Below are 57,671 nucleotides of genomic sequence, written 5' to 3'. Positions count from 1 at the left end.
TGTTAGTCACAGCAACAATATCTGTAAATGTTCCACCCCGGTCAGCAAAAACTTTTAACATCTGTCTGTTTGTTAAAGGATCTAGGGGAATACCAAAAAATTAACAGGAATTACGCAGTGACTACGATTTTACGTCATTACCGCCGTGAAATCCTTTCCAAGAGAGAGTTATCCGGCTCCATTTTCAGACTTTGGACGCTTGTTTACAAACGTAGTTGTCTAGATTTGTTTACTCTTGAGTAGCTTTGTCCAGATTTCTACGAGCGGACACCACTTTCTTAGGGTAAATGGCAACACCTTTTCCCTTTCTTATTCAAAACTTTACATAGTATAGTGCGGTTGCATCCTGCCTATTTACTGAGGGAACTCCAAAAAATAAATTATTCCAATTTCTGAACTTAACACGACTGTTCCTCCCCCCTGTCTTCATGAAATGGAATATTTTTTTAGTTGGAAGTCACCGAACACAAATTTCTGCGGTGGAATTACCCACCTGTATCAACCTAGCAATCCTTCTAGATCCAGCTTGACCACAACCTACATTTATCGGAAATAGTCTGGAAACTCCGCTTTGTGGGTGGGGGTTTTGATTTTTCTTTTGCCAGAGTGATACAATCGTTAACAAAGGAAAAATGACAAATCCCCAGATCTTAATCAAAAATGGGTGATTCAATAACATTTTCTTAACATTCGGACTCGTATAATTAACTCATCAAGATTACAGCTTTTGCTCAAGTAATAGATAGGGAAGCCTTGCCAAAGCTTATCTCCTTTCAGAGCTAGAATTTCCGAAACGCATAAAATTGATTCATAGTCAACCACTAGTAGATATAGATTTTTCTAAATTTGATAAGAATTGAAAGATAATTATTTAACTTTATAGTTAAAAAACAAATGGTTTGATAGGTACTGCTATTAGCAAGCAAGTAACCTAATATGTGCTTGACTTTAAGGAATTACACGGTAAAATAATCTTATCAATTCCCCTGCTTAATCAAATCTACATATATTTGCCGATCCCCAGTCAGTTATTTCATGAAATCTACACAAAATAACTCATGTAAAAGTGATATAAAACTCGCATGAATGAGTATTATCCTCAGATATTGCAGTTTATAAATTGATATTCACATTCAGTGAAATCAAGTGATAATAGTTTTATAGAAACAAATTTCAATATCTTGAGGATGAAATATCACTGGGAGGATAGTTACTAGTCGGTTAAATCAAAATGGAATTCAAAGCTCGGTCTTGATAAGCTAAATAAAAACAAACTATTTTCAAACTCTTTGTTTATCGCTAATATACCGCAGCAAAGTTAGTGAAGCTGGCATTCCTAACACAAGCCGGTAGGAAAATTAAGTTGAAATACACAACGCGATAAACAGGTGTACCTGATTTTGGAAAATTCCCTTGAGACTGGAAGTCGCTGCTGCAAAGATGTATACCTAAAGCGATTTTCCATATATTAGTCTGGCTTTTCAGGCTAATAATAAGTTTGCATAGACGTACTTAGATTGGTTAATTTGTGTAGGTAGCGAAATTCATTCGCCACATATTTCTCCAAATGAGGATGCACCGGATAAATAGGTTGAATATCCACATCCATGCTCTCATCAAATCATTTATTTACTCAGAGCAACTGGAACTAGCTTAGCGCAAGCCTCGATCAGCTATTGGTTTCAGATCAATAAACTTGTCTTTATTCCCTAGTTACATTTGTCAGTAGAAGAAATAATGCAACTATTATTTCCTACTGTGAAAAAATTGTGATCGCCATGATTCTGCGGTGAGTAAAACCACCGATCTACTGTCATGCATATTTGAAAGTTTTTTAAAGATATCAGTAGGTTGCTTCAGAAATGTAAAATTTAGTGGATGATCAAAATAATGATGCCAAGTCAGTTTTAACCCTTACAAAGGAATTTTTTTAGCACACACAATGTAAATCAAGAAGCCTTTCAGGCTGCAACAACCAAAAATAAGTACATGCTCAGAGTTTAATAGCTTTAGAAGACATGAATTACTCACTCCTCAACCTTCAATCAGCAGTTCAAAGATGGACAAATATTTTCTCAAGCAAATTAATGCATCTGAGAAATAGACATTTATTAGTTTGTGACATTGTTTTATTTACAATCACACCATTATTAGCCCTGACTCTGCGGTTAGATGGTGCTTTTTCCCTACAAACCTACATAGCAGAGCTAGGAATTACAACAGTACTATTTTTAGCAGTCAAACTAATTTTATTTTGGAGTCTTGGTTTTTATAAGCGTTACTGGCGCTACGCCAGTGTTGAGGAACTGATATATATAGGTATGCTAGTTTTGGCTGCGGTAGTCATCCAAAGCCTTTTGTTCGATGCTCTTTGTTATGTACCATATTTTACGATCAATAAACTGCCACATTCACTACCATTTATTGATGGATTGCTTTCCTTTATTTTTATTGGTGGACTGCGATTTAGTGTTCGGGCTGTAGCAAAAAGTAGGCGAACACCAGAAGTACTGAAATTATGCGAGCGGGTATTGGTAGTAGGTGCAGGTAGTGCTGGGGTGTCGCTAGTACAAGAAATGCAAAGAAATCCCCAATTAGGTTTTTATCCTGTAGCTTATATTGACGACAATCCTGAGAAATTCAACTTAAAAATTTGTGGACTACCTGTAGTCGGCGATCGCCACCACATTCCGGAGGTTGTCAAATCCCTGAAGATCCAAAAAGTGGTGATTGCAATGCCGACAGTTGCAGGAAGGGTGATTCGCGAAATTGTAGACATTTGCAAAACCACGGGAATTCCCACAAGCACCTTACCTGGAGTACATCAAATTCTCAATGGTCGTGTGCGGGTAGACGCTATTCGCGATGTCCGCATAGAAGACTTATTAAGACGCGAATCTGTAGAGACGGATATTGAAAAAGTTGCCACATTTCTGCAAGGTAAGAAAGTACTAGTTACAGGTGCAGGTGGATCAATTGGTAGCGAACTTTGCCGTCAAATTTTTAAATGCTCTCCTGCGGAAATGATCCTGATAGGACATGGAGAAAATTCTGTATTTAATATCCAGCAGGAATTAGAACAACTTTCCCGCATTATCAAACAAGATAGCCAAGCCCAAACAACTACCCCATATATTTCTGCATTCATTGCTGATATTCGTTTTCGTTTGCGATTAGAACAAGCGTTTGAGCAATTCCAACCTGATGTAATTTTTCATGCGGCTGCGCATAAGCATGTCCCCCTGATGGAATTAAATCCTGCAGAAGCAATCACCAATAATGTCCTAGGAACTAAAAATTTGCTGGATCTGGCCAAGCAGTACAACGTGCAGCATTTCATCATGATCTCTACAGACAAAGCAGTGAATCCAACTAATATTATGGGTGCCACTAAAAGAGTAGCCGAAATGTTGGTACTGCAAGCTGCCAGAGACAACAATAAGCCTTATAATGTAGTGCGTTTTGGCAATGTTTTAGGCAGTCGCGGCAGTGTTGTCCCCACCTTCAAAAAACAAATAGCAGCAGGTGGCCCAGTAACTGTGACTCATCCCGATATCTGTCGTTATTTTATGACCATACCAGAGGCAGTACAACTTGTTTTACAGGCTGCCGTATTGGGTCGTGGTGGTGAATTGTTAATGCTAAATATGGGTGAACCCGTAAAAATTGTTGATTTAGCAGAAGAACTAATTCGCCTTTCCGGCTATGAAGTCAACAAAGATATTGAGATAGTGTTTACAGGTTTGAGAGCCGGAGAAAAATTATTTGAAGAGTTGTTTATTCAAGGAGAAGAATATAAGTTAACGCAGCATGAAAAGTTATTAGTAGTGAAAAATGCGAGTTTATTTATTCCCGAACATCTGGATGTTACCGTAGAAAGATTGTGTAAAGCAGCGGAGATAAATGATGCTAATTGCATTGTATTTTTACTAGAGCAAATAGTTCCTGGATATAAGCCTAAATATTTAGGAAATCATGGATTAACCGAAGCTCAAAATAATAGTAAAGTCCCTTCCAAACGCATAATTAGATTCAATTCTCAATCACATATGCAAGAATAAGCGAATAATTCTTCATTAGACAAAAATCGGTGCTTCTACAGGGGTGAACATGACTCCAGAACAAATTCTCACAGGCTTATTGAGTTCAACATTATGGTTAAAGATTTAGAAGATTTCAGTCCCTTGAGACTAGTACATATTTTTGACGATCGGGTTAATGGTGCTAAGCCCCTGAAACCGAAGGGTCTGGCTTACTCGCGAAAAGCCAAACGATTCTTCGCCGTAGAGAATAATGAAATTATCGCGATCAATTCTCAGCAAGAGCAAGATCCTAAACTTTCGACAAAGAATATATCGCCTGAGTTTCTCGACAACTCCTTGATAGTTAATGATGAAAAGAACCAACGGTTGCTAATCTTGAACCCAAAAAAGCAATTAATAGCGATCGCCACCAACCCTGATGGTAGTCTAAATACTGCTCAACGCAGTACAGTTGACGTGAATAAATGGGGTCTGGACAAAATTTTAGACATCACCATCGATCCAGATACTGGACGCATATTTCTCCTACAGAAAAACAGTATTACCAGTATTCTGCCAGATGCTCAGGGTAACTTTAATAAAGCAGGGCTTGTCCAGGTGGCTTTACTGCCAGATATTGTTCATGCCAAACGCATAGCTTTTGATTCTAGCACTGGAAATCTTCATGTATTAAGTTTTCCTAAGGAGCAAAAGCTCTATGAACTCGATCAAAAAGGTCAGCTGCTTGCAATCCGTGATGCATCTGAACTAGTCCTCAAAGATCCAAATAATTTAGTTTTTGCACCCTCTTCCGACACCACAGACACCAGCAATAAGCAGAGTCTGTATGTTGCTGATCCCACAGGTGCGGGAATTACAGAACTTTCTTTAGCAGCCGCTGCAACTGCACCTGCATCCGTCACCCAGGCTTTTTTGGTGCGGACTACTGATACATCTGTGTATTCTCCCAATTCCAGTCCTGACCCTTCTGGTATTACTTACCTACCGAGTTCAAATACATTGTTCATTGTTGATGGCGAAGTGGAGGAACCCACCAACATTTTTTACAGTGGTAGTAATGTATTTGAAGTCAACCTAGATGGTACACAAGTCCGTGCTGGAAATGTAGAAACCTATACCAAGGAACCAACTGGGGTAAGCTTTAACCCCAATACCGGAAACATATTTGTTTCTGATGACGATGCTCGCAGGATTTATGAAATCGCTCCTGGTGCAGATGGGAAATTTGGTACTGGGGATGATGTGAAAGTCGGTCAGATAAACACTGGTACTTTCGGTAGTACAGACTCAGAAGATGTAGTCTATGTTAATGATTTGAGCCGTGGAATTAAAGCTCTGTTTATCGGTGGTGGGATTAACGCAGAAGTTTACCGGATTAATGCCGGAGCAGACGGTAAATTTGGCACCGCAGATGATGTTATCTCTTCCTTCGATACTGCAATCATGGGGTTAATTGATGTCGAAGGTATAGCTTATAACCAAAACAATGGACATTTATATGCGTTATCTGGGAACCCCAATGGTGAGTTATTTGAGATGACCGTTGGTGGTACTTTAGTACAGAAAATAGATATTTCTGCTGCCGGTTCTTTAAACGCAGCAGGTTTAGTATTTGCACCAGCTAGTAAAGTCCCAGGAACGACTAACCTATATGTCGTCGCTAGAGGAGTTGATAACGACACAGATCCCAACGAAAATGATGGCAAATTATATGAATTTACCCTCACTAATGCAGCACCTACAGTAGATGCAGGTGTAAACCAGATAGTTGCAGTCAATCATGTTGATCTAGATGGCACTGTTGTCGATGATGGACTACCAAACCCACCAGGAGCAATTACCAATAGTACTTGGAGTAAGTTAGGCGGACCGGTGACGGGGACTGTTACCTTTATTCCTAATGCCATAGATACAACAGCTACCTTTTCTGCCCCAGGTACTTATATATTGCGGTTGACAGCAGAAGACGGTGAACTCACAAGCCACGATGACGTTTTTGTATCGTACAATAGCACCTTCTATGTTAGTACCATTGATTCTGGCAACGTCAGTGGAGTGGGTAGCTACGGTGATGAAGACATCTTGGCATATAATCCCAATAATGGCACTTGGTCGATGTTATTCGACGGTTCTGATGTGGGTTTGGGTGGTACAAGTGTAGATATTGATGCTTTTCATATAGTAAAAAATACGGATGGTATTATCACCAGTATTTTATTCAGTGTAGATTACAGTTCTAGTTTGACATCCTTCACCCTGCCAGGGGGAGTGGTTATTGATGCTTCTGACATCGTCCGGTTCACTCCTACTTCCCTAGGGATAAATACTGCTGGGACTTATGAAGTATACTTCGATGGTTCAGATGTTGGCTTAGATACTAGTAATGAAGACATTGATGCTTTTGGGATATTGCCAGATAATCGTTTACTGATCAGTACCAGTGGTAGTCCCAGTGTTCCTGGTGTCAATAGCAGTATTGTCAATGGCAGCGATGAAGATTTACTAGTTTTCACGGGCACCACTGGTAATAACACTATTGGAACCTGGGCGCAATATTTTGATGGTTCAGATTTGGCTCTTAATACTAGCGGTGATGAAGACGTTAATGCTACGTGGGTTGATAATGGTGGTAATATTTACCTAAGTACCATAAGAGCTTACTCTGCTACAGGTGTCACTGGCACTGTCAGTGGGGATGGTAACTCAATCTTCACATTTATTCCAAATTCGACTGGGTCTAACACTAGTGGCAGTCTGCTCCAATTTTGGGATGGTTCAGCTGCTGGATTAAATGCAACTAACAGCATAGATGGTTTTGCTATAGGCTAGACGCATTAAAACTGAAGAAATGTAGTACATAAGAGTAAGAAGTAGATAATTGGGTGTGAAAAAACTGATGACTATTACAAGCAGGAAAAAGGCAGTAAACACAAGGCAAACAAGGCAATTAGTTGGGTCTTCAAACCCACTATTAATTGAAAATTATCAGGTTGTTAATTGGCTGATTGGATTAAATTCCGATGAAGATGGTGTGAAGATTGGACAAAAATTTTCGCTTCTTTCTTCGTATCAAGCTAGTTGCTGCAACTGTGGGAACACCGACAGTGTAATGCTTCCTCTACCCTCTGCCAAAGCCGCTCATAGGGCTGATAAAAAAGACGACAATTTCCAAAAGGCTAAGTTAAATCACGAATTACTTGTAATCCTCAGACAAGCCAGCGATTTGTTCTCTGAAGGATCGGCTAGAGGATTTTCAGAGGTCATTGAAGGCTGCTTATGGAACTAAATAGTTCTCCTTTTTGCTTGTGAATTCACGTTTGCAAATTTTCTTCATTTTTGATGGCGCTCGCCATATTTCTATAACCCAGAGATAAAAAGCATCATTATGGCTATCACTAATTTCTTAGTTGAACAAACTCTAGTCAATCCCTCTTTCAATAGTGTGCTGTTCGCCAATGCAGTGGCTATTTCTGGCACTAATGCGCTGATTTCCTCAGTGGGAGGTGAGGAGGGTGAATCTGATATTGCTAAAGTCTATCTATTTGACACCCTCACCGGACAAAGGTTGCAGACTTACTTCAACCCCACCCCCAAGAGTGGTGACTTGTTTGGTAATTCCATAGCCATCTCTGACAACAAAGTGCTGATTGGTGCGCCCCGTGATAACGATAAAGGGGGGGTTTATCTCTACGACCAGCTAACAGGGAAACTTTTACTAACTTTCTTTAAAAACAATCCAGTTGGAGGGGACTATTTTGGTTACTCCGTAGCAATGTCTGGAGACAAAGTGCTGATTGGCACACCCTATGACGATCAGGGTGCCCCAAACAGTGGCAGAGCTTACTTGTATGATGCCAAAACTGGGGAACTTTTGCAGACTTTCGACAATCCTACTCCTGAGGGTGGAGACTTATTTGGCTTCGCTGTGGCGATATCGGGTAACACAGTTGTTATTAGTGCCTTCTTAGATGATACAGGTGCTGCTGATACTGGGAGTGCTTACGTATTTGATGCTGTAACCGGACAACTTGTACATACTCTCCTCAATCCTAATCCAGGTGATGCTGACCTGTTTGGTAGTGCCGTAGACATTGATGGCGACAAAATATTAGTTGGCGCTCGCGCTGATGATCTAGGTGCAGTCGATGCTGGCGCAGCTTACATGTTCGACGCGGTTACGGGGAACTTGTTGCACACCTTCGCTAACCCCACCCCAGAACCAGGTGACATATTTGGGGTTTCAGTTGCTATTTCTGGAAATCAAGTGTTGATTGGTGCGAGTGGCGATAACACAGGAGCATCCAACAGTGGAGCAACTTACTTGTTTGATGCCACAACAGGGAAATTATCAGAAACTTTTACTAACCCTAGTGCAGCTGAAGGTGACCTCTTTGGTAATGCAGTTGATATTGACGGCGATCATGTAGTGATCGGTGCGTTTGGAGATGACGAGAAGGGAGCCAACACTGGTGCAGCTTACGTATTCGAGAAAGCTAACCACAAATACTATGTCAGTTCCAATGAAAGTGGCACAGTCGGTGGTGTCTCTTACAAAGATGAAGATATATTAGCCTATGACACCAAAGACGGAACCTGGTCAAGATTTTTCGATGGTTCCAAAGTAGGTTTGGGTGACCTGAATGTCGATGTAGATGCTTTCTATGTTGAAGACGACGGCAGCATTTTATTAAGCGTTAACAAAAGTGGTATTACATTACCTGGTGGGTTAACCATTGATAATTCCGACATTGTCCGCTTTAAACCATCAACCTCAGGTGACTACAGTACGGGAACCTACGAATTGTACCTTGATGGTTCGGAGGTAGGACTAGAAGATAGCGCTAACGAAAACATTGATGCTATTGCATTTGCACCAGACGGTGGCTTAGTGATCAGTGTCAATGGTCACTTTAATGCGTCTGGCATTACTGCTAAAGATGAAGACTTACTTGCCTTCAATCCCACCAGTAACACTTGGGAACTATATTTTGTTGGTGCCCAGTTAGGTCTGAATACTAACACTGATGAAGATGTTGATGCTGCCTGGATTGATCGCGAAGGTGACATTTTCCTAAGTACCAGAAGAGATTACACCGTTGGCATAGGTGATACCAGCATCAGTGGTAACGGCAGCTCAATCTTTACAGTTGATCTAAATAGTAACAACACCATCGGTAATGTTACTCCATTTTGGGATGCTGCCACTGCTGGGCTGTTAGGTGGCGTCGATGGTTTCCAGATATTGTAGTAGGGCTGTCTGGGAATTCATAATTGGTGATTAATTCAGGATGCAAGCTTCTTAATGATGTGCGATCGCCCATAACTAAGGATGAAAATCCCTCATCCCTAGTCTCATCAGCCCCCACAGGCGATCGCTCACAAACCTGGCGATGAAAATCCCTCGTCCCTAGTCCCTACCTTGCCCCTAAGCAGGTATCTCGGTACGAATAGGAATTATTAAAGAAAAACTACCTAAAATTTGCGGGGAAAATCATGACCAAGAATTTCGTCAGAAAAGCTAACGATTTCGATGAGTTCAAAGATTTATTTGGTGGCAAAACTAACCCCAAGGGTTTAGTTTTCTCGGCAAAAGATCAGAAATTGTTACTGTTGCAAAAAGGTGAAGATGACCAAACAGAGTTAAAAGTGACCGAGCTTGCTCCTTCGGGAGAAGTACAAGCAGGGAATTCTGTATTTAACACTGCTTTTGATGCTAAACGCAACCGTATATTAAGTTTTAACGCTGAAAGCCAGCAAATTCTGGTAAATAAAATTAACGCTGATGGTCGTTTAGATTTACCTAAGCAACAAGGATTTGATATCAGGAAAATTGGTCTGAAAAAGCCCCAAGGATTCACAGTAGCTCCAGATGGAACATTATTATTTTTAGAAAATAGACAAATAATAGCTGTCACTCCAGGTGAAAGTGGCAGTTTTACGGATGCCAAAATTTCGCGGATTAATCTTAAAGATAAAAAATTAAATAAAGTCAGTGGTATTGCTGTTGACCCAAACACTGGTAATCTTCAACTGTTAATTCCTGACGAGCAGCGGCTTGTGGAAATTAATCTCTCAGGAGAGACTGTAAGCGATCGCAACTTAAATCAAGTGGGAATTAGTAAACCCGAAGCAATCACTTTTGCGCCTACTCTTGATGCTACAGATGCTCCCAGCCAGTATAATTTATATGTTAGTGATGCTAATTTAGGAATCGCTGAGTTATCGTTCGCTGAACCCTTAGCTGTTGCAGCGGCTACCACCACAACTCTGACCTTAGTTCGCACCATTGATACCTCAGTATTTTCCCCCTCTAGTCCCGACCCATCAGGTATTGCTTACAACCCTTATACTAATCGGCTACTGATTGCTGATGGCGAAGTAGATGAGATGTCCATCTTTCGCGGGGTGAACATGTTTGAGAGAAGCGTCTCCGGTACGGGAACGACTTGGGATCGGACATGGAGTACAACGTCTTTCTCAAACGAGCCAACTGGTGTAGATATTTACTTTAATCCCAGCAACTCAAATGACCCATTTAACGGATTTTTGGTGGTTTCGGATGACGATCAAAGGAGAATCCATCTCATCAATCCAGTAAATGGAGTTTACGGTGATACAGGTGATGTGCGGACTGTCTTTTCCACCACACCTTTTGGGAGTGGTGACCCCGAAGGAATAGCCTTTGGCCCCAAACAAATTATCAACGGAACTGAAAGACAAACTCTTTTTGTTTTGGATGGGGTCAACGCAGAAGTTTATCAGGTAACTACAGATGGAACCTTAGTTAGCCACTTTGATACCGCTGGTTTGGGTTTTCTCGATCCTGAAGGGATCGATTACGATCCGCTTAGTGGTTCTATCTACCTGATTGGTGAACCCATAAATACCATTGCAGAAGTCAGCATTTCCGGGAGTTTAATCCAAAGTCTGAATATTTCTGGGCCAGGTCTACGCAAACCTGCTGGTTTAACAATTGCGCCTACTAGTAATAACTCCAATACCAGAAGTATATATGTTGCCGATCGCGGCGTTGATAATGACAACAATCCCAATGAAAATGATGGTAAGATTTTCGAGTTTATCCTACCAGCAGCACCGCCACCACCTAGCGGTGCGGATTTAGAACTAACGCAAACAGTTAGTAACCCTACTCCCAATGGTGGGCAAAATGTCACCTTCACCCTGACATTAAATAACAGAGGCCCACAAAACACCAACAGCGTAGCAGTAACAGACCAATTACCCACAGGATTAACCTTTGTATCTGCTACCTCAAGCCTGGGGAGTTACAACAGCAGCACAGGTGTTTGGAATGTAGGCACAATTAACAGTGGTAGCAACGCCACCCTGAATTTAGTCGCAACAGTACAAACAACACCAACTAGCACCATCACTAATACCGCACAGGTAACAGCCTCATCTGTCACTGACCCCGATTCCACACCTAACAACAACAACCCGAACGAAGATGATCAAGCCAGCGCCAGTATTGGCCCCAATGTAGTTACCAGACAAATCCGGGTGTCAGCCGGTAGTGATGATGCCGAACAAAGCGCAACAGGAAGCGTCAGTCTAACCAGTTCGGATTTAGAGTTGGTCAATGATGGTAATAACCAAACAGTTGGCTTGCGGTTCAACAGCATTAATGTTCCCAAAGGAGTGACCATCACCAATGCCTATATTCAGTTTAAGGTAGATGAAACTTCCACAACCGCAACCAACCTGACCATTCAGGGACAAGCGATTGGTAATGCCCCAACATTTACCTCAGCAAGCAACAATATTTCTTCCCGCAGCAAAACCACAGCATCTGTAACCTGGAATCCCACTGCTTGGAATTCTGTAGGTGCAGCAGGTGTTGACCAACGCACAAATAATATTGCTTCTGTCATTCAAGAAATTATTAATCGACCCGATTGGGCAAGTAATAATTCTTTAGTAACAATTATTACTGGCACAGGGGCGAGAGTAGCGGAGTCATTCGAGGGTGATGCGGCGGGAGCGCCACTGCTGCATATCGAGTACATTGACAAACCACCAGCACCGGGAGCAGATTTGTCACTTACTAGCACAGTGAATAACTCGAATCCGCTTCTGGGTAACGATATTACTTTCAGCGTCAATGTCAACAACACTGGCCCAGACGCAGCGACGGGAGTACAAGTCACAGATTTATTGCCATCAGGATTAACCTTTGTATCAGCCACCCAAAGCCAAGGGAGTTATAGCAGCAGTACAGGTCTTTGGACGGTTGGGACAGTGAATAATGGTGCGACAGCTACCCTCACCCTGACAGCTAGAGCCGCAAATACAGGTAGCTTTAGCAACACTGCACAGGTAACTGCTTCTAATCAACTAGACCCAGATTCTACTCCTGGAAATAATATCGCTGGTGAAGACGACCAAGCCACGGTGGCGGTAAATGTTACAGATGGTAGTGGTGTCCCCACAGCGATCGCGGTTCGGGTCGCATCTAGTAGCGATGATGCCGAACAAAGAGCTTCTGGAAGCATGGATTTGAGTAGTTCGGATTTAGAGTTGATCAACGATGGCGGCGATCAACTTGTGGGCTTGCGTTTTGTTGGCGTAAATATTCCCCAAGGAGCAACGATCAATAAAGCTTATATTCAATTTAAGGTGGATGAAACTACCTCGGTAGCAACTAACCTGACGATTCGTGGACAAGATGCAGATAATGCTTTGACATTCACCAGCACCAGAGGTGATATATCTTCCAGATTACTCACGGATGCTAATGCTGTCTGGAATGCTGTACCTACCTGGAATACGGTGGGGACAGTCGGTGCTGACCAACGCACTCCGGATCTGAAAAACGTAATTCAAGAAATTGTCAATCGACAAGGTTGGAGTAGCGGTAATTCTCTAGCAACAATTATTAGCGGGACTGGATCGCGAGTGGCGGAGGCTTTCGATGGTGACCAACTCGGCGCTCCTTTGCTCTATGTGGAATTTACAGCGTGAGATTTTGTTGATTGTGAAATCTCCTCCAAGGGGATGAGGGGAGAGGGGGACTCAAGTCTCCCTTATCCCCAAAGGGAAGGGAACAGATAAATCACAAATGGCAACTGACTCTTTCAAAGCAGAAGTTCTTTGTCAAAAGTGTTTCCATAATTTTACCTGGTTGCTCTATTGATGTGGTGCTGTAATGAATTCCTCAAGTAACCAGACAGTTTTTGATTAGGCGAAAGCTAAAATTAACCGCTAATTATTATCAATTAGAATAATTTAACAAGGAAGCAATCGCTCATCTTTTGACTTTTGAACTTTGCTGTTTCCTGCTATTTTTATTCTGCCAAAAAATAGCAATATCAAAAAAATATAAACTTTGGTAAAAATATTGTTGATAACTTTATAAAGTATGAAATATTAAATATATAACACAAGCAATTTTTATGTTAAGCATTGTCAAGGCTTTAATTACTAAATTAGAGCATCAGGGAATTGCTTACTGCCATTGGAAAAGTAATATTGCCCTCAAAGATGCTTTATCAGGAATCGGCGATCTAGATATTTTAGTAGACCGCAGAGACGCTCAACGATTTGAAAGTGTTTTATCAGCGTTAAATTTTAAAAGAGCTAGAGAAATATTGCCAATAAATTACCCTGCAATTCACCATTTTTATGGACTTGATATTGCAACTGGGCAATTGGTTCATCTGCATATTTATTATCGGTTGATTACAGGCGAAAGTTTGCTGAAAAACTATTGTCTACCTTTAGAAGAGGTATTGATACATAAAACTATAAATATAGAAGGTGTACCTATACCAATTAAAGGCGCAGAATTAATAGTTTTCGTGCTGCGGATGATGGTGAAGCACGCTGCGATTCTGGAATATCTGCTGTTAAAATGTAGTGGAGAAATTTTAAAAAAAGAACTTGATTATTTATTTGATGAAGAGGCGCAAAAACAATATCCTCTATTGCTACAAGACTATTTACCATCTATAGACATTCATTTATTTGATAAATGTCTCGACTGTCTGCAACAAGAAGCGCCATTTTTTAAATTCTTTTGGTTATCTATTCAACTGCGGCAACAGTTAAAACTTTTTAATAGATTATCACCTATCGCCGAATGGTTATTCAGAGGTAAACTCTTTATTCAACGCGTATTGTGGCGTTTATTCGGTTCGGGAAAATCAAAGCAACTAACATCGGGTGGTGCGATCGTTGCTTTTGTTGGTGCGGAAGCAACTGGTAAATCGACATTAGTTAAAAATACTACCAGCTGGTTAGGAAGCGTATTTCATATTACTTCAGTCCATTTAGGTAAACCGCCATCAAGTTTGTTAAGTTTTTTACCTAATCTAGCCTTACCTCTATTGAGAGGAGTAGCGGCTGAAGACAGAATGAGTACGGTCGTAACTGATACAACTAAGAAGGCAAAAAGTGTTTCCTTGCTGTATGCAGTCCGTTCTGTATTAGTAGCTTGGGACAGACGGAAATTAGCAATTAAAATACGTCGTCAAGCTGCTAATGGTCAACTAGTGATTTGCGATCGCTATCCATCTACTACTTTGGGAGCTATGGATAGTCCCAGATTGACAATTCCCGAAGCAAGTGGTGGGAAAAATCAGATCCTGAAATATTTGGCTAATTTAGAACACTGTATTTACAGCCAAATTCCCCCCGCAGATATTGTCGTTCGCTTGAGCGTTCCTGTGGAAGTGGCTATAGAACGTAATCAACAACGACAAAAACAGGAACCAGCAGATTATGTCGTCAGCAGACATAGCAATCGGATTGTTCCTTTGTATCCCAAGTCTAACACTATTGAAGTCAGTTCCAATCAAACACCAGAAAAAACGATCGCTGATGTACGTCGCTTGTTGTGGGAAATCCTATAAATTTGCTAGACAGTAAAAAATATGCTAGAAATTGCCTCTTCTATTCAAAATAAATCAACCTTAAAACTGGTATCCAGACTATGTCAAACCCTAAACTTGGAAGGCATAAATTATTGCCATTGGAAAAGTAATAATGCTTTAGATCGTTCCGCAAATGGTGAAAATGATCTGGATTTGCTGGTGGGTCGTGAAGATATTCAAAAGTTTACAGAAATTTTGTTTCGTTTAGGATTCAAACAAGCAAAAGCCCCCTTAGAACAGCAAATGCCTAGCGTCTTAGACTATTATGGCTACGATGCTGACGCAGATAAATTAGTTCATGTTCATGCCCATTATCAACTTATCATAGGTCAGGATCGCACAAAAAACTATCGCCTACCAATTGAAAAACAATTCTTAGATTCTGTAACCCAAGGAGAATTATTTAAAACTCCCACGGTAGAATTTGAATTTATTGTGTTTGTGATGAGGATGATTCTCAAATATTCTACTTGGGATGCAATTCTAACTCGTCAAGGAGATTTACCAAACAATGCTCGCCAGGAATTAGCATACTTGCAAGAGCGAGTGAACTGGATACAAATATATGCGCATTTGCAGCAATATTTACCCTATATAAATGCAGAACTGTTTAACACTTGTGTACAATCTTTGCAACCAAATTATCCGATTTGGGAGCGAATTCAATTAGGTCATCAAGTACAAAAACAATTACAGGCTCATTCACGGCGAATTCATATTCTTGATGTTTATTTGAAAATTTGGCGACAGCTAGCCAGGATGATGAAACGGCGGATTATGAAAAAATCCCTCAAAAAACGCTTTGTTAACGGTGGAGTTATGATTGCATTAGTTGGTGGAGATGGTGCAGGTAAATCCACCACTGTTGATGAGCTATATGCTTGGCTATCAAAAAACTTCGACACTACTAAATTTCACTTGGGAAAACCACCAAGATCGTTGACAACTAACATAGTGAGAGGCGGATTAAAAATTACCCGTTTTTTCACGGATATCGTCACTCCAGGTAAGTCTTCTGCTCCCACTCGCGTTTATACTCACACCCCTAGTGAATTTCCTGGTTACTCACCATTAATTTGGCATGTTTGTTCAGCTCGCGATCGCTATCTCACTTATGCTCGCGCCAGACGCCTTGCAACTAATGGAGGTATTGTCATCTGCGATCGCTTTCCCTTACCGGAAATCAAGTTAATGGATACACCCCAAATAGAACGTGTCGTCAGTGTAGAACGCCAAAATAAGTTTATTAACTTCTTAAGTAAGTTAGAACAACATTGGTATGAATATATTGCTTTACCTGAAGTATTAATTATTCTGAAATTGCATCCAGAAACCGCTGTGCAACGCAAAACAGATGAAAAAGAATCTCATGTAAGAGTGCGTTCTACGGAAGTTTGGGAATTAGATTGTCAGGCGATAGATGCTCATGTAATTGATACCTCTGTTTCTAAATCAGAAGTTATTGCTCAAATCAAATCTTTAGTGTGGTCACAAATATGATTGATCTGCTTAAAACCAGCTTCCAGAAACAAGAAGCAAACCAAAAACCATTGATTGTAGAATTTCTTGGCCCTGCAGGTGCGGGAAAAACTACCCTTTTACGAGCCTTAAAACAGAGTCATCCAAATATTAAAGAGGGGGTAATAGCCAACGAAATAGATTGTATTCCTTACTTGATTACCAACACATTATTATTCTTCCCAACATTTATCAGTCAATATCAACATACTCGTTGGTTCACTTGGAAAGAAACGCGTTCCATGATATATACACAAGTTTGGCATGAAATTTTAGAGAGAGAAAAAGACAATAAAAATTTGGCAATCCTCTTTGATCATGGCCCACTTTTCCGACTAGCAAGACTTCTTGCTTGTGGTCCAGATATTACAAAAAGCCCAATTTATCAGGAATGGTCAAATAAAATCCTGGCTCAGTGGATGAATACTTTAGATATTGTAGTTTGGCTTGATGCCCCTAATACAGTTTTATTACAACGAGTCCACAATCGAGATACTTGGCATGAAGTCAAGGAAAAATCTGATATAGAAGGGCATAATTTTTTAGAAAACTATCGCCGAGTTTATGAGGAAATTATTACCCAAATCAAAAGCAATTCTCCGATAAAAATACTCCATTTTAATACAAGCGAGAAATCTGTTGAACACATTGCCAACGAAACTCTAATGGCATTGATATAAACCATGTCTATTTTTAAAATATAAGGTTTTCAAAATCGCGTTTTATTCCCAAATCTTATACTTTTTTTCCCTGTTCCCTTTTAAAAAACTCCAGGTTTCAACTTGGGCGAGGTTTAAATATGCGAGATAAAGCAGCAAAAGCAGTTATCTGGTCAGTAATCCAAAAATGGGGAACTCAAGTGATATCGTTCCTCACATTCTTAGTATTATCACGTTTATTAGAGCCAAAAGTTTTTGGTTTGGTAGCTATGGCTAATGTTTTCATTGCTTTTGTTGAAATCTTTCTAGATCAGGGATTCAGCGATGCAATTGTACAGCGGTCAGAATTGGAACCAGAACATTTAGATACCGCATTTTGGACAAGTCTATTATCTGCTACTCTATTAGCCTTGGTAGGAATATTTATTGCAGAACATGTAGCAATTTTATTTCATGAGCCACAACTAACTCTGGTAATACAAGCATTATCATTAAGCTTGCCAATTATAGCTCTCAGTAGTACCCAACAAGCTATTCTTCGTCGCCAGCTTGCTTTTAAAAGTCTAACACTCCGTTCATTAACAGCGGCAATAGTTGGTGGTTCCATTGGGATGAGTATGGCTTTTTTGGGTTTTGGAGTATGGAGTTTAGTTGTTCAAATTTTAATTGATGGTTTAGTTGCAGCTATAGTTTTGTGGAAAGTAAGTAATTGGCAACCTAAATTTAATTTCTCTTACAAGCATTTTCAAGACTTATTTAGTTTTGGAGCGAACGTTACCGGAATCAAAATTCTTGATTTTTTTAATCGCCGTTCTGATGATTTTCTCATTGGTTATTTTTTAGGATCAGTAGCTTTAGGTTACTACACGGTCGCTTATCGACTTTTATTAGTAATGATTAAGCTGCTAACAGGCGTTACTACTTCCGTTGCATTTCCAACTTTTTCTCGTTTACAAATGGAACCAGAAAGAATGCGACGAGCTTTTTATCAAGTCACAAAATACACTAGTTTAATATCTTTTCCCATATTCCTGGGATTTTTAATCATAGCTCCTGAACTTGTACTTGCTTTGTTTGGTTCTAAATGGTCACCAAGCATTCCAGTCATGCAAGTTTTATCTTTAATAGGCATTCTTCTTTCAGTTTCATATTTCAATAATACTGTAATTAAGGCAGTTGGAGAAGCCTCTTGGCTTTTAAAAATCATGCTTCTCAATTCAGTTTGTAATGTCCTTGCTTTCTTATTTGTTGTTAAATGGGGTATTTTGGCAGTTGCATCTGCTTACGTTGCTATAGGTTACTTACTATTCCCAATATCACTAATTGCAGTAGCCAAATTAATCAATATTAATTTTATTACTTATATTGGGCAATATATCACACCAATGATTGCTTCCTTATTGATGATTTCTGTTATGTGGGGGTTAAAATTTATTGCTGGCGAGTTAAATTTATATTTACAAATTATCATCTATGTTTTAGCAGGCATCTCTAGCTACATCGTCGTTATTACTGTGTTAGATAAATCTATAGCTCAACAAACCTCGAATTTTGTCCGTATTTTATTCAAAAAATCTAAAGATGCCTGAATTTTATACTTAGAAATATCGCCCTAACCTTTAGTGATTTAAACTTTAAATAATATGCATAAACTTACTTTTATATTTTCACTATTTTTAATTTTTACTATTCCGTGGGAAAACATACTCGAATCCGATAGCATAGGAAGTATTAGCAGAGGAATTGGGCTACTATCAGCAGTATTTTGGCTGATTAAAGTTATCTATAGCGGCAAAATTCGTCAACCTCATTTCTTTCATATAGTTGTTATTATTTTTGTTTGCTGGAATATATTTAGTGTTTTTTGGACGATTAATGTAACAGAAACTCTTGACAAGTTAGAAACTTATATACAACTAGGTATTTTCGTATATATTATTTGGGATTTGTATACAACACCCAAGTCTGTTCAATATGCTCTTCAAGCTTACTTATTGGGGGCATGGGTAACAATTAGTAGCTTAGTCTTAAATTTCATCAGTGGAAATCATGAAAATGCTACCATCTCAACAAATTCACGTTACTCTGCAATAGGTTTCGACCCCAATAATGTTGGAATAATTTTGGCATTAGGTATTCCAATCGCATGGTACCTAGCATTGTCTCTTAATAAGTCAAAATATTACTGGCTAAAGTGGTTGAATTATTTGTACATCCCATCTGCTTTTTTTGCAATGTTACTCACTGGTAGTCGAGGTGCATTATTAACCAGCCTTTTTGGTTTCTTATACATTTTCAGCAACTTGCATCGTTTAAATTTAAGAGTACGTGTTGTTTTTTTGGTATTGTTAACACTATTTATAATTAATATTCCTAACTTTGTGCCGCTTGAATTACTTCAAAGGTTAGGAACTATTGAGAGTTCTATTGCCGAAGGAGATCTGAATGGTCGTGTAGAAATATGGCAAGCAGGTTTACGTTCTTTTTTAAGAAATCCTATACTTGGAGTTGGTAGTAATGCTTTTCGTGCATCTACAGATATAGGAAAGTTAGCCCATAATACCTACTTGTCAATTCTTGTTGAATTGGGAGTCATTGGTTTTACTTTATTTTTAGTAATCATCATAAATGTTGTTTATCATGCCATCCATCAACAAAAATTTCAGCGTAATTTTTGGCTAGCTATTTTGTTGGTTTTAGGAATAGGTATTTCTTCACTGAATTGGTCAAATAAAAAGCTAACCTGGTTATTCCCTAACTTGGTAGTCGTGAATGCTTGCTTAAACTTGCAGGCAACCCAAAAAGCAAAAACAAGCTTTGAAAAGCACATAAAAGTTTCACCAAATATAAATACCTTTAAAAATATTTCGCCTAACAATAGATAATTATTTAATTATAGCAAATAAATTGACATTAATTATGAAACTTGGAGATAAAATTATGCCAACTAAAAATTTAAAAATGGCTTATATATTAGGAACTTTTCCCCAATTAACACAAACATTTGTAAATCGGGAAATAACTTGGGTCTATAAACAAAATGTAGATATACATATTTTTTCTCTATCTCAACCTAAAACTATAGAAATCGAAGAACAGAGCAAACATTTAATTTCTTGTGTTCGATATGCTCCTTTCTTTTCAGGGAAAATCTTAAAAGCCCAGCTATATTTTCTGAGTCATTCACCACAAAAGTATCTCACAGCATTTTTCAAAACTATTTGGCACAACTACCATGAACCAAAAATTCTATTTCAAACTCTAGCCATTTTTCCTAAAAGTGTCTATTTTGCTCAGCAAATAGAGGCTTTGGAAATAGAGCATATTCATGCACATTTCATTACTTTGGCAGCTACCGCAGCTAGAATAACTTCGGATTTACTAGGAATTTCTTATTCAATCCATGTTCATGCTGTGGGCTTATTTAAGAGAAACTCTCATGATGTACGCCGTCAATTAGAACATGCCTCACGAGTTGTGACTATTTCAAATTATCATAGAGATTACATTGCTAAATTATGCCCAAATATTAATCAAAATCAGATAGAGGTTGTTTACTGTAGTTTAGAAACAGATAGATTTCAAGCAATCTCTAAACAACCTTCTCCTAAGATTCACCGGATTCTATCTGTAGGCAGACTCATAGAAAAAAAAGGTTTTAAATATCTTATAGATGCCTGTGCAGAAATAGCAAAATTAGGATTATTATTTCAATGTGATATTGTCGGAGAAGGACCTCTTAAAGAATCATTGCAAGCACGTATCGAGCAATATAATCTACAAAATTGTATCAATTTATTAGGTTCCTTAAAACCTGAGCAAGTTCTAAAAAAATATCAAGAAAGTGATATTTTTGTTTTAGCTTGTGTAGTTGCTAATGATGGTAATCGAGACGGGTTACCTGTAGTATTAATTGAAGCAATGTCTTGCGAATTGCCTGTAATTACGACACCAGTTACAGGTATAGTCGATTTGGTGGAAGATCAACAAAATGGCTTGCTTGTCAAAGAAAAAGACACTGTGTCTCTAGCTGTGGCTATCGAGAGATTAATAAAAGATGAAAACCTGTGCAAATATCTTGGTACTAATGCCAGGAGTAAAGTCTTAAAAGATTTTCAAATTCAAAACAATGCTGCTAAGTTGGCAGATATATTTCGCAAAATTGTTACTGAAGTATAAATTTCAATCCATGAATCCGATGATCTTCCAGAGATTAGCATTTAATGAGGAGAAAATTATGAGTAATTTATTAGAATCGGGACAAATTCTTTATATTTCCTCAGTTGACATATCAATTGGCAATGGGCCTGGTGTTAACGAAAGAGAATTTATTTTATCAATGTATAATCTTATCGGCAAGAGAGCACATTTTTTAATACCTCAGCCTGCGAATAAAATTGAAGATTTACCGATTGAACAATGTACATTTTGTTCTCCTCATAAATATCATAATCCGAGATATTTTTTGAGTCATGTCATCTCACAAATTAAATTAGCTAATAAACTTTTAGAAACTCGTCATTTTGATCTCTTAGTATTCCGATTAGATCTGATGCCTCTTGCTCCACTGTATATTACTCAAAAGCATCGTATACCCTATGCCATAAAAACTTTAGGGCAAGGGTTGATGAATGTTATTCAAGAAAAAATTAAATGGTTTGGCAATCCCCTGTCGCAAGTTAATTTACTACTAGTTAAAAAACTTGTTCAGAATGCTATAGCGACAGATTGTGTCAGTAAAATACATGTACAATATCTGCAAGAGACTCTGGCTGTAGAGCCAAATAAGATAGTTTGGATTGATAATTCGGTAAATACAAATCGCTTTTTCCCTACATCGACTAATGAAGCAAGAAGAGAATTAGGATTCACACAATATCATCCAATAATTGGTTACGTGGGAAATCTTCCTCATGAGAGAGGAGGAACGCAATTAATCAAGGCAGCTTCTCTGCTCTTGTCTAAATACTCCAATCTTGGAGTTGTTATTCTTGGAGATGGAAAAGGGGTAGAAGAACTTAGGAATTTGGCTGAAGAGCTAGGGGTAACAAAGCATTGCATATTTACTGGATATGTTCCTTTCGATCGGGTTCCAATTTATGTCAATGCTTTAGATATAGGCGTATCTATCCTTCTTCCCAAAAGCTATGCTGCTTCTGAGCAAAAAGTGCGCCAGTATCTTGCTTGTGGTAAAATAGTGATAGCATCCACACCTGGTAGTAATGATTTTCTAGCGCCAGAAAATTTGGGTTCTTTGGTTAAACAAGATGACATTAACTCTATCGTAAATGAGTTAGATAGATGGTTATGTTTAACAGAAGAAGAGCGGATGGAGTTTTCTAATCGCGCATTTCAATATGCTTGTAAGCATCTATCGGTTGAAAAATCAACTGTAGATAGACTTGAGATTTGGAATGCACGTCTTAATCAACAAATAGCTCTTGAAGGTGTTAAATACGAAAACACAATTCAATACCCTTAGCTATTATTAATTCTCGAATATTGGGATTTAGAAAATGAGTTTATCACAAAGATATGCACTCAAAATAGCTAATTATCAAACATCATCATCTTGTTTAATCGTTAATGCTGATGATTTTGGTAAGACACAGGCTGTCAATCAGGCAATTGTTGAAGCTTCTGCCAGAGGAATCTTAACAAGTACAACGGTTATGGTTAATATGCCTTATGCCGAAGAAATCTCTGGGCTAATTTCAGCATTTCCCAAAGTTGGTATTGGTTTACACGTAAATTTGACTTCGGGATATCCCGTGCTTCCTCCTGAATCAATATGGTCGCTTGTTGATAAAACAGGTCATTTCTGGGATATAGATGAATTCTTGCGCCGAGTGTGGTTTGGAAGAATCAAACGCGAGCATATTCGATCTGAGATTGACGCTCAATTATCGAAGTTAATCAAGCTTGTAGGCAAGGTTACTCATCTTGATTCCCATAAGCATATTCATGGTCGCAATTTACAAGTTCTAGATGAGATGCTTCAGGTAGGTAAAGCTCATGGTGTAATTCATATGCGCACCAATCGGAGATATTTTGTGAATAGCAAATCAGAACAGAAAAGCCAATTACAGTTAAGACTACAGCATTTTGCAAAGTCTCCTTTAGGAATAGCTGCGTTAGGATTGACAACCATCCAAACATTAAAATTTCGGCGTTTCCAGTTTATATCACCTGATTACGTACTCACCCCTTTTCCATCAGTACCAACGGCATCACTAGACTTGTCAATTAATATGTTGACTTGCGTATTTAAACAAACACCAACAGGAGTATTTGAGATGATTTTTCATCCCGGAGGTGGTACTAAATACGATGGGCAAAAAGAATTATTGTGTCACCCGAAGATAGGGGAAATTATCCAAGAATTAAACATTTCTTTGGTAAACTTTGGTGATTTAGAAGCAAGATCATAAATAATTTTTTTTATCTTTTTTTAGGAGAAGCAAAAATGCAAGATCAACTTATTAAGTCTATCAAATTTCAAGAGGCTATGATTGGCATTGTCGGCTTGGGATATGTTGGCTTACCTCTCATGCTCCGTTTTGTTGAATCTGGTTTTCAGGTTCTGGGTTTCGATATCGATTCAAATAAAATTGATCAGCTAAATTGTGGTGAAACTTATATCAAGCACATCGACCCTAAACGAATAAAATCTGCTTGGGAAACTGGTAAGTTTGAAGCAACTAATGATTTTTCTTATGCCCAAAAAGTTGATGTATTGATCATTTGTGTTCCCACACCTTTAGGAATTCACAATGAGCCGGATTTGTCATTTATCATTAATACTGTAAATGCCTTAATTCCTTATTTTAGACCTGGACAAATTGTAAGTTTGGAAAGTACAACTTATCCAGGGACAACAGATGAAGAAGTGCTTTCTCGGATAGAAAGTAGAGGCTTTACCATTGGTAAAGATTTCTTCTTGGTTTACTCTCCAGAACGAGAAGATCCAGGTAACTACAATTTCAACACTGCCAATACTCCTAAAATTGTCGGAGGAGCGACCTCCTCGTGCCTAGAGGTAGGTTTAGCTCTGTACAACAGTATTGTTGATCGGGTAGTTCCTGTTAGTTCAACAAAGGTTGCAGAGATGAGCAAGCTTTTAGAAAACATTTACAGGGCCGTGAATATTGGGCTAGTAAATGAGTTGAAAATGGTTTGCGATCGCATGGATATTAATATCTGGGAGGTGATTGAAGCCGCTGCGACTAAGCCGTTTGGATTTACGCCTTTTTATCCTGGACCAGGTCTGGGTGGCCATTGTATACCAATTGATCCTTTCTATCTCACTTGGAAAGCTCGTGAATATAACGTCGATACTCGCTTTATTGAACTCGCTGGTGAAATAAATACCGCTATGCCACAGTGGGTGGTTGATAAAGTTACAGAAGCTCTTAACGAACGAGGTAAATCTGTCAAAGGCTCTAGAATTTTACTTCTAGGAATTGCTTACAAGAAGAATATTGATGACAGTCGAGAATCTCCAGCAGTTGAGCTAATGGATATTCTTCAAAAGAAAGGAGCAATTATCTCTTATGCCGATCCTTATATTCCAGTATTTCCTAAAAAGCGGAGATATGATTTCAATCTCAGTTCAGTTGATATTAACGCGGAGGTTTTATCTCAAATAGACTGTATAGTTTTAGCAACCGATCACGATGTATTTGATTACGAGATGATTCTCAATAAGAGTGATTTAATTATTGATACGCGTGGTCGCTATCGCGGATGCTTTAGCAATGTTGTAAATGCTTAGAATCTACATCCATTAGTTTGCTTGAGGTATCAGAGATTTTTAAGACAGCTTTTCCCCTCAAGCCAATTAATTTTTAGCTTAAACTCTGGGCTTTGCTGAATAAAGGTATGGATTAGTTGCGTGCAAATATTCAAGGCTGTAAAGAATCTTGTTTAGTTATATCTAAACATTGCTAATTCATCTGCTGATTCAGCAAAGTCCAACTCAAGTACTTAAAAGCTCAGTACTTATCCAGGGAAAAATGTTGACATTAAACCGAAAAATAAAACTTGCAGCATTAATCATCTTTGTGATAATTCTATTCACGCTATACGAAGATAGTATTTTATCTGTATCTAATTCCGATAACCCAATAGTGTGGACAGTTTCTAGTTTAGCCAGAACTAAGCTAGATGAAAAACCAGGAAATAATAGATCTATTGTTCTTTATGCAGCTCGCGGAGAATATGAATCTTTTCAAATTGGAATTAGCTCCCATAAGAATAATTTGAGCAATGTTAATATTTCTGTTTCCGACTTAGTGAGTCAAAATAATCAGATCATTTCCAAGTCTAATATTACTCTTTATCGAGAACATTATATTGAAGTACGTAATTCTAGTCCTACAGTCATAGCAAGTACTAACTTACCTTCTGGTAAGGGATGGTATGCAGATGCTTTAATTCCATTTGTGAATCCTGAAACTCAAAAAGATATTAAAGGTGCTGAATTAGATGCAGTTCCTTTTAATGTTAAATCTGGTCAAAATCAAGTTATTTGGGTAGATATATTTGTTCCTCGTACAGCAAAAGCTGGAGAATATAAAGCAGTATTTACTGTAACTAGCGATCGCACAGAAACTCGTGGTGAAATCTCCCTTAAGGTTTGGGATTTTGTACTACCTCTCAAACCTTCTCTTAAGTCTGCTTTTGCTTTTAAAGAAGAAAAGTACAATAAACAATCTATTATTGAACTTTTAAAACACAAATTTATGCCAGTTCTGCCATCAATAAATATGCCGATAGCAGATGAGAGAGAATTAATCGATAAGTGGGGATTAACTACTCTACGTTTACCTTTTTGGAGTGATGCGACTTCTAAAAAATGCTCTATAGGATCACCTCCTTCTGTGGATGAAATTAGTAAAGCAGTATCTCAACATCAACGAGAATTATTTTTATATGTTAGATATGCTCATGGACTTGATAAATGCCCTAATTTATTTTCATCAGTGAAAAAATGGTCTCAAGCTTTTCATCAAGTTGGTATACCAGTGATGATGTATGTGACCCCTAATCCACAGCTTTATGATGATGGTTCTGGAAAGGGACGTTCTGCTGTAGATATATGGATTGTCCAACCCAAAATGTACAAACGTGCCTCTGAAAGAGTATCCGAAGTAATTGCTAAAGGAGATCAAGTTTGGTTGGATAATCCCCTCATGCTAGATAGCTACTCACCCAAGTTGCTACTAGATTTTGACCCGATTAATTTTCGCATAATTCACAGTTTCATTAATCAAAGTCTGGGGTTTACAGGTATTTTTTACTGGCAGATAGATTTGTGGACTAAGAATCCGTGGCAAGATGTTGAAGCTTATATAGATAGAAAAAATAGAAAATATCCTGGTGAAGGAATTTTAGTATACCCCGGAAAACAAGTGGGTATAAATAGTGTTGTTCCTTCCATGCGATTAAAATGGATGCGCGATGGAGTAGAAGACTATGAATATATCGAAATGATGAAAAAAGTTTCTGGTAAAGATGCGGCTTTAAAAATCACTAGAAAAGTTGCTTCTGACTGGGATAATTGGACGCGCAATCCTCAAGTTCTTGAGTCTGTCAGACAAGAGATGGGAAATCAGATAGAGCGCCTATCTTTGGCTAAATAAATATTAAGTATTCATCAAGGTTTATGTAAAAAACATGCAAATTGAATTAATGGGCTGTACCAGTGCAGGCAAATCCACTCTAATAAACGGCATAATTAAAAATTTTCAATACCAGGATATTGAGGTTTTGATTGGTGACGATTTTGTCCTAAAAATTTTTCGCCTACATTGGATTAAAGGATATTTTATTCGTCGCTTAGTCGGAGATTTAATTGCACTAATGTTGTGTTTAAAAAATTTACAAAGCAACTTCCATTTGTATTTATTTGCTGCTAGAATTATTATGCGATTGCCCCCTAAAGTGAATCTGATAGAAAGGGTAATGATAGCGAGAAATGTCCTCAGGAACCTGGGGATTTATGAAATCATCCAGCGCCAAAGTTCTCAACAACAAGTTATTTTATTGGATGAGGGCACATTACATATAGCCCATTATCTCTTTGTCCATGTTGCTGTAGAACCAAATCCTCAAGATTTAGCCAATTTTGCTAAGCTCATACCTCTGCCAGATGTGGTTATTTATATTCAGGAGAAGGAAGCTGTTTTAATCGAAAGAACTTTACGGCGAGGACACAAAAGAATTCCAAATATTTCCTATGAGCAAGTAGAGCGATTCATTAAATTTGCTGTAGCAACCTTTGATGAATTAGTAAAATTTTCACGCATCAAAAATAGGTTGTTAGTGGTAGATGCTGAACAGAAAATTCATGCTGCTCAGGATGATCAAAATCAGTCATCACTAGTGATGGCTGTAAAACTTCTTCAAGGGGGACTAAATAAGGTTAATAAAGAGCATTTAGAGCTAGAGGGAATCATCACTGCGCTCAAACCTCAAGATATCTATACAACATCCAATATAAATTTATGAATTCATTACCAAAAGTAGCTATTCTAGGTGGACCTGACGTTGATGCTCGCTTGGAATTAATGAATTTTCTCAAAGCAGATTTCAATGTCATTGCGATCGGTTCAGAGCCTATACTGCAAGATAAATTTTTAGCAGCAGGTTTTGAATACAGCGTCTATCATCTCGACCGCAGGGTTAACCCTATTTCAGATTTTTTCACAGTTACCAAACTAGTATCTATCTTCTGGAAGTTAAAACCGCAGGTAGTCCATGCTTTTGATAAAAAACCAGATATTTGGGGACGTTTAGCAGCAAGATTAGCTGGTGTACCTGTGATTGTGGGTACAGTGACGGGGTTGGGTTCTCTATACGCCAGGGACAATTGGAAAACTAAACTAACTTGGATAATTTACCAATGGTTGCAGACATTTATTTGTCACAGTTGCGATCTGACTATCTTCCAAAATCATGATGATGCTGACGAATTTATGGCGACTGGGGTTGTGGCTAAGGACAAGGCCAAGATTATTTTAGGTTCTGGTGTGTCTACCAACCTATTTGATCCAGTCCGAGTTTGTGATCAAGAGCGATCGCAATTAAGAGATGAATTAGGTATCCAACCTGATGAAATCGTCGTCACGATGATCTCCCGTGTCATCCGTTCCAAGGGTGTACTAGAGTTTATGGAAGCAGCTCTGATGCTGCGTGCGCAATATCCAAAGGTGCGTTTCTTGCTGATTGGAGATGAAGACAAAGAGAATGTAGATTTTCTCAGTCCCGCCGAATTAGCCAAACTCCAGCAAGGTGTGACATGGCCAGGCTCCAGACGAGATATACCAGTTGTTTTAGCGATATCTGACATTTTTGTCTTTCCTTCGGCTTATCGTGAAGGCATACCTCGTGTTTTGTTGGAAGCTGCATCTATGACCCTACCTCTGATTGCTACTGATTCACCAGGTTGTAACGAGGTAGTTGAGAATGATGTCAACGGTTTTTTGGTAACTCCAGGTAATGTGGAACAACTAACTCAGGCTATTGAGCGCCTGATTGAACAGCCAGAACTACGCCAACGCTTCGGACAAATATCTCGTCAACGGGCGGTAGAACGCTTTGATATCTCAGTAATTGCAGAGCAGACAAGCTCTGCATATCGAGAATTACTTGTATCTAAAGGATTGCACTTAACAAGTGCCAGTTCTCTGGTGTGACTGATTTTACTATTTAATTTAGAGGGTGTTCTAGCAATGTCTAACAATTTCATACAAATAATCAAACCACAAAACTTGATTTTTCCCAAGAATCAGCCCTTATATTACCTGACCAAACGCCTATTTGATATTACAGTCGCGGCTTGTGTATTGATATTATTTGCCCCATTAATTCTCACGGGTGCTTTGTTAGTCAAGTTAACTTCTCCAGGCCCAGCTTTTTACAAGGCTAAACGGGCTGGGTTAGGAGGTAAGCCGTTCTATATGCTCAAACTCCGCTCTATGTATATCAATACTGACTCTCTAGATCGGAGAATTACAGAGAAAAATGACAATCGGATCACTTTTGTGGGAGCTATTTTACGAAAGTTGAAAATAGACGAATTACCCCAATTTTGGAACGTCTTGTGTGGACAGATGTCAATTATTGGGCCACGTCCAGAGGATTGGGATATTGTAGAAAAATATTACACTCCCGAACAGCGCCTGACACTGGAAATTGTTCCTGGGCTAGCCTCGATATCTGATGTCAACTGGTATCCAGATATCACCTATCATCATCCTTGCCCTCCTGGTGTATCTGCGCAAGAAGACTATATCAAACGACACTTGCCGATTCTGATAGATGAAGCATTAAGCTATATGGAACAGCAAAGTTTCCTGTTTGATTTGAAATTGATGGCACGAATAGCCTTTGCGATCGTGATGTATTCATGGGCACCGCCTAAACGCCAACAGGTTTCCTTGGGTGATACGGCTAGTTAAAACAAAGGCAGAGGGTACAAGGAAAGAAAGTTTTTTCATGTGTTCTGGTGTACGCAGTTCATGATGGCTACTTATTTCATGCCCAATGACACCACTTGCTACCCTGCGGGAAGCCGCTCCGCGTCTACAAGCAGGGAAACCCGTCCAACGCAGTGGCTCCCCAATTTGAAGCAAGGATGAATGTAATCAATGACAAAACAGGTTCTAGTGGTAGCTGCTCACCCAGATGATGAAATTCTGGGTTTGGGAGGGACAATTGCCCGACATGTGGCTGCGGGCGATCGCGTTACTAATGTAATTATTGCCGATCAAGGCACAGCCCGCTATGAAGATGAAACCATTAATTCTGTGCGGCAAAATGCTTACGAAGCCGCCCACAGGCTGGGTGTTGACAAGGTTTTATTTGCAGGCTTAGCCGATCAAAAACTTGATATATTGCCTATCCTGGAAATTACACAATGGATTGAAAAAGTTGTCAAAGATATCCAACCGCAGATTATATACACCCACCACCGTGGCGACATGAATCGCGATCATCAGATTGTTCAGGAAGCAACTTTAACCGCTGCTCGTCCCTATAGTACCCCCTATGTCGAGCGCATCCTTTGTTACGAAACCCCATCTTCTACCGAATGGGCTGGTTCATATCCGGAAAAGCAATTTATCCCGAATCTGTACGTAGATATTACACCTTATCTGGAAAAGAAATTGTACGCTATGTCTGCCTATGCTACAGAGTTGGCTCCTTGTCCCCATCCTCGCTCTTTAGAAGCATTGCGGACGCGTGCTATTCATTGGGGTAGTGCGATCGGTGCAGGGGCGGCTGAGCCATTTCTGTTGGTAAGAGAAATTCAAAGATAAGCTTTATCAGATTTCTATTTATCACAGCTTCTGAGATACAACTGCAAATATAAAATTGGTGAGACTACCTGTGGTTCAATTATTCACAAAATTAATTGAATATATAGAAATCCTAAATCATTCATGAAAAAAATTGCCTAAATTCTCTTGCTGATACTACTAATTTTACAACTCAAATAGGATTGATACACCAATGATGACGACAGAATTCCTTCCTTTTGCTTTGCCCGATATTGGCGAAGAAGAAATTACAGAAGTTTTAGACTCTTTAAAGTCTGGTTGGCTAACTACAGGGCCGAAAACTAAACGGTTTGAAAAAGAGTTTGCAGAATTTATTGGTAATGATGTAGAAGCAATTGCTGTGAATTCTGCGACATCAGGATTGCACTTAGCACTAGAAGCTTTGGGTATTGGGGCTGGGGATGAAGTAATTACCACCACCTATACCTTCACTGCTACAGCAGAGGTGATTCGTTATCTGGGTGCAAATCCTATTTTTGTCGATATAGATCCGCACACACTGAATATAGATCCGACAAAAATTGAGGAAGTAATTACACCACGCACTAAAGCGATCGTGCCTGTGCATTTTGGTGGACTGGCTGCCGAAATGAATCCAATTTTAGACATAGCTGGTAAATATAACTTGAAGGTAGTTGAAGATGCAGCTCATGCTATTCCGACTACTTATCGAGGTGAACTTATCGGGAGTTTAAAAAGTGATGTCACTGTTTATAGTTTCTATGCTACTAAACCCATCGCCACAGGTGAAGGCGGGATGTTAGTAACCCGCCACCCAGAAATCGCCCAGCGTTGTCGTGTGATGAGGCTACATGGTATTAGTCGTGATGCTTTTGATCGTTACACTTCGACAAAACCTAATTGGCATTACGAAGTGATTGCTCCTGGTTTCAAAGATAACATGACTGATTTAGCAGCTTCCCTTGGTATCCATCAATTGAAAAAAGCTTGGATTTTTCAGCAACAAAGAGCAAAGATAGCCACCTTTTATGATGAACATTTGAGAGATTTACCGTTAATTCTGCCACCAAAAGCTCAAGCAGGTGATACCCATTCTTGGCATTTATATGTGATTCGTTTAGATGATACGGCCAAAGTTAGTCGCAATACCTTTATTGAGGAGATGGCGGCGAAAGGAATTGGCTGTAGTGTTCACTATATTCCTCTACATCTCCATCCTTATTGGCGCGATACGTATAACCTTCGGCCAGAAGATTTTCCTGTGGCTTTATCCACTTACGAATGTGTAGTGAGTTTACCTATTTATACAAGAATGACTCTAGAAGATCAGGAAAATACGATGACAGCAGTGAAAGAAATCCTGATTCGTTAATCGCGACATTTTTTACAGATTGTGGCCTATTGTACAAAAACTAGGTCAAATAGACTAAACTGCTAATTTAAGGATACCGACAGGTATAAAAGTTGCCGCCTGTCGGGAAATTTATTTAAAAAAAACCATCAATTTTTTAGAGACTTCAAAAATTTACTTACTACCAAATCTATAACAAACTTTACTTATGGAAACATCAACATCTGACATAAATTTTATTAGTATAAACAAACTCTGGGAAATATGTAAGCGTCGCTGGGTACCTGGATTAGGAGTGTTTATACCGATAGTTATGATTTTGTTTATAGCGGCTTATTTGAAAAAGCCTTTATATGAAGCACAGGGGAAACTACTATTTCAGAAATCCAATACAATTTCTTCACTCACGGGAGTGGGAACAGAGATTGGCAAGCTAGAAGCATTAACAAGGAATACCGAAAATAGTCCTTTAAATACAGAAGCACAAGTGGTTCGTTCTGTATCGGTTGTTAATAACACTATCAGCAGACTCAACTTAAAAGATGAGCAAGGACAACCTTTGACAGTTGATATTTTTATCAGCCGCTTAAATGTACAAGAAATTAAGGGTTCTGATGTTCTAGCAGTTTCCTATAAGGATAATAACCCGGAAACAGCTGCATCTGTTGTAAATATGCTGATGAGTGTCTATTTAGAAAATTATGAGTCACTCTATAAAATGGAAGTTTCAACTGCTCGGAAGTTTCTCGAAAAGCAGTTACCAATCGCTGAAAAAATTGTCCGACTAGGAGAAGCTAACTTAGCAGCGTTTAGAGAAAAAAATAATGTTGTTTCTCTGCAAGATGAAAAAGCAGAATCAGTCAAACAGATAACAGAAATTCAAGGTAAAATTGCTGGAATAAAAAATCAAATAGCAAATATCAGTTCTCAAGCCCAAGAAATCCGTAAGCAATTGGGGATGAACTCTCAAGCAGCAGTAGCACAGACTGCCCTTAGCCAGTCTGTCGGAGTTCAAGAAACCCTCAAACAAATCCAGCAAATCGAGTTTCAAATTGTAGATAAGCGGGCTGTTTTTCAAGATACTCATCCGGAAATGATGGGTTTAGAAAACAAGTTAGTAGCTTTAAAGCAGTTACTGCAAGGGCAAATCCAACAGGTTTCAGAAACTCAACAAGTAACAACAAATAGCAATTTACAACTGGGACAAATGAAACAACAACTAGCTGCTAAGCTAGTAGAACTAGAGTCCACTCGTCTAGGTTTAGTTAGTGAATTGGCTTCTTCATTGAGTTATGAAGCTAGTTACAAGCAACGACTCAACAAAATTCCTAGACTAGAACAACAAGAACGTCAGTTAGAAGGAAAAGTACGAGCTGCCCAATCTACTTATTCACTGTTACTCCAAAAATTGCAAGAGAGCCGAATTGCAGAAAATCAAACAGTCGGTAATGCCAGCAAGATATCAGAAGCCCTAGTTCCGCAAGCGCCTGTCTCTTCTGCTATAGTGTATTACCTCAGTGGAGCTTTACTAGCTAGTTTAGCTGCTTTTGCAACTATGTATATTTTAGACGTTCGCGATAAAACTATTAAGACATTCGATGAAGCCAAGGAATTATTAGGCTTGACCATATTAGGGGTAATTCCGACATTTGGCAAGTCGAAAAAATCTCTTCGCAGCCATGAAGAGTTATTAGAAAATTCTACATCCCTGGTGGTGAGAGATACTCCGCGATCGCCAATTAGTGAAGCTTTCCGAATGCTCAGAGCAAACTTAAAGTTTATGAGCGCTGATAAGGAATTAAAAGTTATTGTAATTACCAGTTCTGTCCCTGGAGAAGGTAAGTCAACAGTAGCTGCTAATTTAGCTTTATCCATGGCGCAGTTGGAGCGTCAAGTATTATTAGTAGATGGAGATTTGCACCTACCAGTACAACATAAAATTTGGGAATTAAATAATAGTCAAGGACTGAGTAATCTGATTGTGGGACAGGCGGAAATTAATACATCTGTCAAAAAAGTCATGGCTAATTTAGATGTATTGACTGCGGGTGTTGTACCACCCTCTCCAGCTTCTTTATTAGACTCAAAAAGGATGGCTTCGTTAATTCAAAATTTTGGTTCTAGCTATGATTTTGTCATTATTGACACCCCCTCTTTAAATATTGCAGCTGATGCAGCTACTTTAGGTCAAATGGCTGATGGCGTTTTATTAGTAGTTCGTCCTGGTATGGTAGATTCTGTGAATGCGGCTGTTGCTTGTGAGATTTTAGAAAAATCTGGTCAGAATGTTTTGGGACAAGTCATTAATGCAGTGATACCCCAAAATGAAAGCCATAGTTACTACTATTTCACCAAGGAAAGCGATTCACAAGAACATTCAGTTGCTACCCATAATTCGCAAGCAAATAGATTTTGAGGCAATTTTAGGGGCACAACCTGTTGTGCCCCCACTCATGTACTGTAGGCGGTTGTTCATGCTGTAATTAGCTATACAACGACTTGATCCAATGCCATTCCTGAGTCAAGCCTTCTTTGAGAGAGACGGCTGGCTGATATTGGAGAATTTTTCTAGCTTTAGATACATCAGCCGCAGTATGACGTGCATCTCCCATAGCTTTTTCTATATGGTTGGTTTTAATTGGTTTGCCAACGATCTCTGCCATTGTTTCTAATACTTCTGTTAAAACTACTCTGCTACCACCACCAATATTGAATATTTCCCCAACCGCATCAGGTGCGGTGGCGGCAGCTAAGTTGGCGGCGACAGCATCGCTGACAAAGGTAAAGTCTCGTGTTTGCTGTCCATCGCCATAGATGGGTATTGCTTCATCCTGCAAAACAGCTTTGAAAAATTTATGAAATGCCATATCTGGGCGCTGTCTGGGTCCATAAACTGTAAAGTAGCGTAAGGAGACAAAAGGTACGCCAAAGTTTTTGTGATACAGACCACATAAACGCTCAGCTGCTAGCTTGGTAATGCCATAAGGAGAAACAGGCCGAGGTGGAATTCCTTCGTGGGTGGGTAAGGTTTCGGCATCACCATATACACTGGATGTCGAGGCAAACACTAGCCTTTGCAGGTTTTTAGCATCTTTGGCTGCTTCTAGTAAAATTTGTGTGGCGTTAATGTTGCGTTCAGTGTAAGCACGGAAGCCGCTGCCCCAACTGGCTCTGACTCCTGCTTGTGCTGCTTGATGGTAAACTACCTCTACATCTTGGAGTAATGTCTGCCAATCTAATAACTGAATATCGCCTTCAACGAGTGTAAAGTTAGAATATGCTTTTAAAATTGCAATATTTTTGCGTTTTAATGTAGGGTCGTAGTAATCGTTAAATTCATCAATACCAATTACTTCTTTATCTTGTTGCAGTAACGCTTCGGCAATGTGAGAACCGATAAATCCAGCTGCCCCTGTAACGATGATTTTGGTCATATCTCTGATTTTTATACATCCTCTTCATCTTTGCATTCACAGATTAATACTTCATTTGCTAAAAGTCACTACTTTGCAAGTATTTTTATTTAATCTTATTAATAGTGAGAAAAAATCAAAGAGGTCTTTATATGGCGTTGGTAATTCAAGGTTGGATAATTAAATTTATCGAACCGCCAAGTTCGCCTTCTCTACGAGACACTAGGTGAACGCGCAGCGTCTCGTAGAGAAGTTCGCCAAGAGTTTATGGAGTTTAAGTCGGTCTTATTGTTTATATGTTTCTAATAACTGGGGAATGTGATCGTATCCATCTACGCCGATAATGGCGATGATTTTAGGACGATGTTGTTGTAAGAACTTTTGAAAGGCTTCTTGGCCAATTTGTCCTTGTAAAATTGTGAGTAGTCCTGCTGGTTGTCGCCATTCACGAGAAGCAATTTGCTCTAAAAGATACATGCCTAAACTACCAGTGTAAACTGTTTTTTCAAAATTTTGCAGTTGATAATAAGCTTCAGCTAAGTAAGCTAAATTTCGTCCTTGGAGATATAAGTCACCGGAAAGTTGCGCTGTTTTAAAGCCTTCTTCCAGATATTTAATGGCATTTTGTGGTTGTCCAATTACTAGATGGGCAATTCCTAAGCTACTAAAACACAAGGCTTTACTTTGAATATCGCCTAATTGTTCTGTTAATTTTAAGCCTTGTTGTAAATAGTTAATTGCCATTTCATAGGTTTCTGGTTCTAGTTGTTCTAGTTCTTGGGCGTGCATGACTTCGCTGTAGCCTAAATTAATTAGGGCGTTGGCTTCGCCTGGGCGATCGCCTACTTGGCGACTGAGTATTAATGCTCGTTGACTGTGGTTTATCGCTTCTACATAATCTTGCTCTTGGACGTAGGTACGGCTCAGGTGGTTGAGATTGGCAATTTCACAGGGGCGATCGCCTGCGCTTCTGGCTATTTCTAATGCTTGTTGATGAAATTCAATAGAACGTTGATATTGTCCTAAAGCGCGTTGTGAATAGCCTAAAAGTGTCAAAATCCTAGCTTTTTCTTGCGTTTTCTCGACTCGGCGCAGCGGTTCGTCTAAATAATCTAAAGCATCCCGTAAATAGTTTCCGGAAAAAGAAGCGAAAATTCCACCGTAAAGGGGAAAATAGGGACGCATGGCAAAGTTGCGGAGAATTTGTAGCATGATTTGCGACGCGCCATTGCCGTAAACTGGGGTAAGGTTTTGAAAACCACTGGCTAATTGACTCCACAGCACTGCAAAGGTCAAGTATGTAGAAATCGATAATTTTGAGCCTGCTTGGACATTATAAGCCTGTTGGTCAAACCAGTTGACTAAACCCCTTTGCAAGTATTGCAGAATTAATGCCAATTCTACCCAATCACTTAGGGTGATACTCTGCTGCGCGGCAAATTCAATTGCCGATCCTTCCATTGCTAAGGTACGCAGCAGTGTGTGCGGTACTTGGCTATTTACCTGCTTAGCCCAAGTTGCCCAAGGGCCGCTTTCTCTCGGTACACCCACAAACCCTAGTGCTTGATTTTGCTCGTACATCCAGCTAACTAAATGCTCTTGCAATCGCTGCCAAGCTGCTAAACCACGGGTTATACCCTCTGATATTTGCTGTAAATCTGACTCTGCCTGAGAAAATCGCTGTAAAGATTTTGACAACTGCTGTAGTTGTTGAGAATTGAGGGGATACTTTTGATTGGGGTCGGTAAAGCGGAGAAATGTTGCTAGGCGTTCATCAGCGGCGGCTGTGGTAATTTCTTTGACACCAGAGACGATCGCTTCCGTAGCTTTGTTGTGTTCTTGCCACCGTTGCCATTGAGTTTGTATTGTTTTAATTGCTCTTAAACTGCGGGTAGCCTTAGCTTTCTTGATTTCATCCTTTTCCCCATCCACTTGGTTTTGGATAGCAGTCAAGCGATCGCTTAAAACTAACTCAAACACTTCTCCTGTACCGGGATTCACTCCTTTGAGCAACATTTGATACACCTGCTCTACAGAGCTAATCTTGCCCTTGAGGGTGGTGTCCACAATTTCGTCGATTAAAGCAAGGTAGCGATCGCGCAATGGCAGGGAGTCTGACACTTTAGCTACTGGGGAATGTACGTCATCTTTATTTTAATTGTAGTTGTGGCAGAAGGGGTATTAGGGGAAGGGGGAAGGGGGACAAGGGAGAAAAATAATCAATGCCCAATGCCCATTGACTGTTAACCAACGGCTTTCATGGGAAAATTGACAATAAATGTCGCGCCTTGTCCAATTCCTTGGCTCTGGGCAGTAACTGTGCCACCATGTAATTCTACGAGATGGCGGACGATCGCCAGTCCTAATCCTAGTCCACCATGCGATCGCGTGCTGGAACTGTCGGCTTGACGAAAGCGCTCAAATACATGGGGTAGGAAGTCAGCAGCAATTCCGCCGCCCGTGTCACTGACTCGCAGTTGAATGTGATTATCTATGCGTTCTAGTTGCACTTCGACTCTGCCGCCTTTGGGTGTGAATTTGACGGCGTTGGAAAGCAAATTCCAAAAGATTTGTTGCAAGCGGTTGACATCGCCGACTACTACCCCTACTGCCGGATCGAATCTGCTTTCGATGTGAATTTCTTTAGCGGTGGCGGCGGGTTGTACAGTATCAATTGCTGCTTCTAAGATGGGTATAAGTTCTACTTGCTGGAGATTTAAGGAGAGTTGACCTTGAATAATTCCGGAGACATCTAATACATCTTCAATCAATTGTGCTAATAACTTGGTATTGCGGTCAATTGTCTCTAAGGCACGGGTTGTGGTAGCTTCATTTAATTTGCGCTTCTTGAGTAGCTGTATCCAACCCATGATGGCGTTGAGTGGGGTGCGCAGTTCATGGGAAAGGATACCTAAAAACTCATCTTTTAGGCGGTTGGCGGCTTCGGCTTGGGTTAGCACTCTTTCCCGTTCTTGCTCGGAGAGTTTGCGATCGGTAATATCAATTAAGAATCCATGTAATATCTGCGGTTTTTCTTGTTGTCGCACAACATTAACAATGTCATATATCCAGACTACTCTGCCATCTGCTGCCAACATTCTGTATTCAAATTCATAATTATCCAGTGTCAGGGCAGATTGTATACAATACTCAATTGCCCATTCTCGATCCTCTGGGTGGATGTGTTCTTGCCAAAAGTTCTCGGTGTACCAGTCTGCTGATGGATATCCAAGAATCTCGTCTGTTTGCGGCCCCACATAGGTAAACTGGCCTGTATTAGCATTTACCTCCCACGGAATCACGCGGACTTTTTCTGTAAGTTTTCTAAAGCGTTCCTCACTCTGTTTCAGCGCTATTTGGGCTTGTTTTGTCTCCGTAATATCGTTGATGAGGGCAACAAATCCTTCTACTTCAGACTGTTGATTGAACTGCGGGACATAAGTCACATTTACATCACGTTTTGCACCATTTGAGGAAACAATTTGCATTTCGTAGTTGACGGTTTCTCCTGATAATACTGTTTCTATATAAGGACGAATTTCTTGATAAACTGACTCACCAACAATTTCTTTTACTTGCTTGCCATAAACTTCAGAGGCTTTGATATCATACCATTCTTCGTATTGACGATTATTAAAGCGATAACGTTGCTGGCTATCGACATAGGAAATAAACACGGGTAAAGCATTGGTAATCAATCGCAGTTGTTCTTCTCTTTGTCGGATTGCTGCTTCTGCTTGCTTCCGTTCTGTAATGTTACGCCATGCGGAAACTCTGACATTACGACCTTTATATACACAGTTTTTGCCTACTTTTTCTAAATTTAAAATTGTTTTATCTTTCTTTAATCCGGTGACTTCATAAGGCTTTTCATCACCAGATTGCAGATGTTCTTGGAAAATGTGGCGCGATTGGGGGGTTAAGAATTCTGTTACTGAGATGCCAATCACTTCATCAATTTCATAACCAAACATCTTGGCAAAGGCTGGATTTGCATCTAGCACTTTACCATGTTCGTGAATCAAAACACCTTCAACAGTGGCATCAGCTAAAGCATAAAATCTACTTTGACTTTCACGTAAAGCATTTTCTGTTTGTTTGATAGCGCTTAAATCCAGCACAAAACTAATGACTTCTTCTACTTCGCTAGCTAGTAAGGCGGAACCAATAAGAATGGGAACGCGGCTACCATTTTTGTGGAAATATTCTTTCTCAAAAGGTTGATTGACACCTTGAAGGCGCAGTTCGGTAACGGCGCGATCGCTAATTTCTTGATATTCTGGGGGTGTCATATCACGCCATCGGATTCTGCCAAATAACAGATCCTCCCTGGTGTAACCTACCATTGTTAAGAAGGCATCGTTAGCTTCAATCATCGCCCCATTCATGTCGGCTACAACTACCCCAATAATGTTGGACTCTGCTAACCTTCTAAATCTGGCTTCGCTTGCTTGTAGCTGCTGCATACTTTTCTCTAGACGATACTTAGCATTACGTAACTGGGAGTTCAGCCAGCTGATGAGCGTTGTTACTAGTACAAACAATATTAAGCGCAAGATGTTATCTACAGAGTAGACTAAGGGCGAAGAGACAGGAGCGATAAAAAAGTATGTCACAGAAATAGTAGCCAAAGCAGTAGCTAATAGCCCTGGTTTCATGCCACCATACCAAGCACTCACTGCTACAGCAGCAAAAAACAGCAAGAAAATAGTAGAACTGAGCAGTGAGTGTAACAAGTATGTCAGTAGTAATGCGCTACCAACTGCCAACACTGCTACAGCATAAGGCAAAAGTCGCAGGATTATTCCTTTCAAGGTGGCTTCTCCTATGATGCAGCTAACTGAAGGGAATTTTGTCACAATTAGCTAAACAAGGTGATTGCTGATCAGGTATTTTATCTTGAATAAATAGGGAACAAATAAGAAGTTTCAGCAAATCTATCTAAAGTAATAAAAACTCATAGCCAGCCTTAATTAATATTATTGTATAGCAATCTGAACTAAAAAAATTTATTGATACTATCATGCTTCATATGCTGCTGTCCGCTAAGCTTTGCACTGGCGGACAAGCGGAATGTGTCACTGCATTGAGTCTAGATTATTTATGCCGTAATTTTTCTAACCTAGATGTGATTGCGATCGCTGTCACGTAATTTATTCTAATTTATTATTCATTAATAATAGTATACACAGCCTCAATTGCTAATTTTGTCAAAGTAATTTTTGTGGTTAAAAGTAGATTATTTTACTCTTGAAAAAAAGGTTTTTTGCTGCAGATTTTAGCAAGAAGCTCAGAATAATGATGATATATCAGTGCTATATCATTCGGTAAAAATTAGATTTCCGATTGCTTTAAGAGGATATTTTAAAAGTGGGGACTGTTGTCAAAAAGCCAGAGGCGAGCGATCGCTTGCTCATTTCCAGCCGTATACGCAGTTTCTACATTATGTAAGTAAATAGCGCTACATTTTTGATGTAAGTATAGCACCTGGAAGAGCGATCGCACCTCACCCTATACTCTAGAACGTAATATTAACTTACCTACCCAATGAATCAAAATCGGCTCGAGCAGATTGAGTTCAACTTACGTGCCAAAGCCTTGAATCAGCGCAAAGCTGCCTTAGATGAGTTGGCTTTGTTGCCTGCTGAGGTTGCTGTCCCCATACTCCAGAAACTAGCGGCTGAAAAAGACGTTGCACTTTGTCGTCTGGCGGTGATGGGTTTAGGTAACCATCGTACTGAAGCCTCATTTCAAGCTCTACAACAGATTTTGGCACATAACCAAGATGGTAATGTCCTATCAGAAGCGGCGAATTCTCTGTTTGAATTTGGCGATCGGGCAATTCCCTTACTTCAGCAGTTGTTTGCGCGATCTGACAATTGGTTAGTTCGCCAAACAGTTATTGCTTTATTGATGGAAACTCAGCATCATCAGGTTTTATTTACTGTTGCAGTGGCTGCACTAGAAGATGAAACGGAAACTGTTCAAGAAGCAGGGATTCTCGCCCTTGGTCAATTATTGACATCTTCTTTTAAAGATAAAGCTTTGGCGCTGTTAACAGAGCTGGCAGAGGATTCAAACTGGCTGACTCGCTGGCGAGTGGCGATCGCTTTAGGTGGTTCTCAAGATTTCCCCGCTAAGCAGTTAATCGCTAAACTCCAGCAGGATGAACACTTTCGGGTAGTCGCAGCTGCCTTAGAAAGTGCATCAAAGCAACCTGAAGGCTAGGCTTATATAAGTAAAGCTAATATTATTCATCAGCTTTACAAAAGATAAAAAACTTGATTAACTTTTGTAAATGAGTGTAAATTACTATCACAGGCAAAAACAAACACGCCTGATACATACATAACCAAACGCAATCATAAAAACATGACCGCAACCTTACAACAGCGCTCCAGCGCCAACGTATGGGATCGCTTCTGCGAATGGATCACCAGCACCAACAACCGTTTATACATCGGTTGGTTCGGAGTTCTGATGATTCCTACCCTTCTCGCCGCCACCGCTTGCTTCGTTATCGCCTTCATCGCTGCACCGCCAGTAGACATCGATGGTATCCGCGAACCAGTTGCAGGTTCTTTACTTTACGGCAACAACATCATCTCTGGTGCAGTTGTTCCTTCTTCTAACGCTATCGGTTTACACTTCTACCCCATTTGGGAAGCTGCTTCCTTGGATGAGTGGTTGTACAACGGTGGTCCTTACCAATTGGTAATTTTCCACTTCTTAACCGGCGTATTCTGCTACCTCGGTCGTGAGTGGGAATTGTCTTACCGCTTAGGTATGCGTCCTTGGATCTGCTTAGCATTCTCTGCACCTGTAGCTGCTGCTACCGCAGTATTCTTGGTATACCCCATTGGTCAAGGTTCATTCTCCGATGGTATGCCTTTGGGTATCTCTGGAACCTTCAACTTCATGATTGTGTTCCAAGCAGAACATAACATCCTCATGCACCCCTTCCACATGTTAGGTGTGGCTGGTGTATTCGGCGGTTCCTTGTTCTCCGCAATGCACGGTTCACTAGTTACTTCTTCCTTGGTACGTGAAACCACCGAGAACGAATCTCAAAACTACGGTTACAAGTTCGGTCAAGAAGAAGAAACCTACAACATCGTTGCTGCACACGGTTACTTCGGTCGCTTGATTTTCCAATACGCTTCTTTTAACAACAGCCGTTCACTACACTTCTTCTTGGCTGCATGGCCTGTAGTTGGTATCTGGTTTACCGCACTGGGCGTAAGCACAATGGCGTTCAACTTGAACGGTTTCAACTTCAACCAGTCTGTGATTGATTCCACCGGTCGTGTAGTTAACACATGGGCTGACATCATCAACCGCGCTAACTTGGGTATGGAAGTAATGCACGAGCGTAACGCTCACAACTTCCCCCTAGACTTAGCTGCTGGCGATGTTGCTCCTGTTGCTTTAACCGCTCCTGCTATCAACGGTTAATCACTAATTAAGTCAAATCACATAAAAAGCGCTCTCCGAAAGGGGGCGCTTTTTATTGTCCATTTTGGGGATATTAGGGATGATAGGAAGACTTCCACGTAAAAAATATACCATTGTGATAGTTGACTGTTAACAGTCAACAGTTAACAACTTTAATGACTCATAATCAAAAGGTTATCAGCGTACATTTTGCGTTATTAGTATTAAAATGTGAAACCCTTGGGACAAAGCTCTAAATGGCTCGCACCCCTACATTAACTTTCGATCGCGGTACACTCATACTACATCCACCACCACGGGGTAAAGCCTGGATGGACTATGCCACCTGGGATGATAGAGTGGAGAAATTCCGTGTACCAGCGATGCAATATCGTTCTCTGGTGGAAGCACTGCAAGCACAAGAGGCTTATTTTATTGATGAAGCCAAGGAATTTTATGCTTTAGATTTAGTTGCAACTTTGGAAATGGAACCATACCCCCACCAAAGTGAAGCCTTAGCGGCGTGGAAACTAGCGGGAAGACAAGGAGTAGTAGTGCTTCCTACCGCAGCGGGAAAGACATATTTAGCACAAATGGCAATGCAATCGACACCGCGCACAACGCTGATTGTTGTCCCAACTTTGGATTTGATGCATCAATGGTATGCACATCTGGTAGCGGCGTTTCCCGATGCGGAGGTAGGTTTATTGGGGGGTGGTTCCAAAGATAAAACACCCATCCTGATTGCAACCTACGATAGTGCAGCTATTCATGCCGAAACCTTGGGAAATCGCTATGCATTGCTGATTTTCGATGAATGTCATCATTTACCGACAGATTTTAATCGAGTGATTGCCGAATATGCGATCGCACCTTATCGTTTAGGACTTTCCGCGACTCCAGAACGTACCGATGGTAAACACGCTGACTTAAATATCCTCATTGGTAGAGAAGTATATCGCAAACGAGCTGAAGATTTAGCCGGTAAAGCCTTAGCCGAACATGAAATAGTCCAAATTAAGGTGAAATTATCCCAACATGAGCGGGAGAAATATAACGAATTAATCCAAACCCGCAACGATTTTTTACGAGAATCGCGGATTTCCCTAGGGAGTATTCAAGGTTGGCAAATGTTTGTGCAAATGAGTGCGCGATCGCAATCTGGGCGTAGGGCAATGTTAGCACACCGCGAAGCCAAAGAAATCGCCTTGGGTACGGATGGGAAGTTGCGAATTTTGGCGAATTTATTGGCGAAACATCATCCTGAAAGAATGATCATTTTCACGGCTGATAATGCTACCGTTTACCGCATTTCCCAAGAGTTGCTAATTCCGGCGATTACCCATCAAACACCAGTCAAAGAAAGACATGAAATCTTAACCAAATTTCGGGAGGGTGAATATAACACCTTGATAGCTTCTCATGTGTTAAATGAGGGGGTTGATGTTCCAGCAGCTTCGATTGCAATTATTTTATCTGGAACTGGTTCGACAAGAGAATATATTCAACGTTTGGGGAGAGTGTTGCGGAAGGGTAATATTGAGAATAAGCAGGCGATTTTATATGAAGTAGTAGCTGAAGATACAAGTGAGGAAAGAACTTCGGCGCGGCGGAGGGGGATGGAGAAGAGTAACGAACCGCCAAGACGCAAAGGACACGAAGAGAAGAAAGAAAAGAGAGGACATTTGCAAGTTGTGTATGGAACTGGAAATAAAAAAACTGCTAAAGCTGCGGAACAGTTAGAAATCAATTATTCCACAAAGCGCGACGAAGACTCGACTGATTTAACATAGTTAGCAAGTCAAATTCTGCGTTCTTCTTTGCGCCTTTGCGCCTTTGCGTGAGATATAAATTCTATGCTACCCACAGAATTATTAATGCATCGCCACAACGGCGAAGAAATCATCCCCAAAAGATTGAAGATAGACACTCAACATTTAAATTTAGCTAATGAATTAATTACTTATTTTCAAGCAGCAGTTGGTAAAACTCAAGGTATGCTAGAACGCCAACTGACAGATTTTGAAGGAGACACCACAGATTATCGCGTCAAGCGGGGTTTAGCTTATATTCTCAAAAGCAGTTTTTGCACTTTTGAGGTGGTGAGTCCCCTAGAACCACCAATGTTAAGAGAAAGAGTATTTGCGCTATCTGCTAAATCTGTTCCTAGCCGAGAAGCAACCCAACTTACTTTGAGTAAAATAGCTGATGAATTAACTCATGAACTGGAACGGGAAGTTTTACCGGAACAGGTTCAGAATGGCTTATATGCTGATTTAAATGAAAATAAAATTTTGACGGTTTTTGATGCACCCACACCCCAAGATTTATTACATCGATATAATTTATCGCAAGTGCAGGGAGTATTTTATAAAGCCAGTCAATTAATATTAAATGCTCATCGCAACGTTCCTGGAGAATATAAACTGTTATTTCGCTATCTCAAGTTATTTCAATTGATGGCTTATATTGAAGGTGATGCCGACCACGGATTTACAATTACCATTGATGGGCCGACGAGCTTATTTAATCCTAGTACGCGCTACGGATTAGCGATCGCCAAACTTATCCCCGCTTTACTCCACGTTACTCGCTGGAGTCTATCCTCCACTTTGCAAACCCGCGACACCTACACCAATACTTGGAGAACTGGACGTTTTACTCTCAATTCCGAATGTGGTTTAGTATCTCATTACTCCCCAGGTAAACCCTACGATAGTATGCTAGAAGCATCCTTCGCTGATAAATGGGATGCTTTAAAATCTGAATGGGCATTAGAGCGAGAAGTTGATTTAATTCCCATTCCTGGTAGTGTGATGATTCCCGATTTTCGCTTAGTACATCCTGATGGGCGGACATTCCTCTTAGAAATTGTCGGTTATTGGCGACCAGAATATTTACAAAAAAAGTTTTCTCAAGTGCGACGTGCTGGACGCGATGATTTAATTTTAGCAATTTCTGAGAGATTAAATTTAGAAAAAGCTGGCGTGAAATTAAATGATGTACCTGCGCGCATTATTTGGTTTAAAGATAAGTTATTACCCAAATCCGTGTTAGCAGTATTGGAGTAATCAAGATACCTAATATGCAGCTAACAACGCTTGCTGAAAATCTCCTGCACTCTGAAAATAAATTTCCGGCTTCTCTATCAACCCTAAATCAATCACCTCTGCTAACTTGGGGGGAATACTTGCGTCACGTTGGCGAATGGGTACAGGATCATTTTGCAATACCGCTAAAAATGGGTCATTTCCTGCAAAATTACGTGGATAAGTTCCTGTTAGCATATTGTACAAGCAAGCCGCAGTTGCCCACACATCTACATCTGGTTGCACATATTTAAAATTTAGCAATTGCTGTCTCGGCATAAAAACAGGAGTTCCGGCTTTAGTTCCACTCATAGTTTGCCCACTTAAACCTGCTAAATCAAACGCTTTCGCTAAACCGTAATCCCCGATTTTTGCTGTCAATTTACCCTCATTGTAGGTGAGAAAGATATTACCTGGTTTCAAATCGCGGTGAACTAAACCCTTACCTTTACCAAAACCGCGATCGCTCAATTTCACATAAGGAATCTCTGCATTGTGGCTATATTCTAACCCCTTGAGGACTTGCAGAATAATTGGCACAGCAACATCAACAGCTAATTTTCCACCTTGCTGCTGCATTAAATCCCATACTGTACCGCCAGCGCAATATTCCATTGTAAAAAAGAAAATGCCTTCAAAAAAGCCATAATCGATGACTTGCACCACATTGGGATGTTGTAAGGCTTTTGTATTCTCGGTTTCCCGCAAAAACCGTTGTACAGCATTTTCATCGGCCGCGATCGCGGGTAACATGACTTTCAAAGCAATAAATTTACCAGAAGCCTGATGCCGTGCTAAATAAACTTCACCAAAACCACCCTTTCCTAATATTTTGATGAGATTATAACCGCGAATCATTTGCAAATTACTATTACCATTCGCCGCCAAACCTAGCCAGCGTTTAATTACTGCTAAAAAATTTGGGGGTTGGGTTAAATCTTGATTAGCGTTAATCGTCTGCGGAATAAAGTTAGGAATAATAATTTCTTCGGGATTCTCAATATTAATTGTAAAAATAGTATTACCGAGTTTAATGTCATCGCCTGAGCGCAAATCATATTCGGGAAATGTTAATTTCGCCGCTTCTTCCGGCGTTTGATTGGGTTGACGCTGACCGATTTTTTCACTGTTAACGTAAGTACCATTTTTACTGCCAAAATCCCGAATTCTAATTGCTGGCGGGTTAATATCTAACAAACAATGATAGCGCGAGATTGTCCGATGTTGCGCATCATCTGGTAGTTGGATATTGCATTCACTGCTTCTACCGATAATACAGATAGTGCGGGAATCAAAAGTATATTGTCTTCCGGGAAGTTTGCCTTTAGTAATAGTGAGGGTAACTTTAGCAGGCATTTATATTGTATTGTGGAATATTTATACAAGTATATTGTATTTTCCCTTGGGTTTCGTTTCTCAACCCAACACAAAATTCTAAATATATGATGTAGGGTGTGTTGTCGCGAAGTGCAACGCACCTTGAATTTTTAATTTCTTCAACATCGTATTTATCGTCGTCAAAGTCGTTTTGATCGTCATCAAAGTCGTTTTGATCGTCATCAAAGTCGTTTTGATCGTCATCAAAGTCGTTTTGATCGTCATCAAAGTCGTTTTGATCGTCATCAAAGTCGTTTTGATCGTCATCAAAGTCGTTTTGATCGTCGTCAAAGTCGTTTTGATCGTCATCAAAGTCGTTTTGATCGTCGTCAACATCGTTTTGATCGGCATCAATACCGTATTTGGGACATCCAATTTTTTAAATACCCAATAAATTTGTAGTGCGAGCGTCTCGCTCGCTGGTGTTAAAAAGCGAGCAAGATGCTCGCACTACGGAATATGGGTAATTTATTTTTTGTAAGTGCGATCGCTTTTGAGTCAGACACAATCAACAAGACCATACATTTTACACAGCTAAAGGTGGATTGTCTTCACCAAAATTAGCCACTTCTACAAAACGTGCAACCGCCAAACTTTTTCTATTACTTTTAATTCTTTCAATTTCATGCAAAGTTTCTGCTGTGAGGTAACTCTCTCCACATTCAGGACAACTGATAACAGGAATATTTTCAATTACTAGTAAATCCTTACCTTTACCATAAGTCCTAGATACCTTACGAATATTTACTCCTTCGTTGCCACAAAAGTCACATTTCATATAATATTTTCTCGTCTTATAGTTGATATACTGTAATGATAACTAACTTTCCCGTCACCCCTAGCTTGGCAACAACTTCCACTTCTAAGCTATCTTCATTTGTACCGCGAATACGATATTTTGATTCGGCAGTTACTTTATCTTTTTGACGTTCTAGTATTTCGCCTGAAAGAATTGCTTGTTCGATATCGTAAATTGTTAAATTGTCATCGTTCATTTCTTCTTCTGCATGGAGTGTCATTACATACTCAAGTGATGTAACTTTCTCTCGCATTCTTTGGAGAATTTCATCGAACATCCTATGTGTAAGTAAGAGATTTGGCGTACTACAAAATTCTACACCTTATGGGGAGAATGCCCAGTGCCAGGTATCGGAAAGCTACAACCCGCAAGGCTTCGTGGGAAATGATGGGTTTATAAATCTTAAAAATTCTCTATAAGCCTGTTGGAGTCGATGGGGGAATCATTCAGAAATTTTCTTTCTTCTTTTTTTTTTACCTAGCGGCTAATCCTCCAAATCCTTATTGAGACTGGTTTCTAGCCAACGAATCGCACTCTATGTTAGACTTTACAAGTCTCGACGCGAGATAAGTTGATACAAACGCGCCGAGTTCAAACGCCCAAAGTTAAAAGCTAAGCTCAAAGCTCCCCCCACTACCCCCCTCCCTCCAAAACAAGGGAGTTGGGCTACTGGTGCTGTTAGGTCAAAAGTAAGGTCGTTGTAGTCCATCCAAAAACCGTACCCCTTTCTCCAGCCAACTGCATCACAGAAGGCATCCAAAATTTCGTGGTTATATTCTATGGTTCCACCTAGACTTTGATAAATGCGCTTTTGTACAGAAAAGCCGAAGCGTCCATTGCTGTATTTTACCCATAATTGGTCTATTCTGCGGAGGTCTTCGCAGGGAAAGTTATAAATATGTTCAACATCAAGCCAGTGTTCTTTTTCTCTCCCCGCTACAGCTAACATGACTCGCACTGTTTCTTCATCCGCTTCTCGCCACTCTCCTGCTGCTAGTAAGTCACGCAGTCTTGTATAGTCCATCCCTACAGCAGATTTGAGGATGTCAATTTCTAATTTGGGATTGGCGATGTTTGAAACTGACGATTGGACAATAGGATAATTATTTTTCCTGTGTATGAGCAATTCTAACCATTGTGCCACTGTCTGAGGACGTTCTTCCACCTGCAACGCCATCCCCTTGAGAATCGCTTCATTAACTTTGTCGCTAATCGCTGAATTAAATTGCTGTGGCGGGTGCAAAGGTAAACCAGTTTTGCGAAAATTAGCTGGTAAAGGAACTTCTGCAGTGAGCAAACTATATAGCGTCGCAGCTAAAGCATAAACATCTGTGTAAGCACCAAAAGCTCCCCGTCTTTCATACTGTTCAATGGGTGCATAACCTTCAGTTCTTGCATTCGTCATACTACCGGTTTTCCCGCCTTTAAACTCACGGGTTAACCCAAAGTCAATTAATACGGCTTCTTGTGTATCGCGTCGCAATAAAATATTATTGGGCTTGATATCTCGATGTAAAAATCCCTTGGTGTGGACATATTCTAAAGCTTGTCCCATTTGGTTAATGTAGCGTAGGGCTTCTGCTTCTGATAACTGTCCACGGTCATCAATATATTTAGCTAAATCTTGCCCATCAATATATTCCATCACCATTCCCCAAAGTTCACCTTCTTTGATGACTTCGTTGACTTTCACAATATGGGGATGACTACACTGGGCTAAACGTAAAGCTTCGTTGACAAATTTTACCTGTTGTTCGTCAAAGTCTGCTTTTGCTTGTTGCAGATGATTCAGGGTTTTGATGACAAATAATTTACCTGTGGATTGTTCAATGGCACTGTAGGTTATACCGTAACCACCGCCACCAAGGACTTTTTGCACAATAAAGCGTCCGTTTTGCAGTGATTGATTGGGTGTCCAAAGTAGCATAGGTGGAGTAGGTGCGGGTTAGGGCTATTTTGTGCGCGGTATCGTAGCGTTATTACATTATGCGTGGAATTTCTGTTTTTGGGTAATACCGCTGAGAGCATCGACAGCCTAAGTGATTGCGATACCTCTCGCTTACCCAGTAGACCGCCGTCACCCTGGAAGGGTGCGGCTAATCAAACAAAGCCCACCTTCGTGGGCTGAATTCTTTAGCCCACGGAGGTGGGCTTTGTAGCGTTAGCCCCAGGCTTCTAGCCTGCGGGCGATATATCGGGGAAGCGAGAAAATTATTTGGCTGATTATTGAGGGGTCAAACCCACCATTGGCCGGCAGTATCCTTCCAATAAGTCGGGGATGTGATCCCAGGTGACGAGGCGATCGCTCTTGTCGCCAGTCTTAATAAACAATTTATGGCGGATAATGGGGTCGTTCAGTGTTAATCTGAAAAGTGACATTACTTCATCTTATGTCGTCTACGACCCTATCTGAAATATAGCTTCAATCATTAGGCTCAGCATGGTCACCACCGCAGAAAAAACAAACATCGGTTACATTACCCAAATCATCGGTCCTGTTGTAGACGTTAAATTTCCCGGCGGGAAATTACCACAAATCTACAACGCTTTGACCATCAAAGGCTCCAACGAAGCTGGACAGACAATCAACCTGACTGTCGAAGTACAGCAACTGCTCGGCGACAACCAAGTACGGGCTGTTGCTATGAGTTCCACCGATGGCTTAGTGCGTGGTTTGGAAGTGGTAGATACTGGCGCTCCCATTAGCGTACCAGTTGGTAAAGCCACCTTGGGTCGAATTTTCAACGTCCTGGGCGAACCTGTAGATAATCAGGGGCCTGTAAATGCTGAGGCAACATTGCCTATCCACCGCGATGCTCCCAAATTCACCGATCTGGAAACCAAACCTTCTGTGTTTGAAACCGGAATTAAAGTTGTAGATTTGCTAACTCCTTATCGACGTGGCGGTAAGATCGGTCTATTCGGCGGTGCAGGTGTTGGTAAGACTGTGATCATGATGGAGTTGATCAACAACATCGCTACTCAGCACGGTGGAGTATCAGTTTTTGCTGGTGTGGGTGAGCGCACCCGCGAAGGTAATGACCTCTACAATGAAATGATTGAATCTGGGGTAATCAACAAAGATAACCTCAACGAATCGAAGATTGCTCTGGTTTACGGTCAAATGAACGAACCACCTGGAGCAAGAATGCGGGTAGGTTTGTCTGGCTTGACAGTAGCAGAGTACTTCCGCGATGTGAACAAGCAAGACGTATTGCTGTTTGTTGACAACATCTTCCGGTTTGTACAAGCAGGTTCTGAAGTATCTGCGCTTTTGGGACGGATGCCTTCTGCGGTAGGATATCAGCCTACTCTAGGTACTGACGTAGGTGCATTACAAGAGCGGATTACTTCAACCACAGAAGGTTCGATTACCTCAATTCAAGCAGTATACGTACCTGCGGACGACTTAACCGACCCCGCACCTGCAACCACCTTTGCCCACTTGGACGGAACAACAGTACTGTCTCGTGGTTTGGCATCTAAGGGAATTTATCCGGCGGTTGACCCCCTAGGTTCAACTTCTACCATGCTTCAGCCCGAAATTGTTGGTGATGAACATTACGGCACAGCTCGTGCTGTACAAGCAACATTGCAGCGCTATAAAGAACTGCAAGACATCATCGCCATTCTCGGTTTGGATGAATTGTCTGAAGAAGACCGTCTGACAGTAGCTCGCGCCCGGAAAGTTGAGCGCTTCTTATCTCAGCCATTCTTCGTGGCAGAAGTGTTTACCGGTTCTCCTGGTAAGTATGTGAAGTTGGAAGATACCATCAAAGGCTTCCAGAAGATTCTGTCTGGTGAATTGGATGATCTGCCAGAACAAGCCTTCTACTTGGTGGGCGATATTAACGAAGCGATCGCCAAAGGCCAAAAACTTAAAGGCTAATTCGTTAGTGGTTAGTAGTCAGTGGTCAGTAGTTTTGAACAACTGACCACTGACCCCTTCGGGGTTCGCCAGTCGCTTATGGGGGAAACCCCCAAGACCGCGCTGGCTCACAACTAATAACTGACAACTGACAACTGACAATTGACAAGTTATGACATTAACCGTTCGTGTAATTTCCCCAGATAAAACTGTGTGGGATGCCGAAGCTGAAGAAGTAGTTCTACCCAGCACAACTGGTCAGCTAGGTATCTTGACTGGACACGCACCGCTGTTGACCGCCCTGGATACTGGGGTGATGCGAGTGCGTGCTGCTAAAAATCAAGATTGGCAAGCGATCGCTCTTTTGGGTGGCTTTGCTGAAGTTGAAGAAGATGAAGTCACCATTTTGGTAAATGGTGCTGAACGTGGCAGTACTATTGACCTAGAAGCAGCCCGTACTGCTTATAATGAAGCACAAACAAAGCTGGCTCAGGTAACAGCAGGCGATCGGCAAGCTCAAATCCAAGCAACCCAAGCCTTCAAACGCGCCCGCGCTCGGTTTCAAGCTGCTGGCGGTTTGGTCTAACTCTAAAATTTTGCTCTGGGTTTTAACTTTTGAGGGTGGACAAATAGTCCACCCTTAAATGTATGATGCTGTCTTGAAAATAGACACCCACAGGAGCAAGGGGGAGACAAAGATAGCGTTAAAGCATATTTTTCTTACTCCTCCCTCTCCTTGTAGGAGAGGGAGGCTGGGTGGGTGAGGTCTTGATCATTCAAGTTAATGTAAATTAATTTAGCTAAAAAAATTACACCAAGTTTAAGAAATCCGACATCGCCCAAGTGAAGTGATAACTTAGATAATTAGTTGCCCAGAAGGGCACACATTATGAACAGGTTTAAATCTTCCTTTGGTAGAATTGCCGGATCTCTAGCTGCGTCATTAGCAATAGCTGGCAGTGTTAGTTATACCAACTTAGCTAATGCAACAACAGTAAAAACGCTTAAAACAAACGATATCGCCTCAGTCTCAGTCCAACCTCCACAGCCACAACCTGTAATTGCCCAGTTACCAACCAGTAATACTCAATACCAGGCAATGCAATTAATACCTGGGGGACTAATCCCAATTATTCTTTTGGGCGGTGTGGTTGTATTTGTCCCCTTGTTCTTTGGCGGTTTAGTGGTGATTGGCGAACGGGAAGTTGGTATTGTCGTCAGAAAATTTACCTTCTCCGGGCGTGGACTCCCCGCAGGACAGTTAATTGCGCTTAATGGCGAAGCAGGTTTGCAAGCAGATACCCTACCTCCTGGTTGGCATTGGGGCAAATGGCCTTGGCAATACTCTGTGCGTAAAGAGTCGGTGGTAGTTGTACCTCAAGGTGAAATCGCCTTGATTGTCGCAGCAGATGGTGCATCCAACCCGCCAGAACGCATCCTTGGTAAAATTGTCGATTGCGATAACTTCCAAGATGCTAGGAAATTCCTCACCCACGGTGGGGAAAAAGGTCGGCAAATGGGCTTTTTGACGGCTGGTACTTACCGTATCAACACCGCCCTGTTTAAAGTGATTATGGCATCAAATGCCACTGCTCATGGCATGAATCCAGAACAGTTGCGAGTATATAGCCTACCATCTGATAAAGTTGGCATTGTGACTACCCTAGATGGTCTGCCAATTCCTGGTGGTGAAATAGCAGGCCCGACATTTGCAGGACACGACAACTTCCAAAACGGGCAGAAATTCATTGATGCAGGTGGACGCAGAGGCTTGCAAGAGCAAATATTGCTTTCTGGTTCTTGGAACTTAAATCCTTGGTTTGTTCAGGTTGAACAAGTACCAATGACCGAAATTCCTATTGGTTATGTGGGCGTGGTAATTTCTTTCGTAGGTAAAGCCCAAGTAGATGTCAGCGGTGCAGCCTTTACCCACGGTAACTTAGTGAATCAGGGACATAAAGGTGTGTGGGTTGAACCACTTTATCCTGGTAAGCACCCGCTAAATTCCCGCATCATGAAGATTGAATTGGTGCCAACGACCAACATTGTTTTAAACTGGTCAGGTCGTACCGAACGCCACAGCTATGATGCTAAACTAGCCTCTCTGACAGTGCGATCGCGTGATGGGTTTGCCTTCGATTTAGAAGTAGCGCAAATTATCCACGTCGGTGCTTTGGATGCGCCGAAGGTAATTTCCCGCGTTGGTTCCATGCAAAATTTAGTAGACCATGTATTAGAACCAACTATCGGTAATTACTTCCGTAACTCCGCCCAAAACTGTACAGTTTTAGACTTTCTCACTGCTAGAAGTGAGCGCCAAGCCGAAGCTGCCGAGTATATTAAAGTAGCAATCCGGGCTTATGATGTGCAAGCAATAGACACCTTAATTGGTGATATTCAGCCACCGGCAACTCTAATGCAAACCCAGACAGACCGGAAAATTGCTGAAGAACAACGCAAGACTTACGAAGTGCAACAAGCAGCCCAAACCCAACGCCAACAACTTGTGCGGGAAACAGCACTGGCTGATATCCAACAAGAAATGGTGAAATCAGAGCAGAGTGTCCATATTGCCGACTTGAAAGCGCAAGCCCAAATTAAGCAGGCGAATGGTGAAGCTGAGGGGACAAAACTCAAAGCAATGGCTGAAGCCGAAGGTATCCGGGCTACAGGTAATGCCAAAGCTGAAACCTACCGCACTGGTGTGGAAGCCTTGGGGCCACAAGGTTATACAGCCATGCAGTTGATGCAAATTATCGGCGATCGCAATGTCCGCCTAATTCCAGATATCCTAGTTGGTGGTAGCAATGGCAGCACCAACGGTTTAGTTGATGGTTTACTATCAATGATTTTGTGGAATCAAAATGCCAAGCAAGGTGAAGCTTTACCAACTCCATTGCATCCGCAACCAATTGTCAAAACTCAATCAAACGGACAAAGCACGATTCCGCCAATAGTTGTGGATTTTCCTGTAGATAAATAACATCAAGCTCAGATCCCCGACTTCTTAAAGAAGTCGGGGATCTGATAAAAATTGAATACTTTTTCAATCGGCGATCGCCCTAGAATGATTGGCTTGAGAGGTGAGGAAATACTACAATTGACATAAAAGTTAAACAACAATGCTACAAACAATTGTTTGAATTAATTTCACCCTAAAGTTGCAGAGGAATTAATCTTAATAAAACACTTATTTGAGCAATTTAAAAAATACATCTAAATACAACAGTTTTTCATCATAATTTCCTTCATGATTGCTGACATATTCCATTCTTTCCTTTTGTGATAATAGAGGATTAGAGCGATGACCGTGTGATGTCAAATTTTCAAAGATACCATTGTTAGTACCGAAATCTACTAAAAAAATGTAGGTTTTGCTGTGTCCTATAAATTGAGTATCTCCACTTTCGTAGAAATTTCCCATAAAGCAAGGGAGATGTCCTATTGGTGCTGCAAGGCTAAAATTTACATCCTCATAAAAAATGGCAGTATCTCCACGATACATATCATTACTAACCCATCCAATAGCGCGAGCAAAATCACCAACATGACCATTTACTCTTGACCAAATATCTCGTTGGACGCTGAATCCATAACGTCCATTACTGTATTTAACCCAGAGTCGGTCTAAAATTTGGAGATGTTCGCTGGAGAATTTTTGCATTTGTTGATAAGCGTTACCTCCCATATCCATTAATCCCAAACTTGAGCCAAACATCAGTTTTTGAGTTTCTAAATCAGCGGCTTGCCAATCTTGACTTACTAGTAAAGTAATTAATCTGGTATATTCTAATCCTGTTGGCAAAGTTAGTTTGATATCAACAGATGCAACTTGATGTGATTTGTGAATCGGAAGAGGACAATTATCAAGGCGAGTAAATATTTTACTGAGAAATGAAATATCATACCAGGGATGAAGCGAAGTTCCATACCAGTGGAGGGTATAACAAGGAAGGTGGGCTACTGGTGCTGTGATGTCAAAACAGAGTTGCAAACTACCGTCTTTTTGCCAACCTATATGCTCTAAATATTCATCGTCAAAATAATAGCATTCTTTAGTTCCACCTAAACTATGATAAATTCGCTTTTGTACAGAAAATCCAAAACGCCCACTGCTGTATTTAACCCATAGCTTGTCAATGATATTTATATCTTCACAGGGAATAGAAAAATAAGTTCCCCCAACTAAAGTTTGTGCAACTCGGTCGATTGTTTCCTGATTTGCTTGTTCCCACTTCCCATCAACGAGTAAGTCACGCAACTTTGTGTAGTCTATACCCACAGCCGATTTCAAACTTTGAATTTCTAGTTTTGGATCGACTAATTCTAACCATTCCTGCACCGACTGAGGACGAAACTTGTAATTTAATGCCATCCCCCGCATAATCCCATTATTGACGCTGTCGCTTACATTGGGATTTATCTCTTGCGGTGATTTTAAAGATATATTATTCTCAGATCTATATGATGCCGAAAACGGTAAATTTCCAGTTAGCCAAGTATATAGTGTTGCTGCTAAAGCATAAACATCAATATATTCCCCCAGTTCGGCATCGGGTATGTAATGTTCTGGCGGTGCGTAAATATCGCTACTAGTTGCTGTTGGGGGTACATAACTATCGCTACTAGTTGCTATGTCTTTTTGGATTTTGTCGAGAATAATTTGTCTTGCTAGACCGAAATCGATCAGCACCGCTGCTTTTTTGCCCTGACGAATTATGATGTTACTCGGCTTGACATCCCGATGCAGTAATCCTCTTTCATGCATCAAAGTCAAAGCATCGCCAATTTGTCGAATGTAGAGTAGTGCTTCGTTTTCTGGCAAAGTTATCCAGCTTTTTAAAGCTTCGCCTCTGATGTACTCCATTGCAATGAAGGGTAAATCATCTTCATAAAAAACATTTTCAACTTCGACAATATGGGGATGGCGACATAAAGCTAGCTGGAATGCTTCATCTTTAAAGTTTTGCTTGAGTTGATCTTGATATGGTATCCAAGCGGGGTCATTTAGTATTTTTTCACGCAGGGTTTTGATGACTCGCAATTCGCCACTTCGATTTTTTACGAGGTAAGTTATACCAACTCCACCTTCACCCAGTTTTCTTTCAATTATGTAACGTCCGCCAAATAACTGTTGCCCTGGATTCAATACCATAAGTAAAAACCCCAAGTTACTGATAACTATTTTTGCATATTATCCAGATGTGATATCAGTAGGGTATGGTGAGACAATTTTGATTCAGGACTTACGCAACTGGCAGATTATTTTCAGTTCCTTGTTTTGATTTGAGTCTTCAAAATAAGGGCTAGATCTGCTTAATACAGAAAAAATGTGAGTTTCTGGTGCAAATATTGACTTTTTCTAAGTAAAATTGTGCGATCGCGAAATTTCTGCAACAATGATACTCAACGTCGCTTAGTCAAAAACCGATGGTTTGGGCATCTGGACAGCAACTACAAGCTGGCAAGTACGTTATCGAACAGGTGCTTGGGCAAGGTGGATTTGGTATCACCTACAAAGCACACCATACAATGCTTAATACTTTTGTGGTGATCAAAACCCCAAATGAAAGCTTGAAGTATGACCCAGAATATCCTAAATTTATCAAGCGCTTTCGAGAAGAAGGACAGCGACTAGAAAAACTTTCCGAAAGCCAGCATCCAAATATTGTCCGTGTCAGAGATTTATTTCACGAGGGTGGTACTTACTGCTTGGTAATGGATTTTGTCCAGGGAGATAGTTTATTTAACCTGATTCAAAAAAGCGGAGCATTACCCACAGAAGAAGCTGTGAAATATATTACTCAAATTGGTGAAGCATTGAAAGTTGTCCACCAAGCAGGATTGGTACATCGAGATGCCCATCCTGGTAATATTATGGTGCAGCAAGATGGTAAAGCTGTTTTAATCGACTTTGGCAT

At 40.4% G+C, this 57,671-nt stretch carries 41 protein-coding genes (2 of these 41 cut by a window edge); 31 read left to right on the top strand and 10 right to left on the bottom strand.

Annotated features, from left to right (window positions below; translation table 11 throughout):
* A protein-coding gene (locus tag AACU32_RS20640; RefSeq protein WP_096602815.1) for a hydantoinase/oxoprolinase family protein crosses the window boundary here: on the bottom strand, positions 1–61 show its 5' portion. 2,036 nt of this gene lie to the left of the window's left edge; only the first 61 of its 2,097 coding nucleotides appear in the window; the start codon lies at positions 59–61; its stop codon lies beyond the left edge, outside the window.
* A 1,957-nt stretch (positions 62–2,018) separates the two neighbouring features.
* Here AACU32_RS20640 and AACU32_RS20635 point away from each other — a divergent pair.
* The 22 genes from AACU32_RS20635 (at position 2,019) to AACU32_RS20530 (ending at position 34,186) form a co-directional block, all read left to right on the top strand.
* Complete coding sequence (locus AACU32_RS20635; protein WP_096602811.1) at positions 2,019–4,061, top strand: polysaccharide biosynthesis protein; 2,043 nt, start codon at positions 2,019–2,021, stop codon at positions 4,059–4,061.
* A 93-nt stretch (positions 4,062–4,154) separates the two neighbouring features.
* A complete protein-coding gene (locus AACU32_RS20630; protein WP_096602809.1) occupies positions 4,155–6,872 on the top strand; it encodes a hypothetical protein in 2,718 nt (905 codons plus the stop codon).
* A gap of 67 nt (positions 6,873–6,939) precedes the next feature.
* The gene (locus AACU32_RS20625) at positions 6,940–7,329 is read left to right on the top strand and encodes a hypothetical protein (RefSeq protein ID WP_096602807.1); all 390 of its coding nucleotides are present in this window, start codon (positions 6,940–6,942) and stop codon (positions 7,327–7,329) included.
* A 99-nt stretch (positions 7,330–7,428) separates the two neighbouring features.
* Positions 7,429–9,291: a WD40 repeat domain-containing protein gene (locus AACU32_RS20620; protein WP_096602805.1), complete on the top strand. Its 1,863-nt coding sequence runs from the start codon at positions 7,429–7,431 to the stop codon at positions 9,289–9,291.
* A gap of 23 nt (positions 9,292–9,314) precedes the next feature.
* Positions 9,315–9,437 (top strand): hypothetical protein, encoded by a 123-nt coding sequence (locus tag AACU32_RS20615; RefSeq protein WP_339378132.1) that lies wholly within the window; start codon positions 9,315–9,317, stop codon positions 9,435–9,437.
* A gap of 99 nt (positions 9,438–9,536) precedes the next feature.
* Positions 9,537–13,025: a DUF11 domain-containing protein gene (locus AACU32_RS20610; protein WP_096602803.1), complete on the top strand. Its 3,489-nt coding sequence runs from the start codon at positions 9,537–9,539 to the stop codon at positions 13,023–13,025.
* Positions 13,026–13,456: 431 nt separating this feature from the next.
* Complete coding sequence (locus tag AACU32_RS20605; RefSeq protein WP_096602801.1) at positions 13,457–14,914, top strand: hypothetical protein; 1,458 nt, start codon at positions 13,457–13,459, stop codon at positions 14,912–14,914.
* A 21-nt stretch (positions 14,915–14,935) separates the two neighbouring features.
* Positions 14,936–16,435, top strand: coding sequence for a hypothetical protein (locus AACU32_RS20600; RefSeq protein WP_096602799.1), 1,500 nt, complete (start codon positions 14,936–14,938; stop codon positions 16,433–16,435).
* Positions 16,432–17,133: a deoxynucleoside kinase gene (locus AACU32_RS20595; RefSeq protein WP_096602796.1), complete on the top strand. Its 702-nt coding sequence runs from the start codon at positions 16,432–16,434 to the stop codon at positions 17,131–17,133. The genes AACU32_RS20600 and AACU32_RS20595 overlap by 4 nt, the downstream gene beginning before the upstream one ends.
* A gap of 119 nt (positions 17,134–17,252) precedes the next feature.
* Positions 17,253–18,701 (top strand): lipopolysaccharide biosynthesis protein, encoded by a 1,449-nt coding sequence (locus AACU32_RS20590; protein WP_096602794.1) that lies wholly within the window; start codon positions 17,253–17,255, stop codon positions 18,699–18,701.
* A gap of 54 nt (positions 18,702–18,755) precedes the next feature.
* Positions 18,756–19,997 carry an O-antigen ligase family protein gene (locus tag AACU32_RS20585; protein ID WP_096602792.1) on the top strand — a complete coding sequence of 414 codons (1,242 nt, stop codon included), beginning with the start codon at positions 18,756–18,758 and terminating at the stop codon, positions 19,995–19,997.
* A 55-nt stretch (positions 19,998–20,052) separates the two neighbouring features.
* Positions 20,053–21,291, top strand: coding sequence for a glycosyltransferase (locus AACU32_RS20580; protein WP_339378131.1), 1,239 nt, complete (start codon positions 20,053–20,055; stop codon positions 21,289–21,291).
* 58 nt (positions 21,292–21,349) lie between these two features.
* On the top strand, positions 21,350–22,594 hold the full coding sequence (locus tag AACU32_RS20575; RefSeq protein WP_339378130.1) for a glycosyltransferase family 4 protein: 1,245 nt from the start codon (positions 21,350–21,352) through the stop codon (positions 22,592–22,594).
* A 34-nt stretch (positions 22,595–22,628) separates the two neighbouring features.
* Complete coding sequence (locus AACU32_RS20570; RefSeq protein ID WP_096602786.1) at positions 22,629–23,543, top strand: carbohydrate deacetylase; 915 nt, start codon at positions 22,629–22,631, stop codon at positions 23,541–23,543.
* Positions 23,544–23,578: 35 nt separating this feature from the next.
* Entirely contained in the window at positions 23,579–24,886 is a 1,308-nt protein-coding gene (locus AACU32_RS20565) for a nucleotide sugar dehydrogenase (protein WP_096602784.1), read from the top strand.
* Positions 24,887–25,127: 241 nt separating this feature from the next.
* The gene (locus AACU32_RS20560; RefSeq protein WP_096602782.1) at positions 25,128–26,756 is read left to right on the top strand and encodes a DUF4091 domain-containing protein; all 1,629 of its coding nucleotides are present in this window, start codon (positions 25,128–25,130) and stop codon (positions 26,754–26,756) included.
* 34 nt (positions 26,757–26,790) lie between these two features.
* The gene (locus AACU32_RS20555; RefSeq protein ID WP_096602780.1) at positions 26,791–27,624 is read left to right on the top strand and encodes a hypothetical protein; all 834 of its coding nucleotides are present in this window, start codon (positions 26,791–26,793) and stop codon (positions 27,622–27,624) included.
* On the top strand, positions 27,621–28,811 hold the full coding sequence (locus tag AACU32_RS20550; RefSeq protein WP_096602778.1) for a glycosyltransferase family 4 protein: 1,191 nt from the start codon (positions 27,621–27,623) through the stop codon (positions 28,809–28,811). Before AACU32_RS20555 ends, AACU32_RS20550 begins: the two co-directional genes overlap by 4 nt.
* 36 nt (positions 28,812–28,847) lie before the next feature.
* Complete coding sequence (locus tag AACU32_RS20545) at positions 28,848–29,576, top strand: sugar transferase (protein WP_096602776.1); 729 nt, start codon at positions 28,848–28,850, stop codon at positions 29,574–29,576.
* 189 nt (positions 29,577–29,765) lie between these two features.
* Positions 29,766–30,437 carry a PIG-L deacetylase family protein gene (locus tag AACU32_RS20540; RefSeq protein ID WP_096602774.1) on the top strand — a complete coding sequence of 224 codons (672 nt, stop codon included), beginning with the start codon at positions 29,766–29,768 and terminating at the stop codon, positions 30,435–30,437.
* A gap of 193 nt (positions 30,438–30,630) precedes the next feature.
* On the top strand, positions 30,631–31,791 hold the full coding sequence (locus tag AACU32_RS20535) for a DegT/DnrJ/EryC1/StrS family aminotransferase (protein ID WP_339378129.1): 1,161 nt from the start codon (positions 30,631–30,633) through the stop codon (positions 31,789–31,791).
* 187 nt (positions 31,792–31,978) lie between these two features.
* The gene (locus AACU32_RS20530; RefSeq protein WP_096602770.1) at positions 31,979–34,186 is read left to right on the top strand and encodes a GumC family protein; all 2,208 of its coding nucleotides are present in this window, start codon (positions 31,979–31,981) and stop codon (positions 34,184–34,186) included.
* Between the two features lie 67 nt (positions 34,187–34,253).
* Here the strand turns inward: AACU32_RS20530 and AACU32_RS20525 are convergent, their stop codons facing one another.
* The 3 genes from AACU32_RS20525 to AACU32_RS20515 all read right to left on the bottom strand — a co-directional run bounded on the left by AACU32_RS20525 (position 34,254) and on the right by AACU32_RS20515 (position 39,997).
* Positions 34,254–35,204, bottom strand: a complete 951-nt coding sequence (locus tag AACU32_RS20525; RefSeq protein ID WP_096602768.1) for an NAD-dependent epimerase/dehydratase family protein — start codon at positions 35,202–35,204, stop codon at positions 34,254–34,256.
* Between the two features lie 264 nt (positions 35,205–35,468).
* Entirely contained in the window at positions 35,469–37,304 is a 1,836-nt protein-coding gene (locus tag AACU32_RS20520; protein WP_096602767.1) for a tetratricopeptide repeat protein, read from the bottom strand.
* Positions 37,305–37,426: 122 nt separating this feature from the next.
* Positions 37,427–39,997, bottom strand: coding sequence for a PAS domain-containing sensor histidine kinase (locus tag AACU32_RS20515; RefSeq protein WP_096602765.1), 2,571 nt, complete (start codon positions 39,995–39,997; stop codon positions 37,427–37,429).
* Between the two features lie 209 nt (positions 39,998–40,206).
* Here AACU32_RS20515 and AACU32_RS20510 point away from each other — a divergent pair, with 209 nt between their 5' ends.
* The 5 genes from AACU32_RS20510 (at position 40,207) to AACU32_RS20490 (ending at position 45,688) form a co-directional block, all read left to right on the top strand.
* Entirely contained in the window at positions 40,207–40,335 is a 129-nt protein-coding gene (locus tag AACU32_RS20510; protein ID WP_339378128.1) for a hypothetical protein, read from the top strand.
* Between the two features lie 395 nt (positions 40,336–40,730).
* Positions 40,731–41,411 (top strand): HEAT repeat domain-containing protein, encoded by a 681-nt coding sequence (locus tag AACU32_RS20505; RefSeq protein ID WP_096602763.1) that lies wholly within the window; start codon positions 40,731–40,733, stop codon positions 41,409–41,411.
* Between the two features lie 144 nt (positions 41,412–41,555).
* Entirely contained in the window at positions 41,556–42,638 is a 1,083-nt protein-coding gene (psbA, locus tag AACU32_RS20500) for a photosystem II q(b) protein (RefSeq protein ID WP_096602761.1), read from the top strand.
* A 236-nt stretch (positions 42,639–42,874) separates the two neighbouring features.
* Positions 42,875–44,410 (top strand): DEAD/DEAH box helicase family protein, encoded by a 1,536-nt coding sequence (locus tag AACU32_RS20495; RefSeq protein WP_096602759.1) that lies wholly within the window; start codon positions 42,875–42,877, stop codon positions 44,408–44,410.
* 63 nt (positions 44,411–44,473) lie between these two features.
* Positions 44,474–45,688, top strand: a complete 1,215-nt coding sequence (locus AACU32_RS20490; RefSeq protein WP_096602757.1) for a DUF790 family protein — start codon at positions 44,474–44,476, stop codon at positions 45,686–45,688.
* Between the two features lie 9 nt (positions 45,689–45,697).
* On the opposite strand, the gene AACU32_RS20485 is transcribed toward AACU32_RS20490, so the two are convergent.
* The 5 genes from AACU32_RS20485 to AACU32_RS20465 form a co-directional block, all read right to left on the bottom strand.
* On the bottom strand, positions 45,698–47,062 hold the full coding sequence (locus tag AACU32_RS20485; RefSeq protein WP_096602755.1) for a protein kinase domain-containing protein: 1,365 nt from the start codon (positions 47,060–47,062) through the stop codon (positions 45,698–45,700).
* 547 nt (positions 47,063–47,609) lie between these two features.
* Positions 47,610–47,861, bottom strand: coding sequence for a type II toxin-antitoxin system MqsA family antitoxin (locus tag AACU32_RS20480; protein ID WP_096602751.1), 252 nt, complete (start codon positions 47,859–47,861; stop codon positions 47,610–47,612).
* Positions 47,862–47,877: 16 nt separating this feature from the next.
* Positions 47,878–48,102 (bottom strand): DUF4258 domain-containing protein, encoded by a 225-nt coding sequence (locus tag AACU32_RS20475; protein WP_339378127.1) that lies wholly within the window; start codon positions 48,100–48,102, stop codon positions 47,878–47,880.
* Positions 48,103–48,429: 327 nt separating this feature from the next.
* Positions 48,430–49,809, bottom strand: coding sequence for a serine/threonine-protein kinase (locus AACU32_RS20470; protein WP_096602749.1), 1,380 nt, complete (start codon positions 49,807–49,809; stop codon positions 48,430–48,432).
* Positions 49,810–50,105: 296 nt separating this feature from the next.
* Positions 50,106–50,261 (bottom strand): hypothetical protein, encoded by a 156-nt coding sequence (locus tag AACU32_RS20465; RefSeq protein WP_339378126.1) that lies wholly within the window; start codon positions 50,259–50,261, stop codon positions 50,106–50,108.
* Positions 50,262–50,322: 61 nt separating this feature from the next.
* Between AACU32_RS20465 and atpD the strand changes: the two genes are divergently transcribed.
* The 3 genes from atpD to AACU32_RS20450 all read left to right on the top strand — a co-directional run bounded on the left by atpD (position 50,323) and on the right by AACU32_RS20450 (position 54,733).
* Positions 50,323–51,771, top strand: coding sequence for a F0F1 ATP synthase subunit beta (gene atpD, locus AACU32_RS20460; RefSeq protein ID WP_096602747.1), 1,449 nt, complete (start codon positions 50,323–50,325; stop codon positions 51,769–51,771).
* Between the two features lie 151 nt (positions 51,772–51,922).
* Positions 51,923–52,336, top strand: a complete 414-nt coding sequence (atpC, locus tag AACU32_RS20455; protein ID WP_096602745.1) for an ATP synthase F1 subunit epsilon — start codon at positions 51,923–51,925, stop codon at positions 52,334–52,336.
* A 303-nt stretch (positions 52,337–52,639) separates the two neighbouring features.
* Positions 52,640–54,733, top strand: coding sequence for a flotillin family protein (locus tag AACU32_RS20450; protein ID WP_096602743.1), 2,094 nt, complete (start codon positions 52,640–52,642; stop codon positions 54,731–54,733).
* Between the two features lie 207 nt (positions 54,734–54,940).
* Here AACU32_RS20450 and AACU32_RS20445 read toward each other — a convergent pair whose 3' ends face one another.
* Positions 54,941–56,905 carry a serine/threonine-protein kinase gene (locus AACU32_RS20445; protein ID WP_096602741.1) on the bottom strand — a complete coding sequence of 655 codons (1,965 nt, stop codon included), beginning with the start codon at positions 56,903–56,905 and terminating at the stop codon, positions 54,941–54,943.
* 275 nt (positions 56,906–57,180) lie between these two features.
* Here AACU32_RS20445 and AACU32_RS20440 point away from each other — a divergent pair, with 275 nt between their 5' ends.
* On the top strand, positions 57,181–57,671 hold the beginning of the coding sequence (locus tag AACU32_RS20440; protein WP_339378125.1) for a serine/threonine-protein kinase. The gene runs 1,882 nt beyond the window's last position; only the first 491 of its 2,373 coding nucleotides appear in the window; its start codon is at positions 57,181–57,183; its stop codon lies off the right edge, out of view.

This window comes from Calothrix sp. NIES-2100, assembly GCF_963875285.1.
GTDB lineage: Bacteria > Cyanobacteriota > Cyanobacteriia > Cyanobacteriales > Nostocaceae > Aulosira.
Note: the sequence above shows the minus strand (reverse complement) of the source record. Positions and strands in the feature narration are given on the sequence as shown.

Excerpts from the sequence above, each read along its gene's own strand:
- AACU32_RS20450 (WP_096602743.1), top strand. The coding sequence starts at position 52,640 with ATGAACAGGTTTAAATCTTCCTTTGGTAGAATTGCCGGATCTCTAGCT.
- AACU32_RS20610 (WP_096602803.1), top strand. The coding sequence starts at position 9,537 with ATGACCAAGAATTTCGTCAGAAAAGCTAACGATTTCGATGAGTTCAAA.
- AACU32_RS20485 (WP_096602755.1), bottom strand. The coding sequence starts at position 47,062 with ATGCCTGCTAAAGTTACCCTCACTATTACTAAAGGCAAACTTCCCGGA.
- AACU32_RS20625 (WP_096602807.1), top strand. The coding sequence starts at position 6,940 with ATGACTATTACAAGCAGGAAAAAGGCAGTAAACACAAGGCAAACAAGG.
- AACU32_RS20560 (WP_096602782.1), top strand. The coding sequence starts at position 25,128 with ATGTTGACATTAAACCGAAAAATAAAACTTGCAGCATTAATCATCTTT.
- AACU32_RS20465 (WP_339378126.1), bottom strand. The coding sequence starts at position 50,261 with ATGTCACTTTTCAGATTAACACTGAACGACCCCATTATCCGCCATAAA.
- AACU32_RS20600 (WP_096602799.1), top strand. The coding sequence starts at position 14,936 with ATGCTAGAAATTGCCTCTTCTATTCAAAATAAATCAACCTTAAAACTG.
- AACU32_RS20635 (WP_096602811.1), top strand. The coding sequence starts at position 2,019 with ATGAATTACTCACTCCTCAACCTTCAATCAGCAGTTCAAAGATGGACA.
- AACU32_RS20605 (WP_096602801.1), top strand. The coding sequence starts at position 13,457 with ATGTTAAGCATTGTCAAGGCTTTAATTACTAAATTAGAGCATCAGGGA.
- AACU32_RS20630 (WP_096602809.1), top strand. The coding sequence starts at position 4,155 with ATGGTTAAAGATTTAGAAGATTTCAGTCCCTTGAGACTAGTACATATT.
- AACU32_RS20470 (WP_096602749.1), bottom strand. The coding sequence starts at position 49,809 with ATGCTACTTTGGACACCCAATCAATCACTGCAAAACGGACGCTTTATT.
- AACU32_RS20595 (WP_096602796.1), top strand. The coding sequence starts at position 16,432 with ATGATTGATCTGCTTAAAACCAGCTTCCAGAAACAAGAAGCAAACCAA.
- AACU32_RS20585 (WP_096602792.1), top strand. The coding sequence starts at position 18,756 with ATGCATAAACTTACTTTTATATTTTCACTATTTTTAATTTTTACTATT.
- AACU32_RS20475 (WP_339378127.1), bottom strand. The coding sequence starts at position 48,102 with ATGACACTCCATGCAGAAGAAGAAATGAACGATGACAATTTAACAATT.
- AACU32_RS20535 (WP_339378129.1), top strand. The coding sequence starts at position 30,631 with ATGATGACGACAGAATTCCTTCCTTTTGCTTTGCCCGATATTGGCGAA.
- AACU32_RS20510 (WP_339378128.1), top strand. The coding sequence starts at position 40,207 with ATGCTTCATATGCTGCTGTCCGCTAAGCTTTGCACTGGCGGACAAGCG.
- atpC (WP_096602745.1), top strand. The coding sequence starts at position 51,923 with ATGACATTAACCGTTCGTGTAATTTCCCCAGATAAAACTGTGTGGGAT.
- AACU32_RS20480 (WP_096602751.1), bottom strand. The coding sequence starts at position 47,861 with ATGAAATGTGACTTTTGTGGCAACGAAGGAGTAAATATTCGTAAGGTA.
- atpD (WP_096602747.1), top strand. The coding sequence starts at position 50,323 with ATGGTCACCACCGCAGAAAAAACAAACATCGGTTACATTACCCAAATC.
- psbA (WP_096602761.1), top strand. The coding sequence starts at position 41,556 with ATGACCGCAACCTTACAACAGCGCTCCAGCGCCAACGTATGGGATCGC.
- AACU32_RS20580 (WP_339378131.1), top strand. The coding sequence starts at position 20,053 with ATGCCAACTAAAAATTTAAAAATGGCTTATATATTAGGAACTTTTCCC.
- AACU32_RS20545 (WP_096602776.1), top strand. The coding sequence starts at position 28,848 with ATGTCTAACAATTTCATACAAATAATCAAACCACAAAACTTGATTTTT.
- AACU32_RS20620 (WP_096602805.1), top strand. The coding sequence starts at position 7,429 with ATGGCTATCACTAATTTCTTAGTTGAACAAACTCTAGTCAATCCCTCT.
- AACU32_RS20555 (WP_096602780.1), top strand. The coding sequence starts at position 26,791 with ATGCAAATTGAATTAATGGGCTGTACCAGTGCAGGCAAATCCACTCTA.
- AACU32_RS20565 (WP_096602784.1), top strand. The coding sequence starts at position 23,579 with ATGCAAGATCAACTTATTAAGTCTATCAAATTTCAAGAGGCTATGATT.
- AACU32_RS20505 (WP_096602763.1), top strand. The coding sequence starts at position 40,731 with ATGAATCAAAATCGGCTCGAGCAGATTGAGTTCAACTTACGTGCCAAA.
- AACU32_RS20530 (WP_096602770.1), top strand. The coding sequence starts at position 31,979 with ATGGAAACATCAACATCTGACATAAATTTTATTAGTATAAACAAACTC.
- AACU32_RS20490 (WP_096602757.1), top strand. The coding sequence starts at position 44,474 with ATGCTACCCACAGAATTATTAATGCATCGCCACAACGGCGAAGAAATC.
- AACU32_RS20540 (WP_096602774.1), top strand. The coding sequence starts at position 29,766 with ATGACAAAACAGGTTCTAGTGGTAGCTGCTCACCCAGATGATGAAATT.
- AACU32_RS20575 (WP_339378130.1), top strand. The coding sequence starts at position 21,350 with ATGAGTAATTTATTAGAATCGGGACAAATTCTTTATATTTCCTCAGTT.
- AACU32_RS20570 (WP_096602786.1), top strand. The coding sequence starts at position 22,629 with ATGAGTTTATCACAAAGATATGCACTCAAAATAGCTAATTATCAAACA.
- AACU32_RS20590 (WP_096602794.1), top strand. The coding sequence starts at position 17,253 with ATGCGAGATAAAGCAGCAAAAGCAGTTATCTGGTCAGTAATCCAAAAA.
- AACU32_RS20525 (WP_096602768.1), bottom strand. The coding sequence starts at position 35,204 with ATGACCAAAATCATCGTTACAGGGGCAGCTGGATTTATCGGTTCTCAC.
- AACU32_RS20445 (WP_096602741.1), bottom strand. The coding sequence starts at position 56,905 with ATGGTATTGAATCCAGGGCAACAGTTATTTGGCGGACGTTACATAATT.
- AACU32_RS20495 (WP_096602759.1), top strand. The coding sequence starts at position 42,875 with ATGGCTCGCACCCCTACATTAACTTTCGATCGCGGTACACTCATACTA.
- AACU32_RS20550 (WP_096602778.1), top strand. The coding sequence starts at position 27,621 with ATGAATTCATTACCAAAAGTAGCTATTCTAGGTGGACCTGACGTTGAT.